Annotated in this window: 50 protein-coding genes (1 of these 50 only partly in view); 19 read left to right on the top strand and 31 right to left on the bottom strand. The window is 68.9% G+C overall.

Annotation, left to right across the window (positions count from 1 at the left end):
- Positions 1–3550, top strand: partial view of an AAA family ATPase gene (locus ACJ8AN_RS22795; protein ID WP_407757545.1) — the 3' portion only. It extends 1937 nt beyond the left edge of the window; the window shows 3550 of its 5487 coding nt (coding positions 1938–5487); its start codon lies off the left edge, out of view; its stop codon occupies positions 3548–3550.
- 267 nt (positions 3551–3817) lie between these two features.
- Complete coding sequence (locus tag ACJ8AN_RS22790; RefSeq protein ID WP_407757544.1) at positions 3818–4330, top strand: hypothetical protein; 513 nt, start codon at positions 3818–3820, stop codon at positions 4328–4330.
- A gap of 29 nt (positions 4331–4359) precedes the next feature.
- Here ACJ8AN_RS22790 and ACJ8AN_RS22785 read toward each other — a convergent pair whose 3' ends face one another.
- Genes ACJ8AN_RS22785 through speD form a run of 6 tightly spaced genes read right to left on the bottom strand, consistent with a single transcriptional unit; the run spans position 4360 to position 10116 of the window.
- A complete protein-coding gene (locus ACJ8AN_RS22785) occupies positions 4360–5994 on the bottom strand; it encodes a flavin monoamine oxidase family protein (RefSeq protein ID WP_407757543.1) in 1635 nt (544 codons plus the stop codon).
- The gene (locus ACJ8AN_RS22780) at positions 5985–7481 is read right to left on the bottom strand and encodes a polyamine aminopropyltransferase (RefSeq protein WP_407757542.1); all 1497 of its coding nucleotides are present in this window, start codon (positions 7479–7481) and stop codon (positions 5985–5987) included. The genes ACJ8AN_RS22785 and ACJ8AN_RS22780 overlap by 10 nt, the downstream gene beginning before the upstream one ends.
- Before the next feature lie 24 nt (positions 7482–7505).
- Positions 7506–7733, bottom strand: coding sequence for a DUF350 domain-containing protein (locus ACJ8AN_RS22775; RefSeq protein WP_407757661.1), 228 nt, complete (start codon positions 7731–7733; stop codon positions 7506–7508).
- Positions 7734–7738: 5 nt separating this feature from the next.
- Positions 7739–7888, bottom strand: coding sequence for a hypothetical protein (locus ACJ8AN_RS22770; protein ID WP_407757541.1), 150 nt, complete (start codon positions 7886–7888; stop codon positions 7739–7741).
- 12 nt (positions 7889–7900) lie between these two features.
- The gene (locus tag ACJ8AN_RS22765; RefSeq protein WP_407757540.1) at positions 7901–9799 is read right to left on the bottom strand and encodes a DUF4178 domain-containing protein; all 1899 of its coding nucleotides are present in this window, start codon (positions 9797–9799) and stop codon (positions 7901–7903) included.
- Positions 9796–10116: an S-adenosylmethionine decarboxylase gene (speD, locus tag ACJ8AN_RS22760; RefSeq protein WP_407757539.1), complete on the bottom strand. Its 321-nt coding sequence runs from the start codon at positions 10114–10116 to the stop codon at positions 9796–9798. Before speD ends, ACJ8AN_RS22765 begins: the two co-directional genes overlap by 4 nt.
- Positions 10117–10243: 127 nt before the next feature.
- Here speD and ACJ8AN_RS22755 point away from each other — a divergent pair, with 127 nt between their 5' ends.
- From ACJ8AN_RS22755 to ACJ8AN_RS22745, 3 genes are read left to right on the top strand one after another with little or no spacing between them, the layout of a single operon-like run.
- Complete coding sequence (locus ACJ8AN_RS22755; RefSeq protein ID WP_407757538.1) at positions 10244–11263, top strand: lipase; 1020 nt, start codon at positions 10244–10246, stop codon at positions 11261–11263.
- A complete protein-coding gene (locus ACJ8AN_RS22750) occupies positions 11260–12021 on the top strand; it encodes a hypothetical protein (protein ID WP_407757537.1) in 762 nt (253 codons plus the stop codon). Before ACJ8AN_RS22755 ends, ACJ8AN_RS22750 begins: the two co-directional genes overlap by 4 nt.
- Positions 12018–12572 (top strand): hypothetical protein, encoded by a 555-nt coding sequence (locus ACJ8AN_RS22745; protein WP_407757536.1) that lies wholly within the window; start codon positions 12018–12020, stop codon positions 12570–12572. Before ACJ8AN_RS22750 ends, ACJ8AN_RS22745 begins: the two co-directional genes overlap by 4 nt.
- Positions 12573–12602: 30 nt before the next feature.
- On the opposite strand, the gene ACJ8AN_RS22740 is transcribed toward ACJ8AN_RS22745, so the two are convergent.
- Positions 12603–15752 (bottom strand): lipase/acyltransferase domain-containing protein, encoded by a 3150-nt coding sequence (locus ACJ8AN_RS22740; RefSeq protein WP_407757535.1) that lies wholly within the window; start codon positions 15750–15752, stop codon positions 12603–12605.
- Between the two features lie 230 nt (positions 15753–15982).
- Between ACJ8AN_RS22740 and ACJ8AN_RS22735 the strand changes: the two genes are divergently transcribed.
- The 3 genes from ACJ8AN_RS22735 to ACJ8AN_RS22725 are packed head-to-tail and all read left to right on the top strand — an operon-like array spanning position 15983 to position 18040.
- On the top strand, positions 15983–16852 hold the full coding sequence (locus ACJ8AN_RS22735) for a peptidylprolyl isomerase (RefSeq protein ID WP_407757534.1): 870 nt from the start codon (positions 15983–15985) through the stop codon (positions 16850–16852).
- Positions 16853–16863: 11 nt separating this feature from the next.
- Complete coding sequence (locus ACJ8AN_RS22730; RefSeq protein ID WP_407757533.1) at positions 16864–17595, top strand: alpha/beta hydrolase; 732 nt, start codon at positions 16864–16866, stop codon at positions 17593–17595.
- A gap of 31 nt (positions 17596–17626) precedes the next feature.
- Positions 17627–18040 carry a secondary thiamine-phosphate synthase enzyme YjbQ gene (locus ACJ8AN_RS22725; RefSeq protein WP_407757532.1) on the top strand — a complete coding sequence of 138 codons (414 nt, stop codon included), beginning with the start codon at positions 17627–17629 and terminating at the stop codon, positions 18038–18040.
- A 5-nt stretch (positions 18041–18045) separates the two neighbouring features.
- On the opposite strand, the gene ACJ8AN_RS22720 is transcribed toward ACJ8AN_RS22725, so the two are convergent.
- From ACJ8AN_RS22720 to ACJ8AN_RS22710, 3 genes are read right to left on the bottom strand one after another with little or no spacing between them, the layout of a single operon-like run.
- Positions 18046–19383: a sigma-54-dependent transcriptional regulator gene (locus ACJ8AN_RS22720; protein WP_407757531.1), complete on the bottom strand. Its 1338-nt coding sequence runs from the start codon at positions 19381–19383 to the stop codon at positions 18046–18048.
- The gene (locus tag ACJ8AN_RS22715) at positions 19383–20774 is read right to left on the bottom strand and encodes an ATP-binding protein (protein WP_407757530.1); all 1392 of its coding nucleotides are present in this window, start codon (positions 20772–20774) and stop codon (positions 19383–19385) included. The genes ACJ8AN_RS22720 and ACJ8AN_RS22715 overlap by 1 nt, the downstream gene beginning before the upstream one ends.
- 16 nt (positions 20775–20790) lie before the next feature.
- Positions 20791–21099 carry a hypothetical protein gene (locus ACJ8AN_RS22710; RefSeq protein WP_407757529.1) on the bottom strand — a complete coding sequence of 103 codons (309 nt, stop codon included), beginning with the start codon at positions 21097–21099 and terminating at the stop codon, positions 20791–20793.
- A 429-nt stretch (positions 21100–21528) separates the two neighbouring features.
- Between ACJ8AN_RS22710 and ACJ8AN_RS22705 the strand changes: the two genes are divergently transcribed.
- Positions 21529–21792: a hypothetical protein gene (locus tag ACJ8AN_RS22705; protein ID WP_407757528.1), complete on the top strand. Its 264-nt coding sequence runs from the start codon at positions 21529–21531 to the stop codon at positions 21790–21792.
- A gap of 162 nt (positions 21793–21954) precedes the next feature.
- On the top strand, positions 21955–22209 hold the full coding sequence (locus tag ACJ8AN_RS22700) for a hypothetical protein (protein ID WP_407757527.1): 255 nt from the start codon (positions 21955–21957) through the stop codon (positions 22207–22209).
- Positions 22210–22296: 87 nt separating this feature from the next.
- Here ACJ8AN_RS22700 and ACJ8AN_RS22695 read toward each other — a convergent pair whose 3' ends face one another.
- From ACJ8AN_RS22695 to ACJ8AN_RS22670, 6 genes are read right to left on the bottom strand one after another with little or no spacing between them, the layout of a single operon-like run.
- On the bottom strand, positions 22297–23025 hold the full coding sequence (locus ACJ8AN_RS22695) for an ABC transporter ATP-binding protein (RefSeq protein WP_407757526.1): 729 nt from the start codon (positions 23023–23025) through the stop codon (positions 22297–22299).
- A 12-nt stretch (positions 23026–23037) separates the two neighbouring features.
- Positions 23038–24465 (bottom strand): hypothetical protein, encoded by a 1428-nt coding sequence (locus ACJ8AN_RS22690; protein ID WP_407757525.1) that lies wholly within the window; start codon positions 24463–24465, stop codon positions 23038–23040.
- Between the two features lie 23 nt (positions 24466–24488).
- Positions 24489–25214, bottom strand: coding sequence for an outer membrane lipoprotein-sorting protein (locus ACJ8AN_RS22685; protein ID WP_407757524.1), 726 nt, complete (start codon positions 25212–25214; stop codon positions 24489–24491).
- 41 nt (positions 25215–25255) lie between these two features.
- Positions 25256–26536, bottom strand: coding sequence for an ABC transporter permease (locus ACJ8AN_RS22680; RefSeq protein ID WP_407757523.1), 1281 nt, complete (start codon positions 26534–26536; stop codon positions 25256–25258).
- Positions 26533–27801, bottom strand: coding sequence for an ABC transporter permease (locus ACJ8AN_RS22675; protein WP_407757522.1), 1269 nt, complete (start codon positions 27799–27801; stop codon positions 26533–26535). Before ACJ8AN_RS22675 ends, ACJ8AN_RS22680 begins: the two co-directional genes overlap by 4 nt.
- Positions 27798–28454: a TetR/AcrR family transcriptional regulator gene (locus tag ACJ8AN_RS22670; protein ID WP_407757521.1), complete on the bottom strand. Its 657-nt coding sequence runs from the start codon at positions 28452–28454 to the stop codon at positions 27798–27800. Before ACJ8AN_RS22670 ends, ACJ8AN_RS22675 begins: the two co-directional genes overlap by 4 nt.
- An 88-nt stretch (positions 28455–28542) precedes the next feature.
- Here ACJ8AN_RS22670 and ACJ8AN_RS22665 point away from each other — a divergent pair, with 88 nt between their 5' ends.
- Positions 28543–30072 (top strand): MBOAT family O-acyltransferase, encoded by a 1530-nt coding sequence (locus ACJ8AN_RS22665; protein WP_407757520.1) that lies wholly within the window; start codon positions 28543–28545, stop codon positions 30070–30072.
- Here the strand turns inward: ACJ8AN_RS22665 and ACJ8AN_RS22660 are convergent.
- Positions 30069–30524, bottom strand: coding sequence for an RsbRD N-terminal domain-containing protein (locus ACJ8AN_RS22660; RefSeq protein WP_407757519.1), 456 nt, complete (start codon positions 30522–30524; stop codon positions 30069–30071). The genes ACJ8AN_RS22665 and ACJ8AN_RS22660 overlap by 4 nt on opposite strands.
- Before the next feature lie 122 nt (positions 30525–30646).
- Between ACJ8AN_RS22660 and ACJ8AN_RS22655 the strand changes: the two genes are divergently transcribed.
- From ACJ8AN_RS22655 to ACJ8AN_RS22630, 6 genes are all read left to right on the top strand, one after another.
- On the top strand, positions 30647–31669 hold the full coding sequence (locus tag ACJ8AN_RS22655) for a hypothetical protein (protein WP_407757518.1): 1023 nt from the start codon (positions 30647–30649) through the stop codon (positions 31667–31669).
- Between the two features lie 147 nt (positions 31670–31816).
- The gene (locus tag ACJ8AN_RS22650) at positions 31817–33391 is read left to right on the top strand and encodes a RecQ family ATP-dependent DNA helicase (protein WP_407757517.1); all 1575 of its coding nucleotides are present in this window, start codon (positions 31817–31819) and stop codon (positions 33389–33391) included.
- Positions 33392–33494: 103 nt separating this feature from the next.
- Positions 33495–35330, top strand: coding sequence for a serine/threonine-protein kinase (locus tag ACJ8AN_RS22645; RefSeq protein ID WP_407757516.1), 1836 nt, complete (start codon positions 33495–33497; stop codon positions 35328–35330).
- A gap of 66 nt (positions 35331–35396) precedes the next feature.
- Complete coding sequence (locus ACJ8AN_RS22640) at positions 35397–39170, top strand: DUF3857 domain-containing protein (protein WP_407757515.1); 3774 nt, start codon at positions 35397–35399, stop codon at positions 39168–39170.
- Positions 39167–39691 carry a hypothetical protein gene (locus ACJ8AN_RS22635; RefSeq protein ID WP_407757514.1) on the top strand — a complete coding sequence of 175 codons (525 nt, stop codon included), beginning with the start codon at positions 39167–39169 and terminating at the stop codon, positions 39689–39691. Before ACJ8AN_RS22640 ends, ACJ8AN_RS22635 begins: the two co-directional genes overlap by 4 nt.
- A gap of 12 nt (positions 39692–39703) precedes the next feature.
- On the top strand, positions 39704–40045 hold the full coding sequence (locus ACJ8AN_RS22630) for a hypothetical protein (RefSeq protein ID WP_407757513.1): 342 nt from the start codon (positions 39704–39706) through the stop codon (positions 40043–40045).
- A gap of 287 nt (positions 40046–40332) precedes the next feature.
- On the opposite strand, the gene hflX is transcribed toward ACJ8AN_RS22630, so the two are convergent.
- Positions 40333–41754 (bottom strand): GTPase HflX, encoded by a 1422-nt coding sequence (hflX, locus tag ACJ8AN_RS22625; protein WP_407757512.1) that lies wholly within the window; start codon positions 41752–41754, stop codon positions 40333–40335.
- Between the two features lie 198 nt (positions 41755–41952).
- On the opposite strand from hflX, the gene mak reads away from it, so the two are divergent.
- Positions 41953–42876, top strand: a complete 924-nt coding sequence (gene mak / locus ACJ8AN_RS22620; RefSeq protein WP_407757511.1) for a fructokinase — start codon at positions 41953–41955, stop codon at positions 42874–42876.
- 25 nt (positions 42877–42901) lie between these two features.
- Here the strand turns inward: mak and ACJ8AN_RS22615 are convergent, their stop codons facing one another.
- Positions 42902–43663 carry a crotonase/enoyl-CoA hydratase family protein gene (locus tag ACJ8AN_RS22615; RefSeq protein WP_407757510.1) on the bottom strand — a complete coding sequence of 254 codons (762 nt, stop codon included), beginning with the start codon at positions 43661–43663 and terminating at the stop codon, positions 42902–42904.
- Between the two features lie 117 nt (positions 43664–43780).
- On the opposite strand from ACJ8AN_RS22615, the gene ACJ8AN_RS22610 reads away from it, so the two are divergent.
- Entirely contained in the window at positions 43781–44929 is a 1149-nt protein-coding gene (locus tag ACJ8AN_RS22610; RefSeq protein WP_407757509.1) for a hypothetical protein, read from the top strand.
- A 22-nt stretch (positions 44930–44951) separates the two neighbouring features.
- On the opposite strand, the gene sufT is transcribed toward ACJ8AN_RS22610, so the two are convergent.
- The 12 genes from sufT to ACJ8AN_RS22550 form a co-directional block, all read right to left on the bottom strand.
- Entirely contained in the window at positions 44952–45512 is a 561-nt protein-coding gene (gene sufT, locus ACJ8AN_RS22605) for a putative Fe-S cluster assembly protein SufT (protein WP_407757508.1), read from the bottom strand.
- A gap of 13 nt (positions 45513–45525) precedes the next feature.
- Positions 45526–45978, bottom strand: a complete 453-nt coding sequence (gene sufU, locus ACJ8AN_RS22600) for a Fe-S cluster assembly sulfur transfer protein SufU (protein ID WP_407757507.1) — start codon at positions 45976–45978, stop codon at positions 45526–45528.
- The gene (locus tag ACJ8AN_RS22595; RefSeq protein WP_407757506.1) at positions 45975–47204 is read right to left on the bottom strand and encodes a SufS family cysteine desulfurase; all 1230 of its coding nucleotides are present in this window, start codon (positions 47202–47204) and stop codon (positions 45975–45977) included. The genes sufU and ACJ8AN_RS22595 overlap by 4 nt, the downstream gene beginning before the upstream one ends.
- Positions 47201–48529, bottom strand: a complete 1329-nt coding sequence (gene sufD / locus ACJ8AN_RS22590) for a Fe-S cluster assembly protein SufD (protein ID WP_407757505.1) — start codon at positions 48527–48529, stop codon at positions 47201–47203. The genes ACJ8AN_RS22595 and sufD overlap by 4 nt, the downstream gene beginning before the upstream one ends.
- Positions 48526–49314 carry a Fe-S cluster assembly ATPase SufC gene (gene sufC, locus ACJ8AN_RS22585; RefSeq protein WP_407757504.1) on the bottom strand — a complete coding sequence of 263 codons (789 nt, stop codon included), beginning with the start codon at positions 49312–49314 and terminating at the stop codon, positions 48526–48528. Before sufC ends, sufD begins: the two co-directional genes overlap by 4 nt.
- Positions 49311–50747 carry a Fe-S cluster assembly protein SufB gene (gene sufB / locus ACJ8AN_RS22580; RefSeq protein WP_407757503.1) on the bottom strand — a complete coding sequence of 479 codons (1437 nt, stop codon included), beginning with the start codon at positions 50745–50747 and terminating at the stop codon, positions 49311–49313. The genes sufC and sufB overlap by 4 nt, the downstream gene beginning before the upstream one ends.
- Positions 50744–51250 carry an SUF system Fe-S cluster assembly regulator gene (locus tag ACJ8AN_RS22575; RefSeq protein ID WP_407757502.1) on the bottom strand — a complete coding sequence of 169 codons (507 nt, stop codon included), beginning with the start codon at positions 51248–51250 and terminating at the stop codon, positions 50744–50746. The genes sufB and ACJ8AN_RS22575 overlap by 4 nt, the downstream gene beginning before the upstream one ends.
- 231 nt (positions 51251–51481) lie before the next feature.
- Entirely contained in the window at positions 51482–51742 is a 261-nt protein-coding gene (locus ACJ8AN_RS22570) for a hypothetical protein (RefSeq protein WP_407757501.1), read from the bottom strand.
- A gap of 97 nt (positions 51743–51839) precedes the next feature.
- Complete coding sequence (locus tag ACJ8AN_RS22565) at positions 51840–54089, bottom strand: helicase HerA-like domain-containing protein (protein ID WP_407757500.1); 2250 nt, start codon at positions 54087–54089, stop codon at positions 51840–51842.
- Between the two features lie 22 nt (positions 54090–54111).
- Complete coding sequence (locus ACJ8AN_RS22560) at positions 54112–55272, bottom strand: hypothetical protein (protein ID WP_407757499.1); 1161 nt, start codon at positions 55270–55272, stop codon at positions 54112–54114.
- A complete protein-coding gene (locus ACJ8AN_RS22555; RefSeq protein ID WP_407757498.1) occupies positions 55265–56005 on the bottom strand; it encodes an ImmA/IrrE family metallo-endopeptidase in 741 nt (246 codons plus the stop codon). The genes ACJ8AN_RS22560 and ACJ8AN_RS22555 overlap by 8 nt, the downstream gene beginning before the upstream one ends.
- Positions 56002–56379 (bottom strand): hypothetical protein, encoded by a 378-nt coding sequence (locus tag ACJ8AN_RS22550; protein ID WP_407757497.1) that lies wholly within the window; start codon positions 56377–56379, stop codon positions 56002–56004. Before ACJ8AN_RS22550 ends, ACJ8AN_RS22555 begins: the two co-directional genes overlap by 4 nt.
- Positions 56380–56511 lie beyond the last annotated feature (132 nt).

Below are 56511 nucleotides of genomic sequence, written 5' to 3'. Positions count from 1 at the left end.
ATGCATCGGCAACCGCTTCGAGCTGATGGTGCTGGCCATCATCCATGAGCGGCCCTACCAGGTGACGGCGAAGGCCCTGTGGGAGGCGGTCCGGGAAGGACTCCTGCTACCGCAGGGCGATGCCTACCGGCTCATGCGGCAAGATCTCCAGGGATTGGAAGAGGAACTCTCGGTCGAGTTCAAGTTCGTACACGATCAGGTACAGCAGGCATGCTACCTGCTCATTCCCGACGTCGAGCTGCGGCAGGTCCACCGGAAGGTGGGGCTGCTCCTGCTCGATCGGGTGCCCGCGGAGGAGCGTGAGCGCTTCACCTTCGACATCGTCCATCACCTGAACCTGAGCCGGGCACTGATTCAGGAACCCGCGGAGCACCGGAAACTGGCCGTCCTGAACCTCGATGCGGGCCGACGCGCGCTGGCCTCCGCCGCCCATTCTTCTGCCCTCCACTACCTGCGGCTGGGGTTGGGCGAATTGGAGCTCTCGAGTCCCCAGAGGGCCTGGCACGAGCAGTACGAGCTGATGCAGACGCTCCATGTCAAAGCAGCTGAGGCCGCCTATCTATGCGGTGCTTTCGAGCAGGCAGACCAATGGTTGCAAACCGCCATCGACCATGCGAACAGGGCGCTGGACAAGGCCAAGGCCTATCAGGTCAGGGTTCGCTCTTTCATTGCACGCAACCAGTACCAGGAAGCCATCCAGGTGACGCTCCTGGCGCTCGGCCTTTCCGGCATCTCCATCCCCCAGAAACCGAGCAAGCTCCAGGTCCTCAAGGCAATTCTGGAGGCGCGGTTCGCCCTCGCTGGCAAGAGCATGGAGGTATTGGAACGAATGCCGCAGATGACGGCTCCGCCCATGCTGATGGCCGCGAGCCTGCTCAGGGACCTGAATTCCATTGCCTTCCTGACGGATCCCAACCTCTTCGTGCTCATCGTCCTGGCCCAGATACGCCTCGGCCTCAAGCATGGCAGCACGCCCGAGCTGGCCGCCGCCTTCGCCCAATACGGCATCATCCTGGTCGCGGGGACCGGGGAGATCGATTCTGGCGTGGCGTACGCCCAACTCGCGCTGCGAATCCAGGAGCGCTTCGGCGCCCGGGAGATGCTGGCTCGGGTCATCATGAGCGTCCACACGTTCATCCTGCCCTGGAAGTCGCACCTGCGGGAGGTGTTGGACCCCTGCCGGCAGGGTACGCGAAGTGCACTGGAGACCGGGGATTTCGAGTACGCGGCCTATCTCTCCGGCCTGGAGTTGGTCTTCTCGTTCTATCTTGGTCATCAACTGTCGGACCTGGAGCCTCGAACCGTCCAGTGGCTCGAGACGCTCAACGACATCCAGAGCGTCAACCGGGACCGGCAGGTGGCCGCGCTCTTCGTCTACCGCCAGGCGGCCCTGAACCTCTCGGGGAGCTCCACCACGCCGTACGTCCTTCGGGGTGAGGTCTATGACGAGGAGCGAATCCTGGCGGCCCACCAGAGTGAGAAAGACGTCCAGGCACACTATTGCCTCGTCAAGCTGATGCTCTGCTATCTCTTCCAGCAGTACGAGAAGGGGCTGGAGATCGCGACGTGGGGCCTCCCCTCCATGGATATCTTCAAGGGGACGATCCTTCTACCGTGGTATCACTATTACAATGCCCTGACACGGCTTGCCCTTCTGCCCGAGACGCCGCCCGAGCGTCGGCGTGAGTCCTGGAAGGAGATCAATGCACAGCTGAAGAAACTCAAGAAATGGGCCCGCCATTCTCCGATGAATCTGCTGAGCAAGTACCATCTGCTCGAGGCCGAGCGCAGCCGGGCGCTGGGCAGGCATGCGCAGGCGGTGGAGCACTTTGGCAAGGCCATCGCGCTGGCTCACGAGCATGGGTATGTGATCGAGGAGGCACTGGCGCAGGAGCGTGCGGGCCATTATTTCCTGGAGCGGGGAGATGCCGAGGCAGCGAGCCGCTACCTGCGCGGCGCGCATTTCGAGTACCTCCGTTGGGGAGCCGCGGCCAAGGCCAGGCACCTCGAGGAACAGCACCCGCAGGTGCTTGCCCAGGCCAGTGCGGCGCCCATGACAGCCCCGCCGGTGGCGTCGAGCTCGATGACAGGGGAGCGTCTCGGGAGCACCCTGGATCTGTCCAGTGTACTCAAGGCCTCCCAGGCGATCTCCCACGAACTCGTCTTGGGGAACCTGCTGAAGCAGTTGATGAAGATCCTGATGGAGAATGCAGGAGCCCAGAAGGGAGTCCTCCTCCTCGAGGATGGTACGGGCAGGCTCGTAGTCCAGGCCGAGGGGCGAGTGGGCGACGAGGATGTGCTCGCCCTCCGATCGGCCTCCCTCGAGGACCACCCATCGCTCTCGTCCTCCATCGTCAGCTACGTGTGGCGGACGGGTGAGCAGATGGTGCTGAACGATGCTGCTCGTGAGGGGCAATTCAGCTCGGATTCATACATCCAGCGGCAACAGCCCAAATCCATCCTGTGCATGCCCATCCGCAAGCAGCAGAAGGGCATGGGTGTGCTCTACCTGGAGAACAACCTCGTCACGGGGGCCTTCTCGAAGGAGCGCATCGAGCTCCTCAACCTGCTGTCCGCCCAGGCGGCCATCTCCCTGGAGAACGCGCAGCTCTATGACACGCTCGAGCACCGGGTCCAGGCGCGCACCCAGGAGTTGCATGCGAGCAACACGGAGCTCTCCCGGGCCCTCCAGCAACTCAAGCAAGCCCAAGCCCAGCTCGTGATGAGGGAGAAGCTCGCCTGGTTGGGAGTCCTCACCTCGGGCATTGCGCACGAGATCAAGAACCCGCTCAATTTCGTCACCAACTTCGCACTGCTCAACGTCAACTTGACGGATGAACTGGTGGAGCTGGTACGGGAGCAGCGCCAGAACCTGACGCCCGGGAGCGCTCAGCTGCTCGAGCAGATTGCCTCGGATATGCGGGATAACACGTTGAAGATCAATGAGCACGGCCGGCGGGCAGATGGCATCGTCCGTTCAATGCTGGAGCTGTCGCGAACCGGGGGCGGCAAACCACGCGAGGTGGACCTCAATGCATTGGTGACCCAGTTCACCAATCTGGCCTCCCAGGAACTTCGCGCGCGCAACGCCTCACTCAACGTGACACTGGAGCTGCAGCTCGATCCCAAATTGAAGCCGGTGGAGGTGATGCCCCAGGAAATGGGGCGGGTGCTGCTCAACCTGCTCAACAATGCCGGCCACGCACTCGATGCCCGGAGCCAGACGGGGGAGCGCGCATTCAGGGCGAAGCTGCAGGTTTCCACACGGGAGATGGGAAACGGGGTGGAGCTCCGAGTCTGGGACAACGGCATTGGCATACCCGTGGCCATCCAAAAGAAGATTTTCACCCCCTTCTTCACCACCAAGCCTCCCGGGCAGGGCACGGGTCTCGGGTTGTCCATCAGCCACGACATCATTGTACAGGGCCATGGGGGCACGCTGGAGGTGGAGTCGGTGGAGGGGCAATACACGGAGTTCATCATCGCCCTACCCCGTCAGGCCTGTGTGAGCGGCGCATCGGCCACGAACCACGGAGAGACACGGCCATGAGCGGGCGGCTGTCACGGCGGCGGCGCTCGCAGTCACAGCGCCGTCACGGCCCATGAGAGGTAAGCCCCCTCCATCACCCTCACGGGGGAACCGCTGATGATGCCCTACCACGAGCTCGGGCTGATGGTGACGCCGGGAGACATGGTGGACATCTCCGCGCTGGGCTACCGCTCCGAGTAAGGGGCGGCCCGGCCACGCATGCAGTGGAAAACCCCGGGACCTGTCGTCAAGATGGGCCCCTTCGCACCAGCCTCCCGAGGAACACCGATGAGCAGCACGATGGCCCTGACGCCGGATACCCAGCAGCGGTCGTTCGGCCTCTATGCGCGGGTGCTCGCCACCCAGGTTCTCTACATCACGCCGCTCTTCTGGTTCATGGAGCTGCTGCAGAACCTCGGCTGGAAGGCGGTGACAGGGTCGTACGGCTGGGTGTTCCCCGGATCGCCCTACAACTGGTTCTCGTTCGCGAGCATGGGGCTGTGGGCAGGCTCGGTGAGCATCATGTGGACGCTGCACTACTTCTGGTTCCACCCGAAGGGGGTGAAGCCCTGGCTGCGCTGGCTCATCGCGGGCGCGGTGTGCTGGGGGGGCGAGTGGTCCGCGGGCTACCTCTCGGTGCACGTCATCGGGTACCCGATGCAGGTGTGGCCCGGCGCGGCGCTGGTCTACGTGGGCCTGCCGGCGTTCGTCCTCTGGGTGGGTGACGTCGCCATCTACCAGGTGCTCACCCAGCACGTGGTGGACCTGACGCCCGGCTACGACGTGCCCGGGAACACGTAGCCCCCGCCCTCGGGCCATGAAGGCCAGGGTCAAAGCCAGCTCGGGTCCGCGCGGCCGAGCCCCTTGAGTACCCGCTCCGCCGCCCTCACGCCGAACCAGTTGGCCTCCTCGAAGAGGGCCATGCCGCCCAGGTCCGAGTGCGCGAAGTGCAGCGACTCGCCCAGGCTCTCCTGCGCGGCGAAGCGCGCCGGGCCCCACATGAAGCCCGGAGAGGGGCGCACCATCGCGTGCCCCCAGCGCATCACCTCCAGGCGCCGCACCGTCTCGGCAATGTCCGCGTGCGCCGAGAGCATGTCCGCCATCACCAGCCCCTCCCACTCGGCGTAGCCAGCGGAGAGCACCTTCTGGCGCTCGGCCTTCACGTCCAGCCCGGCCATGGGCAGGTACCAGGTGAGCACCGTGGGCCCGCGCTCGTCCATGCGCAGCCCCTGGTGCGTGGCCACCACGTAGCCCAGGCTGCGGCTCTCGTAGAAGACGTTGTCCCAGGCCAGTGGGAAGCCACGCGAGAGCGGCGCCTCCGAGAGCGTCAGGTTCGCCACCACCCACGGCCCGTACTGGAAGGCACCCAGCCACTCGGGGCGCTGCTGCCGCCACGGCGCCACCACGTGTCCCGCCACGAAGCGCGGGCACGCCAGCACCACCTGCCTCGCCCGGTACGCCCGAGGCCTCCCCGTCCCCGCCTCCACCGCGTCCACCCGGCAGCCGCCTTCCGTGGGCTCCACCGTGTGCACCAGCACGTCCCGCTCCACCTGCCCCGCGGGCAGCGAGGACAGCAGTTGCCTCACCAGCCGCCCGTTGCCCTCGGGCCAGCTCAGGAAGCCCTCGCTGCGCTCGCCCTTCCCGTCCTGCCGCGCGGCGAAGTACCAGATGCCCGCCCACGCCGAGACGCCCTCGGCCGTGGTGCCGTAATCGTCGCGGCACGCGTAGTCCACCAGCCAGCGCAGCCGGGGCGAGCGGAAGCCCTCCGCCTCCATCCACCGCGCCATGCTCACCTTGTCGAGCGCCGTCCACTCCGCGTCGTCGCTCGAGAGCGCCGTGGGCACCGCGAAGGCCTTGCGCCCCTTGGCGTCCCGCGCCGCCCCGAAGGCGTTCATCCTCGCGTCGAAGCGCTCCAGCTCCGCCAGGTCCGCCGCGCTCGCGCCCGCGCGCAGGTACAGGCCCTCGTACCACTCGCCCTTGTAGTAGAGGCGCTCCTCGGGCTCGCGGATGAGCAGCTCCTCCTCGAAGGTGGGGTAGCCCTGCGCGTCCACGCCCGTCACCGCGCCCATCTCACGCAGCAGCCGCATCACCGGCCCGGCGTCCACCAGCGGTGCCGGCAGGTAGTGCGCGCCCCACGGGTACGCGGACACCTCGTTGCGCCCCGAGCGCGCCGTGCCCCCCACCTCGGCGTCCAGCTCCAGCACCCGCACGTCCTTCACGCCCGCGGCCGCCAACCGCCACGCCGCGCTCAGGCCCGCCACGCCCGCGCCCACCACCAGCACGTCCACCGCCTGGGCTTCCGCCGCGCGCGGCAGCGGGCCGCCTCGCAGCTTGTGCCCCACGTCCACCGCCCGGTCCACGATGGCGCCGGGCACCGGCTCGCGCGGGCGCGTCCTCCGGCACGCACTGGCCGCCACCGCCGAGCCGAGGAACGCGGCGACGAGCTCCCGCCGCGTCAGTTCCACCGCCGCCACTCCTCCTCGTAGTAGTGGACGAGCACCTGGTTGTTGAGCCGGTTCACCTCGGCGGGCGTGGGGCCCATGTCCATGGGGAACTGGAAGAGCGTGGCGTGCGTGTCGTCCGAGAGGAAGCGCAGCCCCGGGGGCAGCGGACGGCGCTGCAGCGTGCCCTCGTGGGCCACCAGCACGTAGCCCCACTCGCCGAAGGACGGCACCAGCGTGTGGTACGGCTGCGTCCAGAAGCCCGCGGCCTTCAGCGTGGTGTCCACGCACCAGAAGGAGCGCCGGGCATACAGCGGCGAGGTGCTCTGGATGACGGCCACCCCGTCGGGCGCCAGCCGCTTCTTCAGCAGCCGGTAGAAGCCCGTGGTGTACAGCTTGCCGAGCGCGAAGTTGTTCGGGTCCGGGAAGTCCACCACGATGACATCCCAGGTGTCCTGGCCCTCGCGGAGGAACTCCATCGCGTCCGTGTTGAGCACGTGCATGCGCGGGTCCGCCATCGAGTGCGCGTTGAGCTCGGCCAGCTCGGCGTAGCGCGTGGCGAGCCCCGTCATCGCGGGGTCCAAATCCACCAGGGTGACGGTCTTCACCTCGGGGTAGCGGAGGATTTCGCGCGCCGCGAGCCCGTCCCCGCCACCGAGCACCAGCACCCGCTCGGCCTTCCCCGCGCGCACCATGGCCGGGTGCACCAGGGCCTCGTGGTAGCGGTACTCGTCCACGCTGGCGAATTGGAGGTTGCCGTTGAGGAAGAGCGAGAAGCCCCGCTTGCCGCGCGTGAGGACGATGCGCTGGTAGGGCGAGCTCGTGGCGTGCACCACCTCGTCGGCGAACAGGTGCTCCTCGGAGTAGTTGTTGAGCCGGTCGCCGAACACGAAGGCCACCACCAGCAGCAGGCTGAGCCCCACGGCCTTCACGCGCAGGCGCACGGGGTGGGCGAGCACGGGAGCGAGCAGCCACGTGCTCCACAGGCCCACCAGCGCGTTGAGCAACCCGAAGAGGAGCGAGGTGCGCACCAGCCCGAGCTTCGGCACGAAGAGCAGCGGGAAGGTGATGCTCGCGGCGAGCGCGCCCAGGTAGTCGAACGTCAGCACCTGGCTGACCAGGTCCTTGAATTTGAGCTGGTCCTTGAGGAGGCGCAGCAGGAGGGGAATCTCCAGCCCCACCAGCGTGCCGATGACCAGCACGCTCCCGTACAGCGCCACGCGGAACATGTCCGTGAGGGCGAAGGTGAGGAAGAGCACCGGCGCGCACGTCCCGCCCACCAGCGCCACGCCCAGCTCTATCTCCACGAAGCGCTGGGCCACGCCGCGCTCGATGAAGCGCGACAGCCAACTGCCAATCCCCATGGCGAAGAGGTAGCAGCCAATCACCGTGGAGAACTGGGTGATGGAGTCGCCGAGCAGGTAGCTGGCGAGCGCGCCGACGATGAGCTCATAGATGAGCCCGCACGTGGCGATGACGAGGACGGTGACGAAGAGGAGCGTCTTGTTCAAAGCGGGTACTGCCTGTGGTGGGCGTCAGCCCGAGATGGCCGCGGCCACGATGATGGCCAGGCCGATGATGAACGAGCCCATGACGATGCCCAGGGAGGTGTTCTGGTCCACCTCGATCTCCTTGTGCACGTCGAAGGGCATGATGAGGCGGAAGACGAACAGGCCCGCCACGAAGACGGCCAGGCCGACCAGCGAGTACACGAGACTGGCCACCAGGTTGTTCAGATTCACCACGACTGCCAGCACACCCATCAGCATCACTTCCCTCCCATGAAACCGCCGGTCCAGTAGCGCACGCCGCTGCCACGAGCCCCCGCCTGGCCCCGCTCCGAGCGGGTGAAGGGCTCCCAGCCCGAGAACGCCACCACGGCGTAGAGGACGACGATGACTCCACCGAGGAACTTCATGGCCTGCCTCCCTCAATCATCCGACGACGAGCCCAGGTTGCTCTCCGCCCAGCGCGTGGACTCGAAGCTGGAGGAGCGGAAGAACGACAGCGCCGGTGCGAGCAGCAGCAGCACCAGCGAGCAGCAGAACCAGCTACCGCGAGGGGTGTCGCTCATGAGCGTCATCCGGTAGGACTTGCCCGTGGGCGTGCCCTCGAAGAACGCCGTGCTGCGCAGCACGTAGCGGCCCGGCTCCACCGTGGACAGGTACTCCTCCTCCGTCTGCTCGCCCTCGCTCCACGCGCCGTCCGAGTCGCTCCCCGAGTAGTAGCTCACCTCCTCGTAGAAACTGGTCACCTCGCCCGTGGCATCGTTCACCAGGTCGCCCTGCACGCCGAGCCAGGTGTTGCTCACCGGGGACAGCACCTCGGCGCGCACGTTGCCCTTCTTGTGGATGTCGAAGGGCTCGCTGAAGTGCATGGCCGTGGGGGTGCCGGACTGCGCGTCCTGCGGCAGCAGCACCTCCTGCACCAGCACCGTCTCCTTGGCGGCCCTCGCGCTCACCACGAGGAAGACGGCGAGCAGCGCCACGCCCCATATCCCCGTCCACTTCCAGAGGTCCGCGCTCCGGTGCGGGTTGGGCTGGCTGGGCGCGATGCCGTGCGGGGTGGGCAGCGGCTCCTTCAACTGGAAGGCCTCGCGCACCACCTCGGGCGCGAGGTACTCGCCGAGCGTGTACGTCACCTCGTTCTCGGTGCGGTCCACGTTCACCGAGTACGGCGGCGCCACGTACTCCTCGGCCTGCGCGTACTCGCCGGCCTGTACCTCCCAGTAGAACTCGCCGAGCACCGTCTCGGTGACGGCCGTCACCTGTTGGAAGGCCCGGTAGCGCTGGCCCTCCAGGTGCGCGGCCGTGCCCTGGGACACCGCCACGTCGCCCGCGTCCAGGGGCGCGAGGAACACCCAGTGCCCGTTGGAGTTCATCAACCAGGTGAAGCCGCGCGCCCGGTTGAAGAGCAGGTACTCCTCCCACGGGTAGCGCACGCCCTCCACCGTGCACGAGCGCACCAGGAAGCCGATGCACACCCACTCGGCGCCCTTGAGCTTGCCCTTGGCGCCCAGCGGGATGAGCGGCGCGTGGTCCGGCTTCTCCAGCAGCTGGAGGAAGGCCAGCTTGCCCTGGCTCGCGTCGAGCAGCGAGCCGCAGTAGGGGCAGGCCACGCGCTTCGTCCGGTCCGGGGCGCGCAGCTCCAGGTTGCCATTGCAGTGGGGGCAGCGCGCCTGCTGCAGCGCCACCTTCTTCACCTTCGGCCGGAGCTGGTCCAGCGGAATGCCGAGCTCCTCCAGCTTCAGCTTCTTGCCGACGTACACCTCGGGGTCGCTCGTCCCGGTGCCGAAGTCCAGCGAGATGAAGACACCGCGCGGGCCCGTGGCGTCCACGTAGTAGCTGTCCGCGCTCGGGTCCACGTCGTTGGGGAGCTGGCCCTCGGCCGCCACCACCCGGGCATGCCCGCGCTCCTCCACCGCGAGCCGGTGCCCGCGCAGGCTGAAGCGATGGCCCGGCGCGAAGTCGTCGTACGAGAGGCCCGGCTCGGTGTCCGCGTCGAGCATCAGGTGGAAGGCGCCCTCGGACTCGGAGAGCCAGCCGGTGCGCCCGTCGTCGAACTCCACGTACCACTCGTCCCAGGGCCCCGCGCCGTGGTCCTTCTGCAGGTGGCCCACCAGCCGGTAGCCATCGCGGCCGATGCGCCCCTCCACGTTGAGCTGAAGGGGCGAGTCGGTGTCGACGATGGCGCCAATCTTCCCGTGCGCCTCGAGGTTGACGCCCTTCTTCGCCACCACCGTCTGGCAGTGGCCGCACACCACCACCAGCGCCGTGCCCGCGGTGAACTCGATGGGAGCCCCACACGAGGGGCAGTTGCCCTGCGTCACGCCCCTACCCCCCTCGCCAGCTCACGGACGCTGCACGCGGCGGCGCCCAGGTGCCGGGTCAGCAGCGCCTCGAAGTCCGGGCGCTGGCGGGGACGGCAGCAGTAGACGTTGAGCGCGGCGAAACCGTGCTCGGGGAAGGTGTGGACGGCCAGGTGGCTCTCGGCCAGCAGCGTGAGGCCGGTGATGCCGCCCGGCTCCGGGAAGACGTGCCACTGCGGCTGGCCCACCACCTTCAGGCCCAGCAGCACGATGAGCTCCTCGAACAGGGCCGCGAGCACACCCGTGTCCTTCAGGCGCTCGGGGGGGCACCCGCTCACATCCACCAGCCATTCCTGTCCCGTCGTCAGCGTCCTTCCTCCGCTTTGAACACCCACCTTCTACCACGGACGCCCCGGAGTGGCCTGGAGAACACAGGGGCCCGTCCCTGATAGGCTCGGGGTCCGCATGTCCCAGAAGGAAATCGTCCCGCCCGCCCCCACTCCCCCGCCCGAGGGGGAGCGCTCCGCTCCCAACACGCTCCAGATGCCCGGCACGGGCGCGGTGGCGCGGATGCTGCGCTCGCTGCGCGGACTGCCCGAGGCCCGGAGTGAGTCCGGCCCCGGCAGCGCGGGCCTGGCCGGCTGGTTCAAGTCGGAGACGGCGCCGCCCACGGACATCACCGCGCGCTTCCGCGAGGTGCACCAGCGCGTGCGCGAGGGCGAGCCGGTGCTGCCGGACGAGGCGAAGCGGCACCAGTACCTGTTCATGAAGGGGATGCTGGGGGACGAGGTGCCCGGCTACCTGGAGGACAACCAGCGGCGCCTGGAGCAGCGGGGCCTGGAGACGCGCGAGGTGGCGGTGGACACCGAGGGGCGGCTCGCGGCCAACGTGGAGGTGGTGCGCGAGGCGCTGCTGGACGCGGTGCACTTCGGCCGCACGGTGGTGATGGTGGGGCACAGCAAGGGCGGAGTCGAGGCCATGAGCACGCTGGCGCTCTACCCGGAGCTGCGCCGGCACGTGCGCGCGGTGGTGGCGCTGCAGCCGCCGTATGGGGGCTCGGTCATCGCGAACGATTTGGTGACGACGCCCTCGCTGCGCAGGCTGCTGGACGTGACCTTCCCCTCGCTCTTCCAGGGGGACGCGGGCTCGGTGGAGGATTTGTCGTACGCGCGGCGGATGGAGTTCGTGCGCCAGCACCCCTACCCCCTGGACGTGCCCACGGTGGCGCTGGCGACGTCGAGGCTCTCACGGCGCTCGCTGTTGCGGCTGCTGTGCAACTACGTGCACGAGCGTTACGGCTGGGCATGCGACGGGTTGGTGAACGCGGTGGACGCGGAGGTCCCGGGCTCGCGGGTGGTGCGCCTGGACGACATGGACCACGCCGAGGGGGCCCTCACGGGCCTGCCCGGCTTCTCCAACTACTACCCGAGCGACATCACCGAGACGCTGGTCACCCTGGCGCTCGAGACACGAGGCGAACCATGAGGGGAGAGATTGCATTTCCCGCAGCCATCCGTTCATTCCTGTTCGGGCCTTGCATACTCCTCGCGGCCGCTTGTGCGGCACCGGGTCCAAACCCGTATGTCGTGATGCCCAACCCTGGAGAAACGCTGACGAGCATCTCCGGTCCCATGCCGGATTTCGGCGCATATCCCAGTGTCTCGGATGCCCTCCTCGCCGCCTGCCCGGTCATCATCCGCCAGCCACGTGCGGTGATTCCAGTTCCGAGGAATCATCAAAACTTCGGCGTGTACTGGAGGACGGCGAGCGAATACTGCGCATGGCTGTATTCCGTCGATGGTGAGCAGGTGGAAATGAGCCTGCTGACGACGAGCCCCGTCCAGGATGACCCATCAAGGCGACGGTGTGATCTTCCGTCACAAGTGATTGACAGGCGTAAACCAGAAGCCGCTGTCGTCCACCTCGTGATGCTCCACAACCACCCCGGAGGTGAGAGTATTTCACCACCAGACCTCCAAGCCATTGCTGAAATGGCACGTATCCACGGGCCCACGACGCAGTTTCAAGGGCAACGAATCTCCATCAGCGTCGCCGCGTTCTTCGGCAGAATGAGAGATGATAAGCCGGAATGCACAGGCTTCTATCATTATGCCCCAGCGCGGAGTGACGAAATGCTCCGGTACACGCTCGACAATGGACGCGTGATGCGGAAAGTGGTCGCGCGTGTTGTCTGGTTGGATGATGGGACCCCGAAGATCCTGCCCGCCGAGGAGCGGCCATGAAGACAAAGAGCTTCGCGATTCTGCTCATCGCCATCTCCATGGGGTGCCGCCATCATGGAGACTGGCTCCAGCATCAGGATTCGCGCATTCTGATGCCTGACTATCACGCCATCATGGCGGGTGGGCCCATCGATGGTCCTACGCTTCGGGCGCTCCAAATCGCCGCCAACGATTTCTTCCCTGCATGGGGTCCTCTGCGCGCATGCATCGACACGCCAGAGGCGCACAGGTATTACGCTGCCCGGCACGATGCGGTCATCTACGTGGCGATCTTGCAGGATCCCAGCTACTGCGGTCGCGCGTACTCCTCCCTTGACTCAGGAGCGAGATACGCGATCAGCGTCGATGGCCGCATCCTCCGCCGACTCCTTGATGAAGAGCCGGAGCTCGATACACCAGAGGATGGCGGCGCCGAGGATGCAGGCTCAGAGCCAGCCAGCCTGGACGGCGGGGCCACTGCGATAGACGTGACCATCCCGCCAGCAGCTCGGGTCAGCTTCCCCGTCTTCGCTGACGGAGGCAGTCCGTCGCCCGATGGAGGGACGCCATAGGAGCGACACCGCGAGACGCCGCGCTGAGCCTCACGCCGCGGCGGTCTGGGCCGCGGAGGCCGCCTGGGCGAAGCTCGCCATCACATCCCCCACGAACACGTAGGACAGGTACGTGGGAGACGTCTTCGCCTCGCTCTGCCGCAGCCGCCGGAGCGCCTCGCCCACGGTGAGCCGCTTCTCCCGCATGTCCGCCACCAGCTGCTCCACCGCGTTGCGCGCGTGCGAGTCCTGCACCGGCCACAGCGGCGCGATGAAGCCCGCGAACCGCTCGCTCACGAAGGTCTCGGCCCAGCCGCCGATGCCTCCCAGCATGTCCGTGGCCGTGCCCACCTCGCAGGCGTTGAAGATGACGAGCGGCCGCGACTTCTGCCCCAGCATCGTCATCGAGTTGCGCACCTCGAGCGTCCGCAGCTCGCCGTCCTCCAGGTACACGCATGAGGGCGACACCTCGTTGTTCGGGCTGTACTTGCCGTGCCCCGCGAAGTGCAGCAGCCCCACCGGCTTGCCATAACCCCCGCTCAGCAGGCTCAGCACGGACTGCCGCCGGCCGGCCACGCGCACCGCGCGAAACCGCTTCGCGAGCTGCCGCGACTCCTCCTGCGCCTGCGGCAGCGGCGCCAGGTGCGGATGGAACTGGTAGTCCGGAGCGATGGTGAGCAGGTCCCCCTGCGTCAGCCGCGTCGTGAGCGACGTCTGGTAGTCCAACAGCCAGCGCGCCACCGGGTGCTCCATGCACAGCAGGTCCGCGTCCGGCACATCCGAGGGCGCCATCAGCTCCCAGGGCACGTGCGGATCATCCGTGATGAACTGGATGGGGAAGCCCGGCCCGTACTGCTTGCGCAGGGCGCGAAACGTCTCGCGGAACGCGTTGGGCGTGCGCTGGTAGAGCAGCTTCCCCAGCCCGAGGAACCAGTTGTAGTGCTCGCCCGAGCGCAGCTCGCGCGCCGTGGCCGCCACGCTCTGGAAGAACGCGGACGGATCCGAGCCCAGGTCCAGGTCCCCGGAAAGCCGCGAGGGCAATCCCTCGCACGGCACCGCCACGTGCAGCATCCAGTACAGGCGCCGCGGGTTGCTCTTGTCCAACCGGTGGATCTGCACCGTGAGGTGGGGCTTCTGGGCACCGGCCTCGAGCGCGAACGTCCCCTTGCTCTCCTCCAGCTCCACGACGGCGGCCCCCATCATCCCGGACGTGGGCGACCCGGCCGGAGAACGGGAGTTGGAGGACGGACCCGGGCTCCCCGCGCCCGAGGACTCGATGGGAATCCGCCGGCGGGCCGCGCCGCAGAAGCGCCCGCCGTACTCGAAGGTGGCCACCACGGTGAGCTCGCCCGAGGCGCCCGGGTTGATGGTGCCGGTGAGGGTGGCGGCGATGGAGTCCTCGTTGCGCCGCACCAGCACCACGCCCGTGTCCGCCCCCGTGCGGAACGTCATCTCCGAGCAAAGCAGGCGCACCTTGATGGGCAGCTCCTTCCAGTCCGTCGGCAGGCCCGAGAGCGTGACGCCCGCGGACTCCGTCGCCGCGCCCACCTCGGCGAGCGCCAGGTCCACGGTGAGCGGAAGCGCCTGCCCCGCGCGCGCGGGCACCACCGGCTCCACCGAGGGGTGGCGCGTAATGATCTGCCCCTCGTCCTGGACGGCAACCGGAGCCTCGTTGGCCAACAGCGGCGACTTCGCCGGCGTGCCCTCCGCCGAGCGCAGCTCGCTGCCGCCCGGCGGCCCGGAGAAGCTCACGAGCTGCTCCACCCCATCGTCCTCGTCCTCGGGCAGCTCGCCCGCGCGGTGGAAGACGGCGAAGACGTCCGTCACGGGGATGACCTCGGGGCCCCCCTTGACGCTCACGCGGTACAGGCCCGCGGGCAGCGGACGCAGCGTGCCCACGTGGAAGCCGTCCGCGTCGCGCTTCAGGTCCGTCGCGAAGGACTGGCCCGTCTTCGTGTTCGTGACGTAGGCCTGGAGCGTGACGGGCTCGGCCGAGGGACGCACGCGCACCGTCACCGGCTCGTCGTGCGCGAATGCGTCCTCGAGGTGCAACGAGAGGCTGCGCGGCGACGCCCCGTAGAGGGTGTCCCGGTACTTGTCGAGGTTGAGGTGCTGCCCGGTGAGCACGCCCTCCACGTGGGCCAGCACCTCGAAGGCATTCTGCAGCGAGGCGTGGGACGTGGGGCTGTACATGGTGCGCACGTAGTGGCGCTCCTCGAACGGCATGGCGGAGACGCGCGGCACGGTGCCGTCACCGCCGTGGTCCATGCCATCCGGCTCCGAGTGGAGCATCTCCAGCGCGCCGGACGCGTTGACGCGCACGCCCTGCAGCGTGGGCTGGAAGGTGCCCACCACGGGGTAGAGGTTGTAGCCGCGCTCGAGGTACTCGGAATTCTTCGCGTTGGCCTCCACCGCGCTCTGGATTTCCCGCATGAACGCGAGCCCCTGCGCGGCCTTCGCGGGGTCCATGCCACCGAGCGCCGGGGCCTCGCCCGGGCGCACGACGCGCCCGTCCGGCAGCTGCACGCACGGGTACATGGGCACGAGCTGGTAGGCCGCGGGCAGCGAGCGCACCATCTCCGTCAGGTCCACGAGGTTCACCGGCCCCAGGTCCTTGCGGAAGCCCAGCGCGAGCGCCTGCAGCGCCATGAACGAGCCGCGGTGGGGCGTGCCGAAGGTGATGAGCGCGCGCGTGTCCTTCCACCCGCCGAGGCACTCGAGGAAGTAGCGCGACACGACGCCGCCCATGGAGTGGCCCACGAGGATGAGGCGCGCGTCCGGCGAGCCGCCATTGCTGTTGCGCCACGCATGCAGCCAGCGCGCGGACTCGTTGGCGAAGCGCTTCGCGGTGATGCGGATGTCGCGCCGCCAGTCGTAGGGGAACTCGAAGAAGTTGGCGCCGGGGATGAGCCCGAGCCGGCTCACCAGCGTCTCGGCCACCCGGGTGTAGCCGTCCACCTTCCACAGCCCGGGGATGAGGTGCGTGTCGGGCAGCACGGCCTTGGCCACCACGCCGTCGTCGGCGAGCTCGCCTCCGCTGTCCGACTTCAGGGTGAGGGACTTCACGCTGCTCGCGCCACTGAAGATGGCCCGGAAGATGGCGCTGCCGGACAGGCCCCAGAGCTCCTTGCCGTCGCGCTCGAGCACGCTCCCCAGCAGACCCGGCAGCAGAACCACGACATCCTTGATGACGGCGGCCATTGCGTCCTCCAGAGGGGGCACTGTCTTCCTGGCGCTCCTACGCGCGAGCACCGGAAGAGCTGACGATAGCCGGGATTCTACGGTTCCCTTCCGACCCGCCGCGAAGGCGCCACGGTACGGGACTGAACGGTTCGGGCCGACGTGAGCGGTTCTAAACACCCGTTCAGAGCGCTTCATTCCTCGCGAGCAGCGGTTGCGAGCACCCGTTCGCTCTGTAGGATGCCCGGCCCATGCGAACCCGACTCCTGACGACTGGACTCCTCCTCCTCAACCTGGCCGCCTGCTCGAAGGAGCAGGAGAAGAAGGCCGAGACCCCGCCACCCGCTGCTCCCGCCAGCACGCCGACGCAGGCCCAGCAGCCGCAGCCGCCGCCCGGCACGCCGACCGGCACGGACGCGCAGGCCAACAACACGGGCACCGGCACGCAGGCCACGCCTCCGCCGCCCACTCCGTCCTCCGAGCCCGCCGCGCCGGCCACGGCCACGGGGGGCAAGGAGCACGCCGCCAGCCCGGTGCAGCGCTCGAGGCCGCCCGCGGAGAAGCCCGGCCCCTGGCAGACGAAGGCGCTCAACGGGCAGGAGCTGTACGCCACCCTGGACACCAACCAGGGCACCGTCGTGGTGAAGCTCTTCTCGAAGGAGTCGCCCGTGACGGTGGCCAACTTCGTGGGCCTGGCGACGGGGGAGCAGACGTGGACGGACCCGAAAACGGGCGAGCCGAAGCAGAACACGCCGCTGTACCAGAACATCCTCTTCCACCGGATCATCGACGGCTTCATGATCCAGGGTGGAGATCCGCTGGGCCGGGGCTCGGGCTCGCCGGGCTACACCTTCGAGGACGAGACGCAGAACGGCAAGACGTTCGACAAGCCGGGCATCCTGGCGATGGCGAACCGGGGACCGAACACGAACGGCAGCCAGTTCTTCATCACGGTGGCGCCGCAGCCGCGGCTCAACGGCGGCTACACCATCTTCGGTGAGGTGGTGAAGGGCTACGACGTGGTGGAGCGCATGGCCAAGGTGCAGACGGGCCCGCAGGACCGGCCGGTGAAGGACGTGGTGCTCAAGAAGGTCACCGTCAGCGACAAGCAGCCGAAGTAGTGGAGCGAGCGATGCGGAGCGCGAAGACGAGGCTGGGCGAGCTGGACTGCGTGGTGGTGGACGCGCTCCCCGAGGGAGCGCGCCCGGAGCTGGCGGTGGTGCTGTGCCACGGCCTCGGGGCGCCCCCGACGGATCTGGTGCCGCTGGCGCCGGAGCTGGTGCAGCTCGAGCCGGAGCTGGGGCCGAAGGTGCGGTTCGTGTTCCCGGGGGCCCCGCTGCGGGTGGAGATGATGGGGCAGCGCGTGCCCGCGTGGTTCCCCCTGCCTCCCGAGGTGCTGATGGGGCAGGAGCGGGACTGGGACAAGTTCGCGGCCTCGACGCCGGAGGGACTCGCCCAGGCGCGGCGCGGGTTGATGAGCCTGCTGTCCGAGTTGTCCGCGGCGACGAAGCTGCCCTACGGACGCATCGTGCTGGGCGGGTTCAGCCAGGGCGCGATGCTGACGACGGACGTGGCGCTGCGGCTGGAGGAGGCCCCGGCGGGGTTGTGCATCCTGTCGGGGTCGCTCATCTGCCAGGACGAGTGGAAGCAGCGGGCACAGAAGCGCAAGGGCATGCCGGTTCTCCAGAGCCACGGGCGCGTCGACGACATCCTGGCCTTCCCTCAGGCGGAGCGGCTGCACACCTTGCTGAAGGACGCGGGGCTGCCGGTGGAGTTCCTCCCCTTCAACGGACCGCACACCATCTCACCGGAAGCGCTGGAGCGGATGGCGGAGTTCCTGCACGACCGGCTCGAGAAGCGTTGAACCCGAAGCCCCGGACCCGAGGAGGCGAGCCATGTATCGCGCGAAGGAATTGACGGTGGCGACTCGGGGCCGGGGTTTCTACGAGCTCACGGACGAGGTCCAGCGGGCGGTGGCGGAGAGCGGTGCGCAGGAGGGCCTGTGCACCATCTTCCTGCACCACACGAGCGCCTCGCTGCTGCTGTGCGAGAACGCGGACCCGGACGTGCGCAAGGACCTGGAGTCCTTCTTCTCGCGGCTGGTGAAGGACGGAGACCCGCTCTTCCGCCACGACGCCGAGGGCCCCGACGACATGCCGGCCCACATCCGGACGGTGCTGACGCAGAACTCGCTCAACGTGCCGGTGAAGGGCGGCGAGGCCCACCTCGGCACGTGGCAGGGCATCTACGTCTGGGAGCACCGGACGTCGCCCCACCACCGCCGCGTCACCGTCTCCGTGGTGAGCTGAGCCCCCTACTCCGAGGGCTCCTGCGCCTCGAGCAACTTGTAGAGCGTCTTCCTATCCACATCGAGCAGACGCGCGGCCTCGCTCTTGTTGCCCCCGACGTGCTGGAGCACATGGGCCGCGTAGCGCCGGGAGAGCTCGGCCAGGCTCGGCATGTCCCCGGCGAGCCCACTGAGCTTCTTCGGCGCATCGCCAATGGGCTCGGGGAAGTCCTGCGGTCCCAGCACGCCCGTGACGTTGAGCGCGAGCGCCCGCGCCACCACGTTCTCCAACTGCCGCACGTTGCCCGGCCAGTCGTACGCGGTGAGCCGCGTCATGACCTCGGCCGTCACCACGGGCGCCACCCCGCCCCGCGCATGCAGCGCCGCGAAGTGCTCCACCAGCGCCGGAATGTCCTCGCGCCGCTCGCGCAGCGGCGGCAGGTGCAGGTGCACCACGTCCAGCCGGTAGAGCAGATCCTCCCGGAACAGCCCCTCGGCCACCCGCTCCTTCAAATCCTTGTTCGTCGCCGCCACCACCCGCACGTCCACCTTCACCGGCGAGCTCTCGCCCACCCGGCGGATTTCCCCCTCCTGCAGCGCGCGCAACAGCTGCGCCTGCACCTTGGGGCCCACGTCTCCAATCTCGTCGAGGAGCAACGTGCCCCCATGGGCCTCCTCGAAGAGGCCGCGCCGCGCGCCCGTGGCCCCGGTGAACGAGCCCCGCGCATGGCCGAACAGCTCGCTCTCCATGAGGGACTCGGCGATGGCGCCACAGTCCACGGGGATGAAGGGCCCGCTGGCCCGCGGCGAGCGCCGGTGCAGCGCTCGCGCCACCATCTCCTTGCCCGTGCCCGTCTCGCCCGTAATCAGCACCGGCACCGCCGTGGCCGCCGCCCGCGCCACCTGCTTGTACACCTCGAGCAGCGCCGGGCTGCGCCCCACCATGGCGCCGCGCTCCACCTGCTTGCGCAGCGAGCGGTTCTCCTCCACCAGCCGCTTCTGCTCCAGCGCCCGCTTCGCCACGCGGACAATCGCGTCCACGTCGAAGGGCTTGGCCAGGTAGTCGAAGGCCCCCTGCTGGATGCTGTCCAGCGCGCCCTCGATGTTGCCGAAGGCCGTCACCACGATGACGGGCGTGTCCGGCAGCTGCTCGCGCACCGCGTTGAGCACCGTCAGCCCATCGCCCGCGTGGGGCATCGCCATGTCGGTGAGCACCAGGTCGAACGGCCCCTCGTCCGCGAGCCGCGCACTGGCCTCCTTCGGATGCGAGGCCTGGTGCACCTCCCCGAGCATGCCGAGCAGGCGCTTGAGCAAGTCCCGGGCGTGGGGATCATCATCGACAACGAGGATACGAGCGGGATTCATCAACCGACTCCACGAGCGGGAGGCGCGGCCTCGGCCGCGAGAGGAAAGCGGACCATCACCCGGGTGCCCACGTTGGGCTCCGAGCGCACCAGCAGCGTGCCCCCATGTGCATCCACCAGCCGCTTGGTGGTCGCCAGGCCGAGCCCATGTCCGGGAATCCCCCGGGTCTCCGGGGCTCGGAAGAAGGGCTGGAAGAGCTTCGCCTGCGTCTCCGGGCTCATGCCCAGACCGTTGTCCTCCACCTCCAGCACCGCCTCGCCGCCCTCGCGCGCCACCTTCACGCGCACGCGCGCCTCGGGCCGGCCCGCCGTGTACTTCACCGCGTTGGACAGCAGGTTCTGGGCAATCAGCTGCAACAGCTGCGAGGGACACGACACCTTCACCCCGGACTCCAGCGTGCGCTCCAGCGCCACGCCCTGCGCGGCGGCCGTCTGGCTCACCTCCAGCAGCAACGTGCTCACCGCCGTGTCCAGCTCACCCACCGCCGGCTCGCCCCGCGTGCCCGCGCGGCAGAAGCGCAACAGCGCCTCGATGAGCTCGCCCATCCGCGTCGCGCTCGACTCGGAGAGCGACACCAGCTCCAGCGCCTGCGCGTCCTTCACCGCCCCCGAGCGGCGCAAGAGCGTGAGGTACCCCTTGAGCGGCGACAGCGGCCCCATCAAATCGTGCGCCACGCGCCGGGTGAAGGCGTCCAGCTCCTGGTTGCGCCGGTCCAGCTCCTCCAGCTGCGCCTGGATGGTGGCCTCCTGCCGCTGCAACACCGCGGTGATGCTCCAGCCCACCACCAGCGACACCAGCACCCCCAGCAGCGTCACCAGCCCCCCGAAGGCGAGGTTGCGCACGCGCAGCGCCGCCAGGTGGTCCAACAACATGCGCGCCTCGTCCGAGTTCTCCTGGGCGAGCTGTCCCGCCAGGCCATCAATCTCCTCGGCCAGCGGGCGCACCTGCTCCACCAGGTGGTGCCGGGCCTGCTCGGACTCCTTGCGGTGGGAGAAGACGGCGGCGGTGCGCACCTGTTGGGCCAGCCGGGTACACGCCATGTTGAAGCGCTGCCACACCACCAGGGTGTCGTCGCCCGGCAGGTTGCGCGTGTAGTCGCTGGTGGCCTCGCGGATGTCCGAGAGGATGTCCTCCATCACCTCGTTGGCCGCCTGCCGCTCCTCATCATCCGTGGCGCGGATGTGGGCCTCGATGGCGGACTCCAGCGAGAGCGCGTCCACCCGGATGCGGCCGATGAGCCCCGCACGGTCCAGCGCCTCCTGGACGCGCTCGGCCACCTGCCTGCTGGTGCGCACCTCCGTCCAGAGTGTGAAGCCGGCCACCGCCGACAGCAGCATCACCGCGAAGAGGAAGCCCGCGCGGTAGCCGCGAATGGACGCGGGCGAGCTCACCGGCCCCCCCCTCCGCTCAGCGGGAACCGCCCTCGGACGACGCGCCGTCCGGCTCCTGCGACTGCGGCGGGGGCTGGCTGCGCCGCCGGGCCCGGGAGAGCGCCGACTGGTACCACACGTCCTCCAACTCCTCCTGGAGCGCCGTCAGCTCGCGCTGCCTCGACACCAGCTGCGCGTTGTGCTCGGCCAGCGAGTGCCGGACCGCCGCCGCCCGGCCCAGGTCCTCCTCCAACAGCCGGGTGAGCTGCGCGAACTCCGCCCGCTCCTGCGCCGCCACCTCGAGCGCACTCTCCGCCCGGGCCAGCCGCACCGCGAGCGCTTCCACACGTTCGCGCTCTTCCTGATACCGCCGCTGCCACCGCTCTACCTCCTCCGACACCAGGGGCTGGGAGGGTACCCGTGGGGTCGCGCATCCCACCCCCAACCCAAGCACCACCCACGCGATGAAGAGGGACCGCATACCTTCGCTCCCGTCCTCCGCACACGCGGCATGCGCGTGCGGGCTAGACCGGGCTCTACCGTCACCGGCTGACATGGCCAGCATCCCCAAGACGGGGGGTATCGTCAAAGACCTCCGGCGATTTGTGGGGAGCGTGCCCCCAGGCCGGGCAGGCGGAATGGGGAGATTCTCCGCAATTGTCTCCGATCCGGGGGCTTCTCCCCTCGGAAGGGGCCGTGGCACGATGGGTGCTGAGTGTCCGGAACGCAACGCCGCAATGCCGCGACGTTTCGTTGCTACTCGGAGCAAACCACCATGAAGAACCTGATCGCCGCCGTCGCCCTGACTGCCTCCATGACCGCGTTTGCCGCGGAGCCCGCCAAGGCCGCCGAGACCAAGCCGGCTCCTGCCGCCGCCGCCCCCGCCGCCGAGGCCGCCAAGCCCGAGGCCAAGCCGGAGAAGGCCGCCAAGCCCGAGGCCAAGCCGGAGATGGCCAAGCCCGAGGCCAAGCCGGAGATGAAGAAGGCCGAGAAGAAGCCGGCCAAGAAGGCGACCAAGACCGCCGCCGAGACCAAGTAGTCCCCACGCTTCCTCGCGAAGCGTCGGTCGAGGGCGCCTCCCCGCGAAGGGTGGCGCCCTCGCCATTTGCGGGCTCCTGGCACGGCGGATGCTTTGGGCTCGGGCCGCAACGCCGCATGACGCGGCGTCCCGCAGTGGGTTGCACCTCAGGAGAATTCCATCATGAAGAAGATCCTGGCCGTCGCCATCCTGTCCGCCTCCATGTCCGCCTTCGCCGCCGAGAACAAGCCGGCCGAGTCCAAGCAGACCACCACGGAGAAGAAGACGGAGAAGAAGACGGAGACGGCGCCCTCCACCGAGACCGCGCCCTCCACTGGCACCGAGGCGGCTCCGTCCACCGAGCCCAAGGCCGAGCACAAGGCCACCGGCAAGAAGAGCACCAAGCACACCGAGACCAAGACCGAGCAGACCAAGTAGTCGCGGCGCTCCGCTCGGAGCTCGCGCCGGGGTGCCCTTCCGCTCGGGGGGCGCCCCTTTTGCTTTTCTGGGTCTTTCAGGGGGACATCAGTGCGCCGCGGCGGCCTTGAGGCCCGGGCCCTGGAGCTCGCCCGCCACCATCTTCCCGTCCTGGATGTGCAGCGCCCGCCGCGCGTGCGCCACCACCCGCGGGTCATGCGTGGAGAAGAGGAACGTCACCCCCTTCTCCCGGTTGAGCGTCAGCATCAGCTCGAGAATCTGCTCGCTCGTCCCCGAGTCCAGGTTCGCCGTGGGCTCGTCCGCCAGCACCAGGCGGGGCTCCGTAATCAACGCCCGGGCGATGGCCACGCGCTGCCGCTGGCCGCCCGAGAGCTCGTCCGGCTTGTGGTGCAGGTAGGGCTCGAGGCCCACCGCGGCGGCCAGGGCCTCCACGCGCTGGCGCAGCGCCGCCTTGCCCTCGGTGTCCTTGCGCACCATGCACGGGAACTCGATGTTCTCCGCCACGTTGAGCACGGGGATGAGGTTGAAGTTCTGGAAGATGAAACCGATCTTCCGGTTGCGCACGTCCGCGAGCGCGTCGAAGTCCCGGTCCCCTACCTCCTCACCCTCCAGCTTGTAGGAGCCGCCCGTCGCCCGGTCCAGGCACCCGATGATGTTGAGCAGCGTCGTCTTGCCGCTGCCCGAGGGGCCCATCACCACGGTGAACTCGCCGGCGAGGACGTCCAGGTCCACGCCCCGCAGCGCGCTCACCTTCGTCTTGCCCAGGAGGTAGTCCTTCGTAATCGCCTTCAGCTCGAGGAGGTTCTGCGAGGCCATGGCACACGTCCTTCAGTAGAAGAAGCGGACCTGGAACAGGCCGCGATATTCGAGGGGCAGCAGGCTGAGCTCGCTCACCTGCGTGGTGGACTCGGGCACCGTCGCCGCCAGCGACTTGGGCCCCTGCCACGGTACGAAGCCGGAGAGCGTGAGCGTCATCCACTCGGTGGCCGACCAGGAGAGGCTCGGCGTCACGAGGCCCGAGAGGTCCTGCAGGTTGGCCATCACCACCACGTTGAAGGTGAAGTCGTCGCGGATTTTCGGCTTCTGGTAGCTCACGAAGGCGTAGTGCCGGCCGAGCGGCTCGAAGCTGAACTTCTGCGGCAGCCCCGTGTCCGCGCTGCCCCGCGGGTCCACCACCGAGGGGTCCAGGCCGAAGGACTGCGCCACCCGGAACAGGCTGAGCGCGTTGACGTAGTGCTGGAACTCGTCCCGCTTCAGCCCGTCCGCCTGGTACAGGTACTCCACCGAGAGCAGCGACTCGTCGCCGAACATGTAGCGCGTGCCGGCGAGAATCCTCGGGCGCAGCTTCTGCTCGTCCAGGCGCTTGTTGGAGAAGAAGGCCTCGCCCTTCAGCACGCAGCCCACCGCCGAGGCCCGGTCCTCCAGGCACTCGCCCGCCGGGTAGCGCCGCGCCGAGCCGAAGCCCACCAACCCCTCCACGTGCAGCTCGTAGTCCGTGAAGAAGTAGCGCGAGAAGGAGAAGCCCAGCCGCGTCTTGTCCTCGAAGCCATCCCCGTACAGGTTCGAGTGGAAGAGCATCAGGTTGAGGTCCGCGTCCGCCACCAGGGCGTAGGCGCGCGCGGCCACCACGTAATGCAGCGCCTCGTCCTTCCGGTCCCACTTGGGGTAGGCGAGCACCGCCTGCGGCAACCCGTTCTGCTGCTCGAGCACCGCGGGGCTCGCCAGGAGCGTGAAGGCGTACTTCTCCAGCGGCACCTCCACCCGCACCATGTACGCGCCCGCCCGCTGGAAGTTCGGGTCCGTCGGGTCCTTCGCCGGGTTGATGAGGTCCGTCGGGTTGTACGCCATCCCCGCGCCCCAGATGACCCGCTTCTTCCCCGCGAGCAGGTGCAGCTGCGGCACCACCTCGTGGCTGAGATACAGCTCGTTGAGCGAGAAGAGGGGCTTCGCCGCGCTCGCCTCCTTCTCGCTCACGGACACCTCGTTGCCGTCCGCGTTCAGCCCCCGGTAGCGCCCCGAGGCCTGGAGGAAGAGCGACAGGTCCGCCGACACGAAACCGCCCGGCCGGTACTCCTGCCGCGGCTGCACGTTCAGCTCGAGGAGCTGCTGCAGCTCGGGCTGGCTGTCCGTCGGGAGCAGTCCTGACACTCGCGAGCGCTGGTACAGCGTGCGGCTCTCGACGTAGCCCGTCACCTCGGCGCCGAACGCCGGGGCCGCCGTGGTCAGAAGCATCAGTGCCGCGAGTTGGGGGCGCATGGGTTGAACCCTTGGGGCGAGAACTAGCGGCCGAGGTCCGCCTGCGTGAAGCGCTGGGCCGGTGCGTCCGCGTTCAGCTTCACCGTCTTCATCAACAGCTCCGAGCGCCTCGCCTTCACCAGCTCGTTGCGCATCACCACCTTGGCCGGCCTCGTGTAGCCCTTGTCGAATTCGGTGTACCCGGTGAACTCGGCGCTGCGCAGCATCTGCCCGCTCGTCCCGTAGTACTCGCCCTTCACCGGCATCCCGTCCTTCTTGCGCAGCCACAGTTTGATGACGTCGTACGCCGTCTCCGCGTTCTTCGCCTTCAGCTCCAGCGCGTATGTGTCCGGCACGTCCGAGGGCACGAGCTTCCCCGTGTAGTCCTTCGTGTAGTTCACCCGCATCACGTCCGCGTTGTTGAAGTCGCCTCCCTGGAAGCTGTCCCGGTTGGCGATGCGCGTCGCCCGCTTGAGGTTGGGCAGGTACACCCACAGGTTGTCCCCCGAGCGCAGCATCTCCTGCCCCTTCACGCTCGCCGGGCCCTTGAACCAGACGCGGAACTTGTCGTCCTCGCCGCGCAGCATCTTCATCACGTAGGTGCGGCTGCTGCCGTCCTCGCGGAACGCCGTCATCTCCGACTCGGTCTCGAAGGTCTTCGGGCCCATCACCGCGTCGTACTTCGCCAGCAGTTCCTCCGCGGTGGGCTCGGCCGCCAGCGCCGGGGCCGCCACCAACAACGTCATCAGGGCGAGGGTGAAGGCTTTCATCTGCAAGCTCCTTGGTAGGAATTCAGGAAGGGGAACGGGACTCACACCGAGCGCAGCGCTTCCACAGGGTCCAACCGGCTGGCCCTCCAGGCCGGCCAGGCCGCCGCCACCAGCGCGCCCACCACCGCCACCATCAGCGTCATGAGCACGAACGAAGGGCTCAGCTGCGGGCGCAGCACCGACTGCGAGCCGCTGTTGACCACCAGCGACATGGGGATGCCCCGCGCCGCCAGGGCTCGCACGATGGTGCTGCCGAGCAGCACGCCACCCACTCCGCCCACCACCCCGAGCAGCGTGGCCTCCACCAGGAACATCGCCAGCACCTGCCACCGCCGCATCCCCACCGCGAGCATGGTGCCAATCTCGCGCACCCGCTCGAAGACGCTCATCAGCATGGTGTTGATGATGCCGGTGATGATGATGACGAAGAGGATGAGGGAGATGAGCCCCATCACGAAGCGCTGGCGCACGATGATGTCGCGCACGAAGGGCTGCAGCTCCTGCCAGGTGTGCACCTCGTACTGGGGCCCGAGCTCCTGGCGCAGCTCCGCGGCGATCCGGTCCAGATTGCGCAGGTCATCCACCGCCACGGCGAGCTCCGTGACGCGGCCCTCCAGGCCCAGCAGTTCCTGCGCCAGCTTCAGCGGCACCGTCACCACGCGCTTGTTCTCGAAGGGAAGGCTCGACACGCTCAGCCCCTCCACCGACACGTCCAGCGAGTTGGCCCGGCCCTTGGGGCTCGACGAGGCGAGCGTCACCCGGTCCACCAACGACTCCGCATCCGCCTGCTTCGCGGCCAGCGCCTTCGCCCTCTGCGCCGGCAGCACCGCGTGGAAGGACTGCGCCAGCTCGTTGCCGAGGATGGCGTGGGCATGGTCCCCCGCCGCGAGCGCCCGGCCTCCGGGCAGCACGTCGAAGCCGGCCCGGGGCACCGCCTGCCGCTCCGTGGCCAGGTCCAACCCGCGGCCCACGAACATCGTCTGCGACAGGCCGTTGCTCACGAGGCCCGAGAACTGGATGCGGCCGGTGACGCCCGTCACGCCGGGCACCTTGCGCACGCGCGCCAGCAGGGACTCGTCGTAGGAAAGGCTCGGCTCGAGCGGCAGCGCGTCGCTGTCGTCCAGGTAGCCCCTGGTGTGGATTTGAAGGGCGCCCGTCTTGCCCTGGACGATGTCGTCCACCATGAGGGCCACGAAGCCCTCGATGAAGCCGCGCAACACGAGGATGGCGGTAACCCCGAGGAGCACGGCGGCCAGGGTGACAAGGCTGCGGCGGCGGTTGCGCGCCACGTTGCGCGCGGCGATGGAAGAGAGGGTGCTCATGAATGGGCCAGGGCCTCCACCGGACGGAGCTGCGCGGCGCGGTACGCGGGCCACAGGGCGGCGAGCGCCGCGCCCACCGTGGCCATGCCCACCGCGCGCACGAGGTACAGCACGGACACATGGGGACGGATGATGCTGTCGGCCGTCGCGCCCGGAGCCGGCAGGTGGATGCCGCGCTGGCCGAGCCACAGCGTCACCGCCCACCCCACCAGCGCTCCGAGGATGCCGCCCACCAGCCCCAGCACCGCCCCCTCCATGAGGAAGAGCGACACCACCTGCCGCCGCCGCGTCCCCACCGCGAGCATGGTGCCAATCTCCCGCACCCGCTCCAGCACGTTCATCAGCATCACGTTGACGATGCCCAGCAGCACCGTCAGCAGGAACACCGACGTCATGATGCCGAAGATGAAGTCCTGGTGCCCCACCAGCTGCGCCACGAAGGGCAGCACCTGGTCCCACGTGTGCACCTCATACTCGGGCCCGAGCGCCGCCTGCACCGCGTCGCGCACCCGGGGCGCGTCCTCGAGCTGCTTCACCGCCACGGCGTACTCGGTGACGCGGCCCTCCATCCGCAACAGGCGCTGCGCGGTGCCCAGCGGCACGTAGCCCTGCCTCCGGTCTCCCGGCGTGGCGCTCACAAGCGTCCCGGCCACCCGCACCGCCTCGCCGTTGAGCGCTCCATCCCGGTCTCCCGAGAGCAGCGCGGGCCAGCGCTCCGACGGCACTTCCGCGCCCGTCACCTCCGCGCGCAGGCTCCTCGCCATGTCCGCGTTGAGCAGCAGCTCCGGCGCGTCCACGCCCGACAGGTGCGAGCCCTTGCCCAGCCACGTCGAGCGCTGAGGCGTCACCTTCGGCTCCAGCGTGGGATCATAGGCCGTGATTTGGAGGAAGCCCGTCTTGCCCGCGGCCTCGTCTCCCGAGGCGCCCTCCACGTCCGGCAGCGACACCATGCCGCCGAAGGCGATGCGCGGCGACACCGCCACCACGCCGTCCACGGAGGCGATACGTCGGCGCACCTCCTCGGAGTCCGCCAGGTCCAGCGTCAGCGGCGAGCCCTGCACGTTGGCGAGGTACCCCTTCTTGTGCACCTGGATGGCCCCCACCTGTCCGAAGATGAGGTTCTCCAGGATGACGCGCTGCTGGCCGTTGATGAAGCCTCGCAGCCCCACCATGGCCCCCACCCCCACCACCAGCGCCACGAGCGAGATGGCGGTACGGCGCCGGTTGCGCATCAGGTTGCGCGCGGCGAGCGAGAAGAGCCTCATCCGCGCCTCCGGGAAACGGACTTCGTGGTCATCGCTTCACCCACCTTCACGGACTCACAGAAATGGTGCACGTGCGCATCCACCCGGGCGAACAGCGCCTCCAGGTCCGGAGCACCTTGCGCCAACACCAGGAACATCAGCCGCATCATCAGCATCGGCCCCATGAACTCGATGGCGTACAGCTCGAAGTCCCCGGGACGGATGGCGCCCCGGCGCCCCAGCTCCTCGAAGAGCCGGCCCAGCCGCGCTCGCCCCGCGACGATGGACGAGTGCATGAGCCCCGGGTCATTCAGCCTCGGGCCCTCGGCCATGAGCATGCGGACGAACTTCTGCTCGCGCGGGGTGGCCCAGGACTCGAACAGGGAGCGGGCGATGAAGCGCAGCAGCGGCTCGGGGCCCTCGCCCAGCAGCGCGTCCAGGTCCAGCGCCATGAGCCGCTCGGACTGGCCCGGCCCCAGGTCCTGCAACAGCGCCTCGAAGATGGCCGCCTTCGAGGGGAAGTGGTGGTAGAGCGCGCTCTCGCGCACCCCCACCGCCCGGGCAATCCGCCGCATCGACGTGCCCGCGAAGCCCCCTTCGGAGAACAGCTCCAACGCCGCGTCCAGAATCAGTCGGCGCGTGTCCCGGGCTTCCTCTTTCGTCGGCCTCGCCATGCTGGGACGCTAACTTAACGAACGTTCACTAAGCGAGCAAGTTCCGGGCGGAGAGCTCTGATAGCCTGGGGTCCCCCGGCCCTCGCGGATGCTCTTCAACTCGCACGTCTTCCTCTTCGTCTTCCTGCCCGCGACGCTGCTCGTCTTCTTCGGGCTGGGGCGGCGCGGCCGCACCCGCGAAGCCCTGCTGTCGCTGCTCGCCGCCTCGCTCGTCTTCTATGGCTGGTGGTCCGCGGGCTACGTGCTGCTGCTCGTCGCCTCGCTGTCCTTCGACTACCTGCTGGGCTCCCGCATCGCCTCGCTCGCCGCCACCGACCCGCGCCGCGCCCGGTGGCTGCTCACCGCGGGGCTCACGCTCGACCTCGGGCTGCTCGCGTACTTCAAGTACTCGGGCTTCCTCGTGGAGAACGTGCAGGCGCTGCTCGGGACACATTGGAACTACGTGCCGCCCCGGCTGCCGTTGGCCATCTCCTTCTACACCTTCCAGCAGGTGGCCTACCTCGTCGACTGCTACCGCACCGCCCACCGCGAGCCGAGCTTCCTGCGCTACGGCCTCTTCGTGACCTTCTTCCCCCACGAAATCGCCGGCCCGCTGGTGAACCACCGCGAGATGCTCCCGCAGTTCGCCGCGCCAGACGTGGCGCGCCCCCGCACCGAGCGCTTCACCGTGGGGCTCACCTGCTTCTTCCGCGGCCTCTTCAAGAAGGTCGTCGTGGCGGATGTCGTCGCGCAGTTCGCCACGCCCGTGTTCGCCGCCGCGGGGCAGGGCGTGCCCGTGGGCCTCGTGGACGGGTGGGTGGGCGCCATCGCCTACTCGCTGCAGCTCTACTTCGACTTCTCCGGCTACTCGGACATGGCCATCGGCCTGGCGTGGCTGTTCAACATCCGCCTGCCGCTCAACTTCGACACGCCCTACCGCTCGGCGAGCATCGTCGAGTTCTGGCGCCGCTGGCACATCTCGCTCTCGCGCTTCCTGCGCGACTACCTCTACGTGGCGCTGGGCGGCAACCGGAAGGGCCGCGTCCGCCGCTACGTCAACCTCATGCTCACCATGCTGCTCGGCGGGCTATGGCACGGCGCCGGGTGGAACTTCATCCTCTGGGGCGCGCTCCATGGGGCGCTGCTCGTGCTCACCCACGTGTGGACTGCCCTGCGCGAGCGCTGGGGCCTCGAGCCGCTCGGGCAGGAGGGTCGGTGGACGAGGCCCCTGGCCATCGCCGCCACCTACGTCGCCGTGGTGGTGGCGTGGGTCTTCTTCCGCGCGGAGACGCTGCATGGGGCGCTCGGTGTGCTGAAGGGCATGGCGGGCTTGACGGACGCGCCGTCGGGCCTCGCCTTCCGCACGGTGTGGAACGACGACCTCTCCGGCTTCTTCCGAGCGGCGACGAAGACGGCCGTGCTGTTCGCGGCGCTCCCCACGGTGTTCCTGTCGAGCGGCCTGCACCGCTGGATGGGGCCCCACAACCCCGCGCTGGTGGATGATGCCGTCCAGGCGTTCCCCGCCACTCGCTGGGGCTGGAAGCCGACGCCGGGACAGGTGCTCGCCTGCGCCGCGATGGCCGCCGTGGCCATCCTCCGCCTGAGCGAGGTGAGCGAGTTCATCTATTACAACTTCTAGCTCACGGGTGGATGCGCCTCGCCTCCACCGAGTTCCCGCTCGCGCATGCGCATGAAGTGCGCGACGGCCTCCGAGATGGCCCGGTTGAAGCACTGCTGAAGAATGCGCGCCTCTTCCAGCCGGATGAGCCCGTGCCCCTGCTCCTCCAGCAGCTCGAAGATGCACCGGTGCAGCGCGCCGTACTCGCGCACGATGCTCGGGAGAGCGAACCCGATGCGGAAGCGCTGCTCGCCATGCTCCCAGCCCAACGGGCCCACCCGGTGCGTCTTGGGCGCGTCGCCCTCTTCCTCACGGCGCAGGGCGGCGATCACCTCCCGTAGGAAGTCGGGAATGTGGTCCGCCAGCTCCGGCTCGGAGAGCTCACCCGGCGCATGGTGGCGTTGAACCTCCTCCATCCAGCGCTGGAAGAGCCTCTCCCGATTGGCCTCCATCACATCCGCGACGCTGTCCATGGCTGCGCTCCTGGAACGCAAGGTGTGACCTGCATCCCTGGAGCGCCCCTGGCGGACGGGGAAGCAAGGGCCTCGCCGCTCCTTCCGTCTGCTCACCGGAACGGCGATGCTCCGCCCCGGGCATGGACAGGTACCTCAAGCACTGGGTGGTGGCCACGGTGGCGCTCGTGCTGGGGGCGCTCGCCCTCAACCTGCTCGTGGATCCGCTCTGGTACGGCCGGGGCAACCGCCTCACCGGCCGCAACTACGAGTTCAACGAGCGCGTCTCCAAGGCCAACCTCTTCCTCCAGGACCCCGCCCGCTACGACTGCCTCATCCTCGGCAGCTCCACCTCCACCATCGTCCACCCCTCGCTGCTCGCGCCGCATCGCTGCTTCAACCTCGCCTTCAGCGCGGGCGTGGTCGGCGAGCTCGTCCCCTATGCCCGGTGGCTGCGCGCGCATGGAGCGAAGCCCTCGCTCGTCATCGTCGGCACGGACTACGTGAACTTCGACGCGCGCGTGGACGACCAGGTGGACGTGCCGGACTTCGTCGCCCACGGCGAGGCCCCTCCCCCTCTCTGGAAGAGCTACCTCTCGCTGGACGCGCTCCTGTGGTCGGTGCTGGCGGTGCTCGACCAGTCGCCCTACCCCAAGTTCTACGACGAGCGCTTCGAGGTCGTCGTCCGCCCCGACGCTGGTACCTTCGACCCCGAGGGCCTGCGCCTGTCGCGTCGCACGCTGGAGCCCGCGCGGGTCGCGCGCTACCGCGAGCTGCACGACGTCTTCCCCGAGGCCCGCTTCGTGGGCTGGATGCCGCCTCTGTCCGCGTGGCACCTCGCCGAGCTGGAGCGCACGGGCACCCTCCCCAACTACCTGCGCAGCCTGCACGCGCTGACGTCCGTGTTCGACGAGGTCTACGACTTCGCCCTGCCCTCGGACGTCACCGCGAGCACCGGCAACACCTACGACGGGCGCCACTACGGCAACGAGGTCAACGCGCGGCTGACGCGCCGGCTCGCGGGCCACGAGGACACCTTCGGCGTCCGCGTGGACCGGTTGTCGCTGGAGGCCTACCGCGCCCTCTACGGCGAGGCACTCCAGGCCTTCCGAGCGGGCGGACAGGCGCTCCCTTCCACTCCCGTGAGTGGCCCTCCGGTGCCCTGAGCCCGAGGAGCCCGGAAGGAACGCGCCCGGCCGCATCCCTGGCGGCCCCTATTGGTCTGGCGTCCAGACTGGCTCCCAGAGGTCAACACCGCCTCCTACCTTGAGGCTCGCGGCGGCCCGCTCCATCCGGGGCGCCGCCCCCACCTCATGAGCACTCCCGAACAGCGGAACGCGGCAGGAGACACCCCGGGCCACCGCCGGCCGAGCTGGAAGCAGCTCATGGCCGAGGCCCTCGAGCGCTTCGGCGTGGAGGAGCTCCGGCCCGGGCAGCGGGAGATCATCGAGGCGCTGCTCGACGGCAAGGACGTGCTGGGCGTGATGCCCACCGGCGCGGGCAAGTCTCTGTGCTTCCAGCTCCCCGCCCTCTTCCTGCCCCGGGCCACCGTCGTCGTCTCGCCGCTGCTCGCGCTCATGCAGGACCAGCACGAGAAGCTCGCGGAGGCGGACGTGGACGTGGTGAAGCTCGACTCCACGCTCACCCCGCGCGAGGCCGACCAGGTGGCGCGCGAGGTGCGCCGGGGCCAGCACGAGCTCATCTACCTGACGCCCGAGCAGCTCGAGAAACCCGAGCGCCTCGAGGCGCTGCGCAAGGCCGGTGTCTCCCTCTTCGTCGTGGACGAGGCCCACTGCGTCTCCCAATGGGGGCACGACTTCCGCCCGGCGTTCCTCTCCATCCGCGATGCCGTGCAGCAGCTCGGCCGACCTCCCATCCTCGCGCTCACGGCCACCGCCACGCCCCAGGTGCGCGAGGACGTGCTGAAGCAGCTCGGCATGGAGAACCCCGAGGTGCTCAACACCGGCATCCGGCGCGACAACCTCTTCCTCGAGGTGGCCCGCACGGTGAATCCCGAGGCCAAGAAGGCCCGGATGATGAAGCTGCTCCAGGAGGAGCCCGGCACGGGCATCATCTACACCGCCACCGTGAAGAAGGCCGAGGAGGTGTGGAAGTGGCTGAAGGACGCCGGCATCGAGGCGGGCCGCTACCACGGGCAGATGAAGACCTCCGAGCGCGAGGAGGTACAGCAGCGCTTCATGGAGAACGGCTACCGCGTCATCGTGGCCACCAAGGCCTTCGGGCTGGGCATCGACAAGCCGGACCTCCGCTTCGTGGTGCACTGGCAGTTCCCCGACTCGCTGGAGAGCTACTACCAGGAGGCCGGACGCGCGGGCCGCGACGGGGCTCCGGCGCGCGGCGTGCTCCTCTACCGGTTGGAGGACAGACGCATCCAGAGCTACTTCCTCGGCGGCAAGTACCCCCGGCGCGAGGAGTCCCAGGCGCTCTACTCGGTGCTGCGCGAGTCATGGGCCCACCGCCAGGGCAAGCCCGTGTCCCTCAAGGTGCTCACCGAGGCCTCGGGCCTGCCGGCCAACCGCGTGAAGGTGCTGGTGGCGCAGCTCGCCGGAGCGGGCATCCTCGAGCGCTCCCCGCGTGGACTCAAACAGCTGCGCGACTTCGAGACGCCGGAGGAGCTGACCGGGTACCTCACCGCCTACGAGAAGCGCCACCAGAGTGATCGCGAGCGCCTCCAGCAGATGATGCGCTACGGGCAGACCACCGGGTGCCGCTGGCGCTTCATCAGCGGGTACTTCGACGAGCCGGAGCACCCGGACTGCGGGCACTGCGACAATTGCCGGGAGCGGGCCGCCGGTCACTTCGACGCCGCCAGCCCCACACGCATCGCCACGCCGCCTTCACTCGCGGGTGCACCCGGTGCGGTGTAGTTGGAAAAGAGGGACGAGGAAGGTGCTGTAGCGCCCTGGCGCATCCTGTACGCCGGGAGCCGGAACGTTCTGCTAGCCTGAGCGCCCTTCAGGGCCCCCCTTCATGTCCTCGCTCGACAACACCGCCATCAGCCGGCCGCACGCGCCCCATCTCATCCCTGGCTATCGACTGGAGAACCTCGTCGGTAGCGGCGGCATGGGAGAGGTCCACAAGGCCACCCAGCTGTCCCTGAACCGCACCGTCGCCGTCAAGCTGCTCAGCCAGCAGCTCGCCCAGGACGAGAGCTTCGTCGCCCGCTTCCAGAAGGAGGCCGCGGCGCTCGCCACCCTCCACCACCCCCACATCGTCTCCATCGTCGACAAGGGCAGCACGCCGACCACGTACTACCTGGTGATGGAGTTCGTGGACGGGCCCTCCCTGCGCGAGCGGATGCGCGCCCCCAACCCGGACCCGATGGAGACGCTGCGCGTCATGCTGCAGATCTGCCGGGCCATCGAGTACGCGCACGGCCGCGGCGTCATCCACCGCGACCTCAAGCCGGAGAACATCCTCTTCGACGAGCAGGGCGGCGACATCCCCAAGGTGACGGACTTCGGCCTGGCCTCGTTCCTCGAGGACACCAGCTCGCGCTACGCGCTCACCAGCACGCACGTGGCCATGGGCACGCTGTCCTATATGGCGCCCGAGCAGCGCGTGGACGCCAAGAACGCGGACGGCCGCGCGGACATCTTCGCGCTCGGCCTCATCTTCTACGAGATGCTCGTGGGCGAGCTGCCCGCGGGCCAGTTCGAGCCCCCCTCGCGCCGCAAGCCGGGCCTGGACCCGCGCCTGGACCGCATCATCGCCAACTGCCTCAAGCAGCAGCCCTCGGACCGCTACGAGAGCGTCACCGCGCTCCTCCGCGACCTCGAGCCGCTCGCGCCCCACTACACCACCATCCGGCCGGGGAAGCTCAGCCGGTGGCAGCGGGTGAAGCGGACGGCGGGACGTGTGGCGCGCGTCCTCCTGCGGACCGCGGCCACGCTGATGGTGCTCGCCGCCATGGGCGTGCTGGGCGTGACGTACCTGCGCAACACGACGCGGCGCGTGCCGATGACGCCGGGCACCGCCCTCAACGCGGACCTCGGGACGCCCTCGGCGACCAAGCTCGAGGGACGGTTGGCGTCGGCCGACGGCGAGCCGCGCAAGGTGAGCCTCGGCGAGGGGCTCGACAAACCGTCGGTGCTGGTGTCCGGCCGGCCGCTCGAGCTGCAGGACCGGACGCTCGTCTTCCCCCCCGTGGAGGGCCAGTCGCGCGTGGGCCTCATGGTGGTGGACGTGCCCGGCATGAGGGGCGACACCGCCCGCCTCACGGCCCGGGTGAGCACCCTGAATCCCGAGGCCGGCACCCTGACGAACCTGAAAACCGTGGCCTACGGACCCCGGCCGGACCCGGAGACCGCGCTGCTGTTGATGGGCAGCCCGGGCCGCTACGTGGCCCTCGTCTATAACGGCGCTGGCGCCCCGCTCCGGCTGGAGTGGAACCTGGGCGAGAAGCAGGGAACCATGCTGGGTGCCGAGTCCCCCGAGGGCCCGGTGGAGCTCGAGCTCACCGTGGACGAGGAGGGCGTCCTGTTCGCCTCGGTGGGGACCCGGGGGGACAAGCGCCCCATCGCCGAGCCCCTGCACCTGGGGACGGGCTGGCAGGAGAAGCGCTTTGGCAAGGCCCCCCTCGCCGCCTTTGGCTGCATCGAGGGCGAATGCCGCGCCGAGGGCTTCAATTACAGCGTGAAGCCCCTCCCCCCCGGTGCCAGGCCCGTGGCCGTGGCCCAGGCGCCCGAGCCCGCCCGCCCGCCGGTGCAGAAGGCGGCGGCCCCGGCTCCGAAGCCCGCCCCGGCCCCCGCCAAGAAGCCCGCCCCGAAGCCCGCCCCTCCGCCCAAAGGTAAACGCTCGAAGTAGCAAGAAGCCGCTTGCTGCAAGCGGATGTGGCCTCACCCGGGGCTTTGCATTATCCCTGTGCGCTCCATGCGCACTCCCCTTCGCGGAATCGCCGCGCTCCTGCTCGTCACCGGCCTGCTGGCCAGCTGTGCCCACTCCACCTCGCCCACCGAGGTGCTCGAACGAGCCGCCACCGCGGCGAAGAACGGGACGAGCGAGGCCCGCACGCTCGCGCTCGCCGGCTTCCACGCCTGGCTGATGGCCGGAGATGCCGCCACGGCCCAGGCCCGCTTCGACGAGGCCGTCGCCAAGGACCCGGCCGACCCCTACGCCCTCTACGGCCAGCACCTGCTCGCCCGCCGCGCCGCCCAGCCGCGCCGCGCGCTCGAGGCCGCGCTCGCCGTGGCCACCCGCGCCCCGCACCACCCGCTCGCGGTGCCCGCCGCCCGCTACGTGCTGGACCTGGCGGGCTCCTCGCCCGCGCTCGATGACGCCATCCTCACCGGCCTCCAGGGCGCGCTCGACGCCGGGGCCTCGGGCGAGTCCGCCCAACTGCTGCGCGCCAGCCAGGGCGCCATCCTCGGCCTGCGCGGCGACCGGGCGGCCCAGGCCCGGGCGATGAAGGACATGGGCGCCGCGGACACCGCCACCCTGCTGGGGCCCTTCTCTGCCTGGCACCTGCTCGCCTTCGATGACGTCACCCCGCCGGAGAAGGACGGCTCACTGGCGGGCCCCTTCACCGGCCCCTTCGGACAGCTCGTGCCGCGCACCCTGCGCGCGCCGGATACCCGCCTGGACGTGGCCGGAGAGCCCGCCCCGGGTGACGTGTACCTCATGGCCGTGGACGCCGAGGTGCCCGAGGCCGGCGTCTACGTGGTGCGCTCCGTCTCCGCCTCCTCGCACAAGGTGATGGTGGATGGCGCGCCCCTGCTCGAGCGCCGCGGCTTCTCCCTCGCCGTCTCCACGGTGGCCGCGCACCCCGTGCACCTCGCGGCCGGCCGCCACCGCATTCTCATCAAGCTGCTCAAGGACCAGCGCGGGGCCAACCTGACGCTCGCCCTGATGCGCGCGGATGGGCGCCCCTCGGCCATCCGCTACAGCCCCGCCACCGGGCCCGCGCCCTCCGCGTGGGGCTCGGCCCCCAGGGACGCCGACGCGGAGCTCGTCTACCCGCGCGCCGAGGACCTGGCCGCCGCGCTCGCCGGCGAGACGGGCCCGCTGCTCTCGGACTTCGTCGCGGTGCGCGATGGCATGGGCCGGGACTCGGACGGCGCCTGGCGGTTGATGACGCGCCTGCAGAAGGCCTCGCAGACGCCCGCCGTGCTGTCACTGCGCGCCGAGCTGGCCTCGGTGGACCGGAGCATCCCCTCCAAGGTGGCTCGCGGACGTGCGACGCGGGACCTGGAGGCGGCGCTGGCGAAGGACCCGGGCGACGTGGCCGCGCTGCTGCTGCGCGCCGAGCTGTCCCTCAATGACGGGCAGCTGGCCGCGGCGATGGAGACGCTCAAGACGGCCAAGGCGGCGGCGAAGCCCGCGGGCTGGCCGGTGTTCCTGTTGGAGGCGCGCACGGCGATGGCGCTCGAGGTGGAGAGCGCGGTCGAGGAGAGTCTCGAGGCCGCGCTGCAGGCGCAGCCGGGGCTGTGCGATGCGCTGAGCCTGCGCTACTCGCTGGCGCGGCGCCGGGACGCGGTGGCGCGCGCGGACGAGCTGGTGACCTCGATGCAGGGCTGCCCGGGCGCGCTCAACCGGAGCGCCGAGCACGCGCGGATGCGGGGAGACCAGGCGCGCGCCGCCGAGCTCTACCAGGAGCAGCTCACGCGCAACCCGGGGGACGTGAGCACGGCCATGTCGCTGACGGCCGCGTACGTGGCGCTGCGCCGCTTCGACGACGCCACGGCCACGCTGCGGGCCCTGAGCGCGCTCTGGCCCCGCAACGCGAAGGTGCTGGAGAAGCTGGGGGACGTGCGCGAGCTCGCCGGGGACAAGGCCGGAGCGCTGGCGGCGCGCGAGCAGTCGCTGCTGCTGGACGGGAGCAACCTGGCACTGCGCCGCGCCGTGGTGCGCGCGAAGACGGGGCAGGAGGTGCTCCAGGCGTACGCCATCGACGGCCGCCAGGCCATCAAGGACTACGAGGCCAACCCGGGCGCCGAGGAGAGCGCCGCCGCCTACGTGCTGGACGCCGCGGCCACGCAGGTGTACCCGGACGGCTCGCAGGTGACGCGCATCCACAGCGTGCAGAAGGCGCTGGAGCAGAGCGGCGTGCAGGACATCGCCGAGATGACGCTGCCCTCGGGCGTGCAGGTGCTGGCGCTGCGCACCCTCAAGGCGGACGGCACGGTGCTGGAGCCCGAGAGCATCGAGGGCAAGGAGACGATGAGTCTGCCGGGCGTGCAGGTGGGCGACTACGTGGAGCTGGAGTACCTGGTGGCGGAGGCCTCGCGCGGGCCGGCGCAGCCGGGCTTCACGGCGTCGGACTTCTTCTACCGCATCGGTAGCATGCCGGACCACCGGGCCACGTACACGGTGGTGGCGCCCAAGGGCACGGGCATGAAGGTGGACGCGCACAACATGAAGGCGCCGCCGCCGGTGGTGAAGGGAGACGAGGAAGTCTTCACCTTCGAGGTGAAGAACGTGCCGCCCTTCATTCCGGAGCCGGACAGCCCGCCGTCGAGCAGGGAGTACCTGCCCTTCGTGGTGGTGGGCGCGGGCACCACGGGCAATGACCGGCTGGTGGCGGTGTACTCGGATGCCTTCCTGGACAAGGGGACACTCACCTGGGAGGTGGAGGCCTTCGCGCGCGAGGCGGCCGGGGACAAGAAGGGGCTGGAGGCGGTGAAGGCGCTGTACGCGGCGGTGATGAAGCGCTTCACCGGCCGGGATGCGGGGCTGACGACCTCGGCGGCGTCGTCGGTGGCGCAGGACCGGGGCAGCCGCTTCTGGGTGCTGAAGACGGGGCTGGAGTCGCTGGGGATTCCCGCGCGCATCGCGGCGGTGCGGACGTACTCGGCGGATCCGGCGGAGTACCTCTTCCCCGAGGAGTCGCTGCTGCCCACCTTGGTGCTGCGGGTGGACGTGCCGGGCGAGGGGCCGGTGTGGCTGGACACGAGCACGCGCTACGCCCCCTTCGGCGAGCTGCCCGAGACGGCGCTGGGCGAGCGGGACGCGTACCTGATGCCCGAGCCCGGCCGCGCGCTGGAGAAGGTGAAGACGCCGCCGATGAAGCAGCAGACGGGCAAGCAGGTGAAGCTGACGCTGGAGGTGGACGAGAAGGGCCAGCTCACCGGCAAGGGCGAGGAGGTGTACTCCGGCTTCGAGGCGGCGCAACTGGCGGAGGCCTTCGAGGCCATCTCCGGGGAGCGCCGGCGTCAGGCATTGCAGGGCTCGGTGGGCCGCTACTTCAGCGGGGCGGAGCTGACGGACCTGAAGCTGGAGCGCACGGAGGAGGTGGGCGCGCCCTTCACGGTGCGCTACGCGTTCAAGGCGCCGAGCTTCGGGCGGGTGGACAAGGACCGGCTGGTGCTGCCGTCCATCACCACGCCGGCGCAGTTGGGCCGCCAGTACGTGCAGCTGAGCACGCGCACCACGCCGCTGTACCTGGCCGACACCGAGGCGAGCCACACGGTGGTGACGCTGACGATGCCGCAGGGCCTGAAGCTGTCGGATCCGCAGGCGCAGCTGAAGGTGGAGAGCCCGTTCGGGCGGCTGCTGCGCACGGAGAAGCAGGAGGGGCGCACGCTCACCGTCGACGAGTCGCTGCGGCTGGAGCGCGGCCGCATCCCGGCGAAGCAGTACGAGGACTTCGCGCACTTCGCCGGCCAGGTGGACCTCATCCAGTCCCGCGACCTGGTGCTGACGAAGTGAACTCCTATCTCACACCCACGATGGCAGCGGCCACAAATCCCCCCCACCCGATGAGCGACTTCTTACAACAAAACTGGGGAAACATCCTAAGCCTTATCGGCGTTATCATTAGCATCTATGCCATTTACGAATCCACCAGGGCATCAAAGGCCGCCCATGAGGCAAGAGACATCGCACTCCGCAGAAATCTCTCAGAAGATTTAGCACAAATAAAAAATTCAGCTGTCGAACTAGAAAAGTTCATCGTATTAAAAAATCATGGCCTCACCTATTTCGCGATCTCAAACCTAACCAGTTCCATCAATTATGCATTGGCCCGCTGGACAGAAAAATTAAGCGAGGACACGAAGAACAAACTCATTGCCGCACGCGAAAAGCTAACAGTGGCTCATGAGTTGCTAGTCAAAAAATCAATTGAAGAATTAGGTGAACGGCAGCGGATCTCCATTTCCAGCGTGAGCCGTGACCTGATTTCCTTGCTCAGCGAGTCCCACGGGCTCGCCGTAAAATCTGAAAAATAAAGGAAAGATCCCATGCAAGACGACAAGGCTATCAAGCTAGTTCGGCAAGTAATCGCTAAAACGCGAGAGGGAAAAATCAATTGGGAACAGACACCATCCGGACGGTCCTTCATTGCAGCATTCGAAGGCACGTATTCAATGATAATCTCTTTCACAGAAGATGAGGAGACCGGGAATCAACGCGCTTGGTTTGGGCTTAATGATGCCGGAGGGGAACGACTCCTCACGGTAGACCCGGACACCGATGGCATTACCGATGAAGAATTGTGGCAGCTCTACGAAATGGCAAGACGTCGCGCATTCAAAGTCGACGAAAAACTCGATAAACTTTTGGACTCGCTCAAAAAGCTCTAGAAACCGAGTAGCCCCCCTCGTTCAAGATCTCGTCCCTCTGCTCCCAAGCAAGAGACACAAGAGGAGCCAAGACTTCAGCATCCATCTTCTTATCAAGCCAAAAATCCGCGACCGCAACACTACTCGAACTTGCCGTGCCGGCCGGCGCCACCCGCGAAACGCCTGGCGCCGGCCAGGTGGACCTCATCCAGTCGCGCGACCTGGTGCTGACGAAGTAGCACCCGTGCCCGGCCCGTCCCCTGGCCCTCCGCTGACAGAGGGCTGGGGGGGGCCCCGCCGGGTGGAGCTCACGTCCCGAAGGCGTGGGTCAGCCTGGCGATCGCCGCGGGGAGCGCTCTGACCTTCAACCGCCGGCCGTTCTCGTCGAAGGCCTCGGAGATGACCCGGGCATTCTCGTACACCTCGCTGATGCGCCCCTGGCGGGCGTAGGGAATCACCAGGTCCGCGTCGACCATGGAGCGCTCGAAGAACTCCATCACGGCCTGACGGAGCGCCGCGACGTCGTCCGGCGAGTGCGCCGAGAGGACGAGCGCCTCGGGATGCTTCTGGAGCAGGGCTTCGCGTTCCTCGGCGGAGAGCCGGTCCGCCTTGTTGAACAACAGCCTGCTCGGGACGCTCTGCGCTCCGATTTCGCGGAGCACAGAGCGGGTGACCTCGAGCTGGGCCTCCCAGGTGGGATCCGAGGCATCCACCACGTACAGCAGCAGCGAGGCCTCCAGCGCCTCATCCAGCGTCGAACGGAAGGAGGCCACGAGGTCGTGCGGTAGCTTCTGGATGAAGCCCACCGTGTCCGAGACCAGCACCCGCGGCCGGGTCTCCGGTTGCAGCGCCCGCACCGTGGTGTCGAGGGTGGCGAAGAGCTGATCCGCGACCAGCACCTCGCTGCCCGTCAGGGCGCGCATCAGCGAGGACTTGCCCGCGTTGGTGTACCCGACCAGTGCCACCCGCAGCTGGTCCCTCCGGGCATAGCGCCGGTTGTCCTGGTCCTGCTGGATGGCCACGAGCCCCTCGCGCAGCTCGGCGAGCCGGTCGCGAATCTTGCGGCGATCCAGCTCCACCGCCGAATCACCGGAGCCCCGGCCCTGTTGGCGCTCGCGGCTTCCCGTCGACTCGCGCATGCGCGGGGCGAGGTAGTTGAGCCGTGCGATCTCCACCTGCATCCTCGCTTCACGGCTCCGCGCGTGGCGGTGGAAGATGTCCACGATGACGCCGGTGCGGTCGAGCACCTGTGCGCCGGTGGCCCGCTCGAGGTTGCTCAGCTGGCTGGGCGAGAGCTCATGGTCGACCACCACCACCGTGGGCCTTGCCGTGGCTTGCACCTCACCGGCCTCGGCTGCCGGGTCCGTCTCGGGGTCCTCCTCGGGCGCCTCCTCCTCTGACGCCTCCACCCCTGGCGCCTCCTCCCCGGGCGCTTCCTCTTCGGCCTCCCAGCGCTCGCGGGCCTTCGACTTTCGCACCTGCGCCCCCGAGGACACGGTGCCGGAACCCCCGGTGAGCTGGGCCAGCTCCTTGAGCTTTCCGGTGCCGAGAACCGTCCCCGCCGCCACGCCGTCGCGGCGCTGGGTCACGGTCGCGGCCACCTCGTAACCCAGGGTGTGCACCAGCCGCCCGAGCTCAGCGAGGTCGGCGGCATGTTCGGTATCCGAGACGCCGGGGAGTTGGACGCCCACCAGTACGGCAAGAGGGCGAGTGGAAGGGGATTTCGACATGTCCCCTCGTAACACGCCGGGCCGAAACCGGCTCGCGAGAGCACGCCCAGCGCGGCGTCCTCCTCGGCCGCTCCTTCACCGGGAGGCCGGGGGCTCGTCACGCCATCGCCGGGCCACCTCGTCCCTACTTGCACGGTCACCCTGAGACTCAGGAAGATGAGGTCCTACGTACGGGAAGGCCCATTCAGGAGGTAGGACGTGCGCATCGGCATCGACCTCGGCGGAACGAAGATCGAGGCCCTGGCCCTCGCCGACGACGGGCGCGAGCTGGGGCGCATCCGCGTGCCCACGCCTCGTGATGATTACGAGGGCACCGTCCATACCATCGCCCACCTGTGCACGCGCCTGGAGCAGCAGACGGGACAGCGCGGCAGCGTGGGCGTGGGCATTCCGGGCACCATTTCCGCGCGCACCGGGCTCGTGAAGAACGCCAACTCGGTGTGGTTGAACGGACGTCCCCTGGACCGCGACCTCGCTCGGGCGCTGGGCCGCCCCGTCCGCCTGGCCAACGACGCCAACTGTCTGGCCGTGTCCGAGGCCACCGACGGAGCCGCCGCCGGCCACCCGGTGGTGTTCGCCGTCATTCTCGGCACGGGGACGGGGGCGGGCGTGGCGCTCGGTGGGCGGCCCCATGCGGGCCGCAACGGCGTGGGCGGCGAATGGGGCCACAACCCGCTGCCGTGGGCGACGCCCGAGGAGTTTCCCGGCCCCGAGTGCTACTGCGGCAAGCGGGGCTGCCTGGAGACCTGGGTGTCCGGCCCGGGCTTCGAGAACGACTACGAGCAACACACGGGCACCCGTCTGCGGAGCTCGGACCTCGCCGCGCGAGCCGAGGCCGGTGTGCCCTCGGCGGTGGCGGCGCTCCAGCGCTACGTGGATCGGCTGGCGCGAGGCCTCGCCCACGTCATCGACATCCTGGACCCGGACGTCATCGTGCTGGGCGGTGGCATGTCCAATGTGGCCGCCCTGTACCGGCTGGTGCCGGAGCAGTTGCCCCGTTGGGTCTTCGGAGGGGAGGCCGACACGCCCCTACGCCCCGCCCTGCACGGAGATTCGAGCGGCATCCGCGGCGCCGCCTGGCTCTGGCGTGCCGGAGAGGACTGGGAGACGCCTTCCGAGTGAAGCCCTTCGAGGCTTCCCTGCGCGTCTACTCGAACGAGCCGTGCCGGCCCGCACCGCCCGCGAAACGCTTCGCGCCGGCCAGTGACTCCGACTCGAGCACCTGGATGCCGCCCCGGAATTCGCGCAGGAGCGCCTCCTCCAGCGGGAGCCCCGCCTGCTCGTACGCCGAGCGCCGGTCCGCGTTCATGCAGGCCTGAGGGAAGGCGGCGAGCTCCCGGGCCAGTTGCTCCGCGGCCTCGCGCGCACCGCCCCGGGGCACCACGCGGTTGACGAGCCCCATGCCCAGCGCCTCCTGCGCGGACACCGGACGGCCCGTGAGGATGAGGTCCAACGCACGCGAGAGGCCAATCAACCGGGGCAGCCGCACCGTCCCCCCGTCGATGAGTGGCACACCCCAGCGGCGGCAGAACACGCCCAGCACGGCGTCCTCCTCGGCCACGCGCAGGTCGCACCAGAGGGCCAGCTCCAGCCCTCCCGCGACGGCGTGCCCCGAGACGGCGGCGATCACCGGCTTGCTCAGCAGCATGCGCGAGGGCCCCATCGGCCCGTCCCCCTCGGGCGCGAGGTGCGGCAGCCGGCCCTCGGCCACCGCCTTCAAGTCCGCGCCCGCGCAGAAGGTGCCTCCCTCGCCGAAGAAGACGCCGACCTTCGCCTCCTCGTCGGCCTCGAGCTCCCGGAAGGCCTTCGCGAGGGCCTCGGCCGTGGCACCGTCCACGGCATTGCGCACCTCCGGGCGGTGGAGGATGACGGTGGTGACGGGGCCGTTCTTCTCGACGCGGACACTCATGGCGCGCTCCTCTTCATGCACTCGACACACGATGGCCTGGAGCGGGGAGACGACTCCAGCCTCGGTTCAGGAATCATCCGAATTCAGCGATGATGAGCCACAGGAGAGAGCCGCCTCGTGTCCGATACCCTCATGACCGAAGACGATGTCGAGGACCTGTCGCAGGCCACCGCCGACGCGCTCAAGAAGGTGGGCTACGACATCACCCGCTGGAGGGAAGCGGGAGCGGTCAGTCCAGGGGTGGTCGCCCTGCTCTACGCCTGGTTCTCCAATCAGGTCTTCCAGAACGGCCTCAGCGGCTGGGTGGGCAATGGCTACGCGAAGCTGGGTGAGCACCGGGTGCTCGCCGCCCTCACGCGCATGTACGCCGGGCTCGATCCCGACATGGCCTCGGTGCTGTTCCACGCGTTCCAGCAGATAGAGCAGCACGGCGCGGGAAGCCCCGAGTCCAGTGGGCTGCCGGACCATCTCGACACGTTGCTCTGGGAGCGCCCGTTGCGGCGGCTGAAGTTCGGCCTCGCGGTGGCGGCGCGCTGGGATGCCAAGGCCGACCCCTTCGAGCTCCCACCGCCCCAATGGGAGCCACCGCGCACGCCGCTGGCGCCGACGCTGGGAGGCCCGGTGCGCTACCCGAGCGTCGCGGTGGGACTCACCGAGCAGGGGGCGCACCTGGACGTGCGCATGGAGAGCTTCGACACGTTCGACGCGGTGAACGTGGCGGGCGCCGTGGTGCGCGGGCTGTGGCGCGCGGGCGTCACGGACGGGGAGCTGCACCGCTTCCTGGAGGATGCCGAGAGCGATCGCAAACACCTGGGCGAGGTCTGCGCGCGATGGGTCTCCTTCGACGGGGATGGCGGAGACGCCATGCGCTTCCAACGCATCCGCGATGGGCTGTTCCCGCCGGATCCGCTGCGCCCCTGGTTCCCCCAGGTGAAGGACTGGCACGGACTGTTCCTCCTGCCCGAGGGCGCCATCGAGCGGGTGGAGCAGGCCCTGAAGCAGGTGAACTACCGTCCGCTGAACCAGCCCGTCGCCGAGCTCCCCGACACGCTCCGTGCGGCCATGCGCTGGGATCCCGATGTCATCGGCGTGCTGCGGGGAGACACGCTCTCCTCCGTCGACACCCAGGCGTTCGAGCTGCTGCTCAAGGCCACGCTGACGGGACACCGGGTGATCGTCTTCGGACTGCGCGACGCGGCGAAGCAGGAGCTCCGCCATCAAGCCGCGCGCTTCCAGGCGGCCGTGCACGAGCCCACGACCGCCTGACCCACGAAGCCCGGCCCGGGGACTACATCCACCCGAGCTGCAACCGCGCGACGTCCGACATGCGGCTCTGATCCCAGGGCGGGTCCCAGACGAGCTGCACGTCCGCCTCCTTCACGCCGGAGAGGGACTGCACCTTCTGGCGCACGTCATCCACCAGCACCGGGCCCATGCCGCACCCCGGAGCCGTCACCGTCATGAGGATTTCCACCTTGTGGCCGCCCTCGGGCAGCGGCGTGGACTTGCACTGGTACACCAGCCCCAGCTCCACGATGTTCACCGGAATCTCCGGGTCATACACCGTGCGCAGCTGCTCCCAGACGCGCTCCTCGTCGAACGCGCCCTCGTCGGCTGGGGCCTGGGACTCCTCGCTCCTGGGCTTCTGCGCGAGGTAGTCGGCGCCCAGCACCTCGGCGTCCTTCTCGTCGATGCGCATGAGCTGCCCGTAATCGCCCTGCACGGTCACGTTGCCGCCGAGCGTCTGGAGCACCCGCACCTCGGTACCCGCGGGCACCGTCACACGCTCGCCGCTGGGAATCATCGTCACTTCGCAGTCGCGCGCGAGTGGCGTCAGCAAACCTCTCATTCGAGCATCCTCCCTACTCCGTCGAGACGGAGGTCTCCTGGCCATCGAGCGCCGCGCGCAGCGCATGCCACGCGAGGCTCGCGCACTTCACCCGAGCCGGAAACGCATTCACCCCGGAGAGCACCGCCAGCTTGCCCAGTGCCTCCATGTCCACGCCCTCGGGCCCCTCGGTCACCAGCTTGTGCACCAGCTCGAAGAGGTGCTCGGCCTGCGCCCGGGACATCTCCTTCACCGCCCCCGTCATCAGCGACGCCGAGGCCCGGGAAATCGCACACCCCTGCCCCAGGAAGCCCACGTCCTTGATGACGTCGCCCTCCAGCCGCAGCGTCACGGTGAGCTGGTCCCCACAGAGCGGGTTGTAACCGTCCGCCCTGCGGTTGGCGCCCTCGGCCTCGCGGAAGTTGCGCGGCCGCTTGCCGTGCTCCAGCACCACCTCCTGGTAGAGGTCCTGCAGCTCCGAGCTCATGCGAACACCTCCCGCACCTTGTGAAGCCCGCGCACCAGCGCGTCGATGTCCTCGCGCGTGTTGTACATGGCCAGCGACGCGCGCACCGTGGCCGCCACGCCGAAGCACGACAGCAGCGGCTGCGCGCAGTGGTGACCGGCCCGGATGGCCACGCCCTCGCGGTCCAGGATGGTGCCCACGTCGTGCGCGTGCACGTCCTCCATGACGAAGGACAGCACCCCGGAGCGCTCACGCGCCCGGCCCATCAGCTTCACGCCCGGCACGCTCTCCAGCGCCCGGGTGCCGTACTCCAGCAGCTCCCGGTCGTGCGCCGCGATGGCCTCCACGCCCACCGACTCGATGTAATCCATGGCCGCGGCCAGCCCCACCGCGCCCGAGATGTCGGGCGTGCCCGCCTCCAGGCGGTACGGCAGCCGGTTGTAGACCGTCTTGTCCATCGTCACGGAGAGGATCATGTCCCCACCGCCCTGCCAGGGCGGCATGGACTCGAGCACCGCGGCCTTGCCGTACAGCACGCCGATGCCCGTGGGCCCGAACATCTTGTGCCCGGAGAAGGCGTAGAAGTCGCAGTCGAGATCCTGCACGTCCACGCGGAAGTGCTGCGTGGCCTGCGCGCCGTCCACGAGCACCGGCACGCCCCGGGCATGGGCCCGCTTGATGATGTCGCGCACCGGATTCACCGTGCCCAGCGCGTTGGACACGTGCGTCACCGCGAGCAGGCGAGTGCGCGCCGTCAGCAGGGCCTCGAGCTGCTCCAGGCGCAGCTCGCCGTGCTCGTCCACCGGCAGCACCTTCAGCGTGGCGCCCACCTGCTGGCAGAGCATCTGCCAGGGGACGATGTCCGAGTGGTGCTCCATGGCGGTGATGAGCACCTCGTCACCGGGGCCCACCTTGCTGCGCCCGTACGACTGCGCCACCAGGTTGATGGCCTCGGTGCAGCCGCGCACGAAGATGATCTCCTTCGCCTCGCGCGCGTTGATGAAGCGGCGCACCCGCTCGCGAGCCCCCTCGTAGGCCTGGGTGGCCCGCTCGGAGAGCGCGTGCACGCCGCGGTGCACGTTGGCGTTGTCGTGGGTGTAGTAGCGCACCAGGGCGTCGATGACGGCCTGGGGCTTCTGCGTCGTCGCCGCGCTGTCCAGGTACACCAGCGGCCGGCCCCGCACCTCCTGGTGGAGGATGGGGAAGTCCGCGCGGATGCGCGCCACGTCCAAAGGTGCCCCGCTCATGCCCTTCCCTCCTTCGTGCCCGGGAGCTTGCGAGCCAGCAGCTCCTCCACCTGGTCCCTGAGCGTCGCCAGCGGCACGGCGCCCACCACTTCCTTGGCGAAGGCGTGCGTCAGCAGCGACTCCGCCTCGGCCCGGGGGATGCCACGGGCCCGGAGGTAGAAGAGCGCCTGCTCGTCCAACCGGCCCACCGTCGCGCCGTGCGCGCACTTCACGTCATCCGCGAGGATTTCGAGCTGCGGCCGCGCATCCGCCATCGCCGCCTCCGACAGGAGGAGGTTGCGGTTGGACTGGCGCGAATCCGTCTGCTGCGCGTCCGGACGCACCATCACCTTGCCATGGAAGGTGCCACGCGCCTTGTCGTCCAGCACGCCCTTGTACAGCTCGCGGCTGGTGCAGCGCGGCTGCGCATGGTCCAGGTTCGTCCAGTGGTCCAGGTGCTGCGTGCCGTGGCCCACGTACAGCCCGTTGAGCGTGGCCTCGCCGCCCTGGGCGGTGAAGAGCGCGTGCACCTCGTTGCGCGCGAGCGCTCCGCCCAGCGCCACCACGTGCGAGGCGAAGCGGCTGTCGCGCCCCTGCGCCACGTGCAGGGCGCCGATGTGGAAGGCCGTCTCGGCCTCGGCCTGCAGCTTGAGGTGCGTGAAGCGCGCCCCCTCCCCCAGCACCACCTCCGTCACCGCGTTGGTGAAGGAGACGCCCGGCGCCGCGCCCGCGTAGGTCTCCACCAGCGTCAGCTCGCTGTTCTCCCCGGCCTGCACCACCACCCGGGGACTCGCCATCGCCACGTGGTTGTCCCCCCGCGCGAGGAAGAGCAGCTGCACGGGCTCGGCGCACACCGTCCCCGGCGCCACCCGCACCACCGCGCCCTCCTCCAGCAGCGCCGCGTTGAGCGCGGTGAAGGCACTCGCCTCCGCGCGCGCCCGCTGGCCCACCACCGCCTCCAGCCCCTCACCGTCCTTCGTCAGCGCCTCGCGCAGGCTGCGCACCGTGAGGCCCTCGGGCGCCCCGTCCAGCCGCGACAGCTCGCGGACGAACCAGCCATCCACGAACACCAGCCGCGGCCCCGTGCCCGGCAGCGAGAGCCGCGCCACCGCCGCTTCCACGCCCGCCTCGTGCACGGTGCGCACGAGCGTGAAGGCATGGCCGGCGATGGGCGCCACGTTCGTGTACTTCCAGTCCTCGAGCTTCGACGAGGGGAAGCCCTGGCGCGCCAGCTGCGCGATGCCCTCCTGCCGCAAGGCGCGCAGCCACGCGGGAGTCCCCGCCGCCCGCTCCGCCTGGAAGCGCTCGGCCAGGTCGAGGTAGTGCTGCAGCCCCGCCTCCGTCACGGCCTCGCCTCCTTCTTGCCGCCCGCGCCGCCCTGGCCCGGGGTCAGCCACGCATAGCCCTTCTGCTCCAGCTCCAGCGCCAGCTCGCGCCCGCCCGTGCGGACGATGAGCCCGCCGGCCAGCACCGACACCTTGTCCGGCACCACGTACTCCAGCAGCCGCTGGTAGTGCGTAATCACGAGCAGGCTCCGCTCCGCCGAGCGCAGCGCGTTGATGCCTCCGGAGACGATTCGCAGCGCGTCGATGTCCAGCCCCGAGTCCGTCTCGTCGAGGATGGCCAGCCGCGGCTCGAGCACCGCCATCTGGAAGATTTCGTTGCGCTTCTTCTCGCCGCCGGAGAACCCCTCGTTCACCGAGCGCTGCATGAAGGCCTGGTCGAGCTGCACCAGCTTGGACTTCTCGCGCGCGAGCTGGAGGAAGTCCATGGCGTCGAGCTCCTCCTTGCCCTCGGTGCGCCGCCGGGCGTTGAGCGCCGTGCGCAGGAAGTGCAGGTTGCCCACGCCCGGAATCTCCACCGGGTACTGGAAGGCCATGAAGACGCCCGAGTGGGCCCGGTCCTCCGGCTGCATGGACAGGAGGTCCTTGCCGTCGAAGAGCACCTCGCCCTTCGTCACCTCGTACGTCTCGCGGCCGGCGAGCACCTGCGACAGCGTGCTCTTGCCCGAGCCGTTGGGGCCCATGATGGCGTGCACCTCGCCGGGCATGAGCTCCAGGTTGATTCCCTTGAGGACCTCGCGCCCCGCGACGCGCACGTGCAAGTCATTGATGCTGAGCAGCGGCTTCATCCCACGCTTCCTTCCAGGCTCACGCTGAGCAGCTTCTGCGCCTCGACGGCGAACTCCATCGGCAGCTCCTTGAAGACCTGCCGGCAGAAGCCATTGACGATCATCGAAACTGCGTCTTCCTTCGAAATGCCCCGCTGCTGGCAGTAGAAGAGCTGGTCCTCGCCAATCTTGGACGTGGACGCCTCGTGCTCCACCTGCGCCGAGGAATTCTTCACCTCGATGTACGGCAGCGTATGGGCGCCGCACTTGCTCCCCAGCAGCAGCGAATCGCACTGCGTGTAGTTGCGCGCGCCCTCGGCGCTCTTGAGCACCTTCACCAGGCCCCGGTACGTGTTCTGCCCGTGGCCGGCGGAAATCCCCTTGGAGACGATGGTGCTGCGCGAGTTGCGGCCCAGGTGGATCATCTTCGTCCCCGTGTCCGCCTGCTGCCGGTGGTTGGCGAGCGCCACCGAATAGAACTCGCCGATGGAGTCGTCCCCCTTGAGGATGACGCTCGGGTACTTCCAGGTGATGGCCGAGCCCGTCTCCACCTGCGTCCAGGAAATCTTGGACTTCGTATGGGCGATGCCGCGCTTGGTGACGAAGTTGTAGATGCCGCCGCGGCCCTGCTCGTCACCGGGGTACCAGTTCTGCACGGTGGAGTACTTGATGGTGGCCCCGTCCAACGCCACGAGCTCCACCACGGCGGCGTGGAGCTGGTTGGTGTCGCGCATGGGGGCGGTGCAGCCCTCGAGGTAGCTCACATAGGCGCCCTCGTCGGCGACGATGAGGGTGCGCTCGAACTGGCCGGTGTTCTCCGCGTTGATGCGGAAGTAGGTGGACAGCTCCATGGGGCAACGCACGCCCTTGGGCACGTAGACGAACGAGCCGTCGCTGAATACCGCCGAGTTGAGCGCCGCGAAGAAGTTGTCCGAGTGCGGCACCACCGTGCCCAGGTACTTCTTCACCAGCTCCGGGTGCTCGCGCACCGCCTCGGAGAAGGAGCAGAAGATGACGCCGGCCTTGGCCAGCTTGTCCTTGAAGGTGGTGGCCACCGACACCGAGTCGAACACCGCATCCACCGCCACGTTCTGCATCAGCTTCTGCTCCTCGAGCGGAATGCCGAGCTTGGCGTACGTCTTGAGGATCTCCGGATCGACCTGGTCCAGGCTGTCGAGCTTCGGCTTCTGCTTGGGCGCCGAGTAGTAGATGATGTCCTGGTAGTTGATGCGCGAGTACGCCACCTTCTGCCAGTCGGGCTCCTTCAGGGTGAGCCAGTGACGGTAGGCGCGCAGACGCCACTCGAGCATGAAGTCCGGCTCGCCCTTCTTGGCCGAGATGAGGCGGATGACGTCCTCGTTGAGACCGGGGGGAATGGCCTCGGACTCCACCGCGGTGACGAAGCCGGCCTCGTACTGGCGCTTCGTGAGCTCCTGGATGGTCTGCGTGCTCATGAATGGACTCCTCCCGCCGTGGCCGGGGGGGTGGGGTTGGGGGATGGGGCGGCCGGACGCGCGGGGACGCCGAGGCCCACCAGGCGCGGCACCGGCGCACAGAGGTCCGCCAGTGTCAGCCGGCCGAGCGCGTCCTGGATGGTGCGGTTGATGACGCGCCAGTGGCCGCGCACGCGGCACACCGTCTCCAGCTCACAGGCACTCGCGGGGGGATGGGCGCCGTGGGCACCGCACTCGGTGAGGGAGACGGGGCCCTCGAGCGCGGAGATGATGTCGGTGAGGGGAATGCGCTCCGCGGGCCGGGCGAGCCCGTAGCCGCCGCTGGCACCCCGCTGGGACACCAGCAGGCCAGCGCCCTGGAGCCCCTTGAGCACCTTGCTCACCGAGGGCAGGGGCACACCGGTACCGGCCGCCAACTCCCTCGCCGTGCGCGTCTCGTTGGCGCGCGCCAGCTCGGTTAGCAGAACGATGCCGTAGTCGGTCATCTTGCTCATCCGGAGCATTCGGATTGTCTCCAGCCGTCCGGTCCCCCGACTCCCGGAGGCACCTGTGCGTGGGGGCTCTTTAAACAGGACTAACTTGGTCCGCATTAAAAATCGTGCCATCACGGGCTCGGCGTGTCGGTTGCCCCACGACCAGGAGTGAAGACCCGCGCAAGCCCCCTCTCCCTCCGGGACAGGGCGGGGGTGAGAGTATCCGGGCCCGTGCTCCAGCCTGTGGCCCAACCCGTGCGCTCAGCCCTGGAAGACGGGCTGTGGAGACAAGGAGAAGAAGAGGGCGAGCGCTCCGAGGAACAGCACCCAGGGGCCGGCGAGCCGCAGGAGGACCCGGGGCACCGAGGGCAGACGGGCGGCGAGGCCCTCCTCCGAAGGATCCGCGAGCCACCGCGACAGCGCGACGTAGAGCAGCACCACCGCCAGGGGGACGCCCACCCGCATGAGCCCGAAGCTCGGACTGAAGAACGGGAACTCACCGAGGAGCAAGGTGAGCGCCACGAGCGCGCACCAGCCCGAGGAGGAACCATCGGGTGAGCAGCAGGAGGGCTCGGCGGAGAAGCGGTGCGGCCATGGAGAGGCCGCACCATACCCGCAACTATTCCACGAGCAGCCGCTTCACGGGCGCGGGGTCCACCGCGACCATCAATGGGCGGGTGAAGTTGCTGAACGACACGAGCGCCTGCCCGGGTGCGAGCCGCGACACCCGGTTCCAGAGGCTCTCGTCGATCGTCCCCGCGGTCTTCTGCATCCGGGAGATGACGGTGCTGTCGGTGATCTTGTGGATGATGAAGTTGTTGAGCAGGCCCAGCACCTCGTTGGGGAGGTGCTGCGGCAGCTGCGTGACGAAGACAAGCCCCAACCAGCGCTTGCGTCCGCGTTTGGCGATCTTCGCCACCTGTTCGAACAGCACGGGCATCTGTGAGATGCGATTGGCCGACAGGAACTCGTGGGCCTCCTCGATGATGATGAGGACCGGGGTGACGGATTGCCCCTGCTCATTGGCCCGCTGGTAGCGCGCCTCCTGCGTCTCCTGGAGCCCGCGCAGGATGTCGGCGATGACCAGATTGTTGAGTTGGGGCGAGTCCGTATCCGACAGGTCGATCACCGACACCCGCCCGGCGGTCAGCATCGAGTCGTAATCCACCCCCGGTGCCGAGCCGACGTCAAACAGCTTGAGACGCCGTAGGTAGTGGAGCTTGCCAGCCAGGGTCTTCCAGCTGATCTCATTCCTGCTCGCATGCGCCATCACCCGGCCCATTACCCGGCCGAAGTTGTTCCGGAACTCGCTGTACAAGGTGGGGAGGTGGGCCTGGAGCGGCTCGGGGCCATCTGACTCAGCGTCCTCGGTCTCGAGGAGGCTGGCCTGCTTCCGGGACGTGGGTTTCGCTCTGCTCTTCGTCTCGGCCTTCCCCTCGTCACTGAGGCTGTAGATATAGGTGCTCACCACATCCAGGAGGTGCTGGATGGTCATACGCGGGTAGCCCGTCGACAGCTCGTCGAGCTCCAACACCTGCTGGCGCTCCTCGGGCGTCCTCGGAAAGACGCCGAAGTCCTCCAGCAGCAGCTTGGTGACGTCGTAGGCCTTGTGGAAGCGCTCGCGCTGCGCATCCGACAGGTCCAGGATCTCCGCGATGGCGAAGGGGGAGAGGCTCGAGAAGTTCAGCGCGAAGGGGTGCAGGTTCTTGTGCCTGGGATTGCGGCTGTCCCGCCCCATGAGATGGTGGATGTGCAGCTCCTTCACGCCCTGAGGCTTCTGGCCGCGACGCTTGAGCGCTTCGAGCATCGCCGGGTCGTCGGTGGGCTTGTCCACATGCGTGTATTCACCCTCCACGTCGAAGATGATGGTGGCGATTCCCGCCTCCTGCGCCCGGTGGATGAGCGTGGCGACGGTGGTGGACTTGCCTCCACCCGTCGTTCCGATGATGCCCGTGTGGCGAGGCAGGACGGACTTGTCCATGGGATGGAAGCGGGCCTCCATGTAGTCGTAGCCCACCACCATTCCCAGACACAGGTCTCCACTCATTCCGAGGACGTGCTCGCTCTCCGCGTCGTCGAGCAGGAAGACAGGGCTCTTGGGCCGGGGCCGGCGGCCGGGAGGAACCAGCTTGCCGTTACTCTCCTCGCCGAGGATCTCGATCTCCGCGCGCCCGTGGTAGTCGAAGGTATAGGTGAGCTTCTTGCCCTGGACCACCACGCCGACGGCGATCGTGGAGTTGGCGGAGACGGCATCGGGCTCGGCGAAGGGGCCGCGGACGACCAGGCCCAGGTAGGAGCGCTTGTCCTCGTGGGACTTCACCCGCACGAGTGTTTGGGATGCCAGCAGGTGGAGATCGTTCCGGGTCGTCAGGACGGTGACGAGGTTGTCCTGGCTCGACGGGGTGTCGAAGTGGGTGAAGCCCACCGCCTTCTCGAGCTCGGGGTCCAGACCGGCGGTCGCCTCATCCGCCTGATGCCCGAACTCCTCGAACTCGCCGAGCACACTGTCCGGCAGCGGCCGGACGACCTCATTGCGAGGGACCTCGGGCTCCCGAGGCGGTTGGCTCCGAGGCGTCGCCGGAGGTGGACCCGCTCTTCCAGGGGCCGACTGGGAAGAACGGGCGGGCTCTCCGCGCGGAGGACCCTCACCCGGAGGCGGGGCTACCCGGCCCGTCCCCCGCGGGGCCGGGCCCGCGGGCCGTGAAGCGTTCTGTCCCATCGGTGCCACGGGCCGGGCAGGTGCCCCACGGGGAGGCGTGGAGGCAGGAGGTGGAGCCGCCCTGGAGTTGCCCTGAGGTGCCACGGGGCGAGCCGGCCCGGTGGAAGGCACACCCGTGCCCGAAGACTTGGGAGTCTTTTCATCAGCCATGTCATGTCTCCCGGCGTCGCGGTCAGCGTCCGCCGAAGTAGTGGAATTGCGCGCCTGCGCGCGTGTACGCGTCGTTCACCAGACCGAGGAAGGATTCCGAACCAAAGACGCCACGGCATGACGCGTCCGCGACGTCGAGGAGCATCGGGAAACCCCGCTCGGGCCGCAGCATGCTGTCGGCCAGGGCGATATGGGCCGCGACGTGAACGTGCTCCCGGTGGGCGAAGAAGAGGCGCGGGGGCGCCTGCTCCGAGGCCCGGAAAAGCCCGATGACGACCTCCGGGCAGCACTCCCTCACGAAGGCGAGCGCCTCGTCGCCCATCTGGTTGTCGTAGTGCCACCGCTCGACGAACCAGGCACTGTCCTCCTCGAGCGTATGGAGGATGGCGTACTCGCCCGCCTTCAGCGCGTCTCCAATGGTCAGATACCCCTGCTCGTCCATCGCGGGATGGATGAAGACGAACTTCCTGTGGTCTTGGATGAGCCGCCGCAGCAAGCCCAGGGAAGCCTTCAACAAGGGCCTGTAATTGGCGCCGGAGAGCATCTCGCGTGAGCAGGGATTGCCCGGACCCATGCGCCACTCGGCTTGCGACCTGTCCAGGAGGATGGCCCGCTCGGCGTAGGCGCGGATGTAGCGGCGCATCAGCATGGACAGGTTGTCCCTCGGGCCGCGTTCGTGCCGCCGCTCCAGACAGTCCTGCACCACCTTCAGCACATCGGGATTCCGGGCGGTCACGTCCTTGCGGAAGAACCGCTGGGAGAAGATGCCGGACTGGCCCCCATACCCCACGACGTTCACGCCAATCTGGGTGATGCCCAGGGACAGGCTGTCATGAGAGGCGGCGATGCTGTTCACCGCCTCGACCCGTCCCGGGAAGAGCTTGCTGGCGAAGATGGTGTCGAGCCGCTCGGGACTGGCCGGATAGACCCCCGCCTCGGGGAGATGTGCCTGCCGTTTGAGCTCGGGAAAGATCTTGTTGCGGATGGCGGCCCGGACGCGCACCTCCGCGGTCTCGGCACTGGCGACCTGGGACCTGATGCGGGAGATCAACCGTTCGATCTCCCACCCCTTCTCCCAGGTGCGCAGGTCGAGTGTGACGGAGAGCTCTTCTCCCAGCACCGCCTGGTAGTCCGCGTCTCCGATGGGGCGCCTGTCTCCAAACGGCGGGATGTCATCATCCATATGACCGCTGCTCCTCCATGGGCGCGAACTTCAGGAAGAAGGGACGGCGGGCCGGCTCCTGGGCCAGCAACCACCGGACGTAGGACCGTGACTCCTTCAGGGGGAGCCCGAATCGCGAGGCCAGCTCGGCCTCCGCTTCCCGCCTGGAGAAGCGCCTCACGAGCGGAAGCGCCTCCTCGACCGGGGCCAGGAGCTCGAAGGCGAGGCGGTCCGCGTGGAACTCCGCCTCCATCGCCTTCCCCGAGCAGGGGTCGCCGGAAGCGTTGCGCTCCATGAGCCGGACCTGGACGCCGACGGAAACCCGATGGAATACCGAGACCAGGGTCTCGTGGGGCGTGGGGTCACGCTGTCCCTCGAGGACCGGCAGGAAATCCCTCCCGAGGGTGCGCCGCGCCCGCGCTCGGAGCAGGAGGTGGTCGAGCACGAAGTGCGACACTTCATGCGCCAGGGTGAACCGTTGCTCGTTCGTGTCGTCCCCCTCATCGATGAAGAGGAAGCCCTTTCCCGCCCGTGCCACCAGACACCCATGGAGCGGCCGGTCATCATCGGAGACGTGGTGCTTCACGCCTTTGCGCGCGAGCCAATTCCTGACACGGCCGCAGGTAAGCCCCGGCAGGTACACCAACGAGACGGGGAGCGCGCGACCCACCTCGGCGGCCAGGTTGCGAGGGAATGAGAGAGGAGGCGACAGGCCACACGCCGCCACGGCCTCTTCCAACCAACGTCGTGTCATGAATTCGTCTCGTCGTCCTGGGAACGATCTCGTGCCGCCAGCAGCACGGAATCACCCTCCGCCGCCTCTCCACCTTCCGGCCGTGCGGAGAGAGCATCCATCACTTCGACGTGCCGGAGCACTGCGATGAGACGGAGGGGATCCAATCCGAAACGTTTCACGATTGCATCTACGTGCTCGGTGAACTCTTCACCCTCGGGCCGTCGGCAAAGCGACAGCCACGCGAGCACCTCCAGCGAACAGCCCAGCTCCGCCGCGAGCTCCTCGGGAGACCGGCTCTCGAGCTCCCGATATCTCTCGAACACATGGCCGAGCGTCCAAACCTCGTGTGCACTGCGCCGGGCCGCCACCTTCAGCCAATCAGGATTCGTCATCGGCGTCCCCCTTTCCGAAGCGCTCCAGTAACTTCATGAGGCGATCTCGGTGCCGCTTCACCTCCCGCCGCATCTCGTCCGTGGGCAGAGGAGGCAGACGCAGCACCTCCGCGAAGCGCTCGGTTGCCCGCT

The sequence above is a fragment of the Archangium sp. genome, assembly GCF_045802675.1.
Taxonomy (GTDB): Bacteria; Myxococcota; Myxococcia; order Myxococcales; family Myxococcaceae; genus Archangium.
The sequence above is the reverse complement of the archived record's forward strand: the minus strand, read 5'-3'. Positions and strand labels throughout refer to the sequence as shown.

Coding starts and splice junctions, on each gene's coding strand:
- ACJ8AN_RS22745 (WP_407757536.1), top strand. CDS start 12,018: ATGAAGACAAAGAGCTTCGCGATTCTGCTCATCGCCATCTCCATGGGG.
- ACJ8AN_RS22595 (WP_407757506.1), bottom strand. CDS start 47,204: ATGAGCGGGGCACCTTTGGACGTGGCGCGCATCCGCGCGGACTTCCCC.
- ACJ8AN_RS22720 (WP_407757531.1), bottom strand. CDS start 19,383: ATGAATCCCGCTCGTATCCTCGTTGTCGATGATGATCCCCACGCCCGG.
- sufT (WP_407757508.1), bottom strand. CDS start 45,512: ATGAGAGGTTTGCTGACGCCACTCGCGCGCGACTGCGAAGTGACGATG.
- ACJ8AN_RS22675 (WP_407757522.1), bottom strand. CDS start 27,801: ATGAGGCTCTTCTCGCTCGCCGCGCGCAACCTGATGCGCAACCGGCGC.
- ACJ8AN_RS22670 (WP_407757521.1), bottom strand. CDS start 28,454: ATGGCGAGGCCGACGAAAGAGGAAGCCCGGGACACGCGCCGACTGATT.
- ACJ8AN_RS22750 (WP_407757537.1), top strand. CDS start 11,260: ATGAGGGGAGAGATTGCATTTCCCGCAGCCATCCGTTCATTCCTGTTC.
- ACJ8AN_RS22725 (WP_407757532.1), top strand. CDS start 17,627: ATGTATCGCGCGAAGGAATTGACGGTGGCGACTCGGGGCCGGGGTTTC.
- ACJ8AN_RS22560 (WP_407757499.1), bottom strand. CDS start 55,272: ATGGATGATGACATCCCGCCGTTTGGAGACAGGCGCCCCATCGGAGAC.
- ACJ8AN_RS22735 (WP_407757534.1), top strand. CDS start 15,983: ATGCGAACCCGACTCCTGACGACTGGACTCCTCCTCCTCAACCTGGCC.
- ACJ8AN_RS22755 (WP_407757538.1), top strand. CDS start 10,244: ATGTCCCAGAAGGAAATCGTCCCGCCCGCCCCCACTCCCCCGCCCGAG.
- ACJ8AN_RS22645 (WP_407757516.1), top strand. CDS start 33,495: ATGTCCTCGCTCGACAACACCGCCATCAGCCGGCCGCACGCGCCCCAT.
- hflX (WP_407757512.1), bottom strand. CDS start 41,754: ATGTCGAAATCCCCTTCCACTCGCCCTCTTGCCGTACTGGTGGGCGTC.
- ACJ8AN_RS22630 (WP_407757513.1), top strand. CDS start 39,704: ATGCAAGACGACAAGGCTATCAAGCTAGTTCGGCAAGTAATCGCTAAA.
- ACJ8AN_RS22690 (WP_407757525.1), bottom strand. CDS start 24,465: ATGCGCCCCCAACTCGCGGCACTGATGCTTCTGACCACGGCGGCCCCG.
- ACJ8AN_RS22665 (WP_407757520.1), top strand. CDS start 28,543: ATGCTCTTCAACTCGCACGTCTTCCTCTTCGTCTTCCTGCCCGCGACG.
- ACJ8AN_RS22615 (WP_407757510.1), bottom strand. CDS start 43,663: ATGAGTGTCCGCGTCGAGAAGAACGGCCCCGTCACCACCGTCATCCTC.
- ACJ8AN_RS22575 (WP_407757502.1), bottom strand. CDS start 51,250: ATGCTCCGGATGAGCAAGATGACCGACTACGGCATCGTTCTGCTAACC.
- ACJ8AN_RS22660 (WP_407757519.1), bottom strand. CDS start 30,524: ATGGACAGCGTCGCGGATGTGATGGAGGCCAATCGGGAGAGGCTCTTC.
- ACJ8AN_RS22790 (WP_407757544.1), top strand. CDS start 3,818: ATGAGCAGCACGATGGCCCTGACGCCGGATACCCAGCAGCGGTCGTTC.
- ACJ8AN_RS22730 (WP_407757533.1), top strand. CDS start 16,864: ATGCGGAGCGCGAAGACGAGGCTGGGCGAGCTGGACTGCGTGGTGGTG.
- ACJ8AN_RS22650 (WP_407757517.1), top strand. CDS start 31,817: ATGAGCACTCCCGAACAGCGGAACGCGGCAGGAGACACCCCGGGCCAC.
- ACJ8AN_RS22565 (WP_407757500.1), bottom strand. CDS start 54,089: ATGGCTGATGAAAAGACTCCCAAGTCTTCGGGCACGGGTGTGCCTTCC.
- sufU (WP_407757507.1), bottom strand. CDS start 45,978: ATGAGCTCGGAGCTGCAGGACCTCTACCAGGAGGTGGTGCTGGAGCAC.
- ACJ8AN_RS22655 (WP_407757518.1), top strand. CDS start 30,647: ATGGACAGGTACCTCAAGCACTGGGTGGTGGCCACGGTGGCGCTCGTG.
- ACJ8AN_RS22695 (WP_407757526.1), bottom strand. CDS start 23,025: ATGGCCTCGCAGAACCTCCTCGAGCTGAAGGCGATTACGAAGGACTAC.
- ACJ8AN_RS22770 (WP_407757541.1), bottom strand. CDS start 7,888: ATGAAGTTCCTCGGTGGAGTCATCGTCGTCCTCTACGCCGTGGTGGCG.
- ACJ8AN_RS22640 (WP_407757515.1), top strand. CDS start 35,397: ATGCGCACTCCCCTTCGCGGAATCGCCGCGCTCCTGCTCGTCACCGGC.
- sufB (WP_407757503.1), bottom strand. CDS start 50,747: ATGAGCACGCAGACCATCCAGGAGCTCACGAAGCGCCAGTACGAGGCC.
- ACJ8AN_RS22555 (WP_407757498.1), bottom strand. CDS start 56,005: ATGACACGACGTTGGTTGGAAGAGGCCGTGGCGGCGTGTGGCCTGTCG.
- ACJ8AN_RS22685 (WP_407757524.1), bottom strand. CDS start 25,214: ATGAAAGCCTTCACCCTCGCCCTGATGACGTTGTTGGTGGCGGCCCCG.
- ACJ8AN_RS22775 (WP_407757661.1), bottom strand. CDS start 7,733: ATGGGTGTGCTGGCAGTCGTGGTGAATCTGAACAACCTGGTGGCCAGT.
- ACJ8AN_RS22740 (WP_407757535.1), bottom strand. CDS start 15,752: ATGGCCGCCGTCATCAAGGATGTCGTGGTTCTGCTGCCGGGTCTGCTG.
- ACJ8AN_RS22550 (WP_407757497.1), bottom strand. CDS start 56,379: ATGACGAATCCTGATTGGCTGAAGGTGGCGGCCCGGCGCAGTGCACAC.
- ACJ8AN_RS22705 (WP_407757528.1), top strand. CDS start 21,529: ATGAAGAACCTGATCGCCGCCGTCGCCCTGACTGCCTCCATGACCGCG.
- ACJ8AN_RS22680 (WP_407757523.1), bottom strand. CDS start 26,536: ATGAGCACCCTCTCTTCCATCGCCGCGCGCAACGTGGCGCGCAACCGC.
- sufC (WP_407757504.1), bottom strand. CDS start 49,314: ATGAAGCCGCTGCTCAGCATCAATGACTTGCACGTGCGCGTCGCGGGG.
- ACJ8AN_RS22700 (WP_407757527.1), top strand. CDS start 21,955: ATGAAGAAGATCCTGGCCGTCGCCATCCTGTCCGCCTCCATGTCCGCC.